This is a genomic window from Streptococcus suis, assembly GCF_002960425.1.
Lineage (GTDB): Bacteria > Bacillota > Bacilli > Lactobacillales > Streptococcaceae > Streptococcus > Streptococcus suis_S.
Genome location: NZ_POIZ01000004.1, coordinates 1 through 57,671, shown reverse-complemented (window position 1 = coordinate 57,671; position 57,671 = coordinate 1). Strand labels below are relative to the sequence as shown.

Here is a 57,671-nt window from a genome sequence, read left to right as displayed (position 1 = left end):
GAAGTACTGGAAGAGCGAAATGTTCAGCAATTACCACAAAAAGATATTCCCTTGGTTTCGTTTACAGTTGAAAACGGGGTTACTCCTAAAACTGAAAGATATGATAGAGAATTTTTGGTTCGAACAGGAGATAAAAAGTATAAGTACACGGAGTTAGATGATATTGTATATAATCCAGCTAACTTAAAGTTTGGTGCAATTTCACGAAATAAATTTGGTAAGGCAGTTTTTTCACCAATATATGTAACATTAGTGGTGAATAAGAGTAGAGTGTTTGCTAATTTTATTGAGGGAATAGTAACTCAGAGTGATTTCATACAGAAAGCACTTCAATATCAAGAGGGAACAGTTTATGAAAGGATGGCAGTGAAGGTATCTGATTTTCTTTCGTTGAAAATCTCCCTCCCTTCCCTCCCCGAACAAGAAGCCATCGGTACTTTCTTCCAAACCCTCGACCAAGAGATTGCTCAGGTGGAGGACAAGCTGGCTAGCTTGAAAGAGATGAAAAAGACCTTGTTGCACAGGATATTTGTATGAAATTAATAGAGAGAATTGTCTTATCAGTTAGTTCATTTTGTCCAGCTTTATTTTTATATCTTTTAACGCTCAATATATTTATTGAAATTGAAAATTCTCTATTGTCCTATGTAAAAATATTAGGAATGTTATTAATGATGTATATCTTGTCTAATATTAGTTTAAGAATAATTGAAAAAAGATCAGTTTCAGATAATGCGTTAGTGGTATCCATTCAACCTATGGAATCAGAAATTATTCCGACTTATTTAGGACTGTTTGTTATTGTTTTAGGTCTAGGGAGCCTAGTGGTTCAATTTCAAGCTATTATTATTTTACTAATTTATTTGGTATGGTATCTACTAATGGAACGAACAACGTATTTTAATTTATTGTGGTTAATCAAGTATAGATATTATAGAGTTACCGATAAAAATGGTAATACATATACTTTGTACAGTAAAAAGAAGGATTTAAAACTATATAAAGAATCCAATTTTTCTGAGCTAGTAAGAATCAATAATTTTACTTTTTTAGATAAGGAGAAATGATTTTGATAGTTTTTAAAATAGGTACTGAATTTAAAAAGTCCCCAGATGGACTTAGAATTTCAGAAATATCAACAATTCCAACTATTATTGCAAATAAAGAATTTCATGCAGAAGAAACAATTGAAGATGACGAATGGTTCTATATTGTGCTTGATGAACAACACCAGAATATGATGTATGAATTTCAACAATGCTTTGAAAATTCTGTAAGTATTAATGCTATTTCTGAAGTGGATTTAAGTGGTGTCAATTTAATTTTTTATCAATTTGAGAATGGCAGCATTGCTTTTCAGAAAATAATGCCCTCAAAAAGGATAGTTCACAAATCTATTCTTAAATGGTCAATGTCTGAGAGAAGAGTAAAGTATAAAGCAATTGAAAATGGGATAGAAATTAGAGATGAGTTAGATGCCTATTTCGATGGAAATAATCGGTTATATTTCCGAAATTTCTCGAGAATTAGAAATATCTTTACTGGAATTGATGATTATTTCAGAATTGCTACAGATCAAGAAATTACCATTTTTAGAGAAGAAGCGATAGTGTCTGTAAATTCTAGCTTTCTTGATTTTGGGATATCAAACCTTAAGATGTTAGCGATATTATTGGATGATGAAGATATCGTGTTATCGAGCGAAATTTTCAAATCTAAGTTATTGACAACATATACATCTTATTCTGAATATAGTAATTTGGATTATCAAGTTATCAATGGACAATTTATCATTAATACTAACAAACAATTAAAGAGTTTTTTAAAATTAGCGTTGGGTAGATTGTATGAGAATCCTATTACCGGAAATCAGATGGAAGCGAGTGCTTCAAAAAAACTAAGATAGCAATCAAAATAGTAAGTGTTAGGAAATTAAAATGAACAAGTCAAACAACTCACAATCCCTTTACCAGTCCCTTTGGAATGCGGCGGATATTCTCCGAGGCAAGATGGACGCTAACGAATACAAGTCATACCTTTTGGGCTTGATTTTCTACAAATACCTATCAGACAAGTTGCTTCTGGCAGTGTGTGACAACCTTGATGAAACTTTTGACAGTTTGTCACAGGCGCAAAGACTCTATGAAGAAAATTTTGCTGATCCAGATGTCAAGGAAGACTTGCTAGATGTCCTTGATGATGAGCTGGGTTATTTTATCGAGCCTGGTTTGACCTTCACAGCCTTGGTGGCAAAAGTCCACACTAGCAACTTCCAGCTGGAAGACTTGGCCCAGGGCTTCCGTGACATTGAGCAGTCTAACGAGATTTTTGAAAACCTTTTTGAAGACATTGACCTTTATTCTAAAAAGTTGGGTCCAACACCGCAAAAGCAGAATCAGGTTATTTCAGCCCTGATCAAAGAACTCCATGAACTCAACCTCAGCAACCATGATGGAGATGTCTTGGGGGATGCTTATGAATACCTGATTGGTCAGTTTGCCAGCGACTCGGGTAAGAAAGCAGGCGAGTTCTACACGCCTCAAGCAGTTTCCCACCTCATGACCCAGATTGTCTTCCTTGGACGTGAGCATCAAAAGGGCATGACCCTCTATGACCCAACCATGGGTTCTGGCTCACTCCTTCTTAACGCCAAGCGTTACAGTAAAGAGGCTTCGACTGTTTCCTACTTTGGTCAGGAGATTAACACCTCGACCTACAACCTGGCCCGCATGAACATGATGCTCCACGGTGTTGCCATTGAAAACCAAAAACTTCATGTCGGTGATACTCTTGATGCGGACTGGCCAACGACCGAGCCGACGGATTTTGACGGTGTGCTCATGAACCCACCCTATTCTCAAAAGTGGAGTGGGGATGCTGGTTTCCTGCAAGACGCTCGTTTCTCCAGCTATGGTGTCCTTGCACCCAAGTCCAAGGCTGACTTCGCCTTCCTTCTTCATGGTTTCTACCACCTCAAGCATTCAGGTGTTATGGCCATTGTTCTCCCTCACGGGGTTCTCTTTAGGGGAAATGCAGAGCAGAAAATCCGTCAGCATCTCCTAGAAGAAGGAGCCATTGACACCGTGATTGGACTGCCAGCCAACATCTTCTACAATACCTCCATTCCAACCACAGTCATTATTCTCAAGAAAAACCGCACCAGTAAAGATGTTCTCTTTATCGATGCTTCTAAAGAATTTGACAAGGGCAAAAACCAAAATATCATGACCGATGACCATATCGCCAAGATTTTGAAAGCCTATCAAGACCGACAAGATGTGGACAAGTTTGCCCACTTAGCCAGCTTTGAGGAGATTGTGGAAAACGACTACAACCTCAACATCCCTCGCTATGTCGATACCTTTGAGGAAGAGCCAGTTGTTCCGCTAACAGAGCTTGCGGACAAGCTGGCCCAGACCGATAAGGAAATCGCAGCAACCACAGCCCAACTTGAAAGCATGCTTGGTCAGCTAGTCGGTACCACACCAGAAGCCCAGGCAGAGCTGACAGCCTTTCTGGAAAAGTTGAAGTAGGATGAATGGCAGACAGTTTATCCATCTTATTCCTAACTGTCTAATCACACTTTCTCATCTGGCTTAGCAGCTTGAGACAATAAGAAGCAGAGTTGAACGACTACAGCTCTGCTTTTTATATGAAGAAATTCTCTTCCTTTTGCTTTTGAAAAATGTTCTCTCAAGTGCTATAATATTACTAGGAACTTCGAATAGATAGTGTAGAGACTATTCTCAATTCTATTTATCGGAGGAAAACAATTGACAAGATTTCGACATAGCAGGGAGTGGGAAAGAACTCGACCAGTCTAAAAAGAGTTCGTCTTCCCACCCCCGCACAGTTGATTAGGTCAGATTTGGAGTGTGAAACACGAACAAATCTGCCAATCAACCACTGCGCTGAGATGTTGACACAAACTCTGAGAAGTGGCACTGGGCTTTGCCCAGCCTCTATCACTGCTAAGAAGATTTTCAGTGATCATGAGATTACCATTGATTTTATTGAAACGTTTTTAGGTTTTCGTCCCAAAGCCGTCCAGATTTTGAATGGTACCCTTGCCGATGTCAAGAAAGAGCGGGAGGGCTACTTTAGCACAACGGTGGATATTCTAGCTAGACTGGACGACGGGACTCAGGTTATCATTGAAATCCAGGTGGTTCATCAGCACAGCTTTATCAAGCGGCTCTGGACCTACTCTTGCCAACACTTGGTCAAGGACTTGCCTAATGTTAGGGACAAGGTCAAACGGACCCATGATATGTATGATAAGATTTCGCCTATCTATTCCATCGCCTTGGTGGCCAGCCGGTATTTTTACGACAAGCATCCAATTCATTCCTTTGTTTTGACAGCCGAGGAAAACGGACAGGTCTTGGAATTACCTTTTGGAAAAGAAGGTCAGCTGAAAAAGCCATTTGAGATGGTCATTATTGAGTTGAACAAGCTGAGCGAGGGAAGTTTGGGGCGGAAGCAGCGCTTATGGATGGAATTTTTTGCCAATCGAGAATTTAGTCAACAACAGACAGACGTCATTAGCAAAGCCGAACATTTGCTGGATAGAAATACATGGACAGAGGAGGAGAGGAAGATGATTGATCAACTGGCCTACAGTGCCGCCAATCATTTTGGTGAGCTGGAAACTTCTTTCTTACTAGGTAGAAAGCGTGGTAAGGAAGAAGGTCTGCAACAAGGCTTACAACAAGGCCTACAACAGGGTCTACAACAGGGTCTACAACAAGGTTTGTTAGATGGTCAACTCAAGATTGCTCAGCAGATGTTGGCCGAGGGTTTCGCTGTTGATATAATAGTGAGATTGACAGGTCTTAGTCAGGAAGAATTGGATGGTTTGAAAGCTAGATGGGAGAGTTCGGCAGGTGATAGCCGATGATCGATCAACTGGCCTACAGTGCCGCCAATCATTTTGGTGAGCTGGAAACTTCTTTCTTACTAGGTAGAAAGCGTGGTAAGGAAGAAGGTCTGCAACAAGGCTTACAACAAGGCCTACAACAGGGTCTACAACAAGGTCTACAACAAGGTTTGTTAGATGGTCAACTCAAGATTGCTCAGCAGATGTTGGAGAAGAGTTTTTCAGTTGATTTGATTTTGGAATTGACAGGTCTTAGTCAGGAAGAATTGGATGGTTTGAAAGCCAGAAGGCTGGATTAGCCAAATATTCTACTGATTACTGGCTTCAATTTTCATTTCTTTTCACAAAATATTGAAATCGTTTTCGTATTGTGCTATAATGGCTGTAGGAAAAATACGAGGAGGAAATCCTATGTCAGTTAAAGATTTTATGACCCGTAAAGTTGTTTACATTTCACCAGATACAACCATCGCTCATGCGGCTGATTTGATGCGTGAACAGGGCTTGCACCGTTTGCCTGTTATCGAAAATGACAAGTTAGTCGGCTTGGTGACAGAAGGAACCATTGCAGAAGCCAGTCCATCTAAGGCAACGAGCTTGTCCATTTACGAGATGAACTACCTTCTAAACAAGACCAAGGTCAAGGATGTCATGATTAAAAATGTCATCACTGTTTCAGGCTATGCCAGTCTTGAAGATGCTGTTTACCTCATGTATAAAAACAAGGTCGGCATTCTTCCAGTTGTGGACAATGGTCAGATCTATGGTGTCATTACCGACCGTGATGTCTTTGCAGCCTTTCTCCATGTTTCAGGCTATGGCGAAGAGGGTGTTCGTGCTCGCTTCCTTGTGGAAAATAAGGCAGGAGAATTGGAGAAAATCATCCGTCTGGTAGCAGATAAGGAATACAATATTGCTTCAACGGTCCAATTAGTTACCAAATCAGGCAAGGCGGTCATCGAAGTGCAAATTGACGGTAAGGTAGATGTTGAAGAAATCAGAGCCCTATTTGAAGGAGCAGGCTTGCAGATTGACAGCCTAGTCCCAACTGTTGCCAAAAATATCTAAAGTCGAGATTTCTCGGCTTTTTCTTCTTTTTGTGAATAAGTTTTGACTAGACAAATTAGTTATATGGTATAATAAAAGGGATTACAAGAGGAGGAAGTATGGGACATAAGAAATATAAGAAGTACAGACATGATGACGATATTGAAAGTATCCTACTTGTTCTAGTTCTGGGCTTGCTGAAAAGTTTTGGAAAGGTCTTGTTGCCCCTCCTTAGCAGCCTTTTCAAGCGTGACAATATCAATCGTTTTTTGCATGGGGACAAAATCAATCGGTTTCAGACCTTGCAACTCAGCATTCAGTCTGGTTTTGAAAAGCACCAACAACTGTTAGCTGAAAATGGAGAGGATAAGGCAGTTTTAGCCCTGCGTAGTCGTATTTTAGGTGAGCTGTTTGAATTAGATCAATTATATCAAAAGAACGGCAAATACCTGGATGCCTATCAGAGTAAGGAAATCGTCGACACCCTGCAACTCAAGTATCAGTTAAAGATACCTGAGAAGGCCACCTCCTTTAATGGAAATAGTCATGAAACGGTGGATGCTTTTACTTCTCCTAAACATGAAACTTGGGATGAACAAAAACGCATTTCAGAATTGGCTCCTGAAATCCTGGAAACCTATTGCAATATTCAAAGGGACAATCAGGTCATTCTGGAGAAGCTGGAGAATGCGACAGATAAGCGGGAAGAATTGACAGCCATCCATGAAGCCAATATGAATCGCTTTAGGGATATTTTACAGGGCTATTTGAAAATCAAGGAATCTCCAAACGATTATTTCAATGGAGAGGAGCGATTAGCCCAAGCTAAGTTAGCGCTCGAAACCTTTGACAGGGATTTGGACGACACCATTAAACAATTTAACGAAGCAGATATGCAGGATTTTGAAGTCAGCCTGCGTATGATGAAGAAGAAAGAAGGATAAGATGTCAGGATTTAATTTCGATATTGATCAGATTGCCAATAATAGTTTGTCAACTAAGGACAAGACCACGGAAATCATTCAAGCAACACCAGCTGGAGATACCACAAAGGTTTCTTTCTTGGCCCAATTGACCCCAGAACAACAGACAGGTATTCGTGCCAAGGCGCCACAATTAGTAGATAATTTCTTGGCCAATCAGAATGCACTCCTGGATTTTGGTAAGGAAGCTGTGGAAGAAGTCAATGCGACAGTCAACCACATCCTGTCAGAACAGAAAAAGATTGAAATTCCCCAAGTGGATGAGCTCTTGGCCAATACCAACCGTGAATTGAATGGCTTTGTGGCTAAGTACAAGGACATTTCGACAACGGCTGAATTAGAAAAGAAACCAGGCTTCTTCCAGCGTCTCTTCAAGCAGACCAAGAATGATTTGCAGGAATTTTACTTCGATTCACAGACCATTGAAAAGAAAATGGATAGCATGGCAGCCAGCGTGGTCAAGCAAGAGGAAGTCTTGTCCCGCAACATCGTATCAGCGGAGCTCTTGATTGAGAACAATACCAAGTCTATTGAAAATCTCGTCGGCGTGATTGCCTTTATCGAAGCGACTGGTCAAGAGGCTGCCCAGCGGGCAAAAGCAGAGCAGGAGCGCTTGGCTGGTCTGCAACCAACTACGGTAGACTATCAAGTAGCTTCTGAAAAGCTGGCGCGTGTAACGGAAGTTGCCAATATCTTGGAACAACAACATTCTGAATACATGAGCCGTCTTTATGTCGCTTGGACAACCACACCGCAAATGCGTAACCTGGTCAAAGTGTCGTCTGACATGAAACAACGTCTGGGTATGTTGCGCCGCAACACCATCCCTACAATGAAGTTGTCCATCGCTCAGTTGGGGATTTTGCAACAGTCTATCAAGTCTAGTCAGACAGCGGATGCCATTGTCAATGCAAACAATGCTGCTTTGCAGATGCTAGCTGATACCTCGAAAGAGGCCATTCCGATGATGGAACGGACAGCTCAAAATCCGACCCTGTCAGTAGCTTCAGTGACCAAGTTGGCAGAGAGTTTGGTTGCTCAGAACAATGGTATTATTGCAGCCATTGATGAAGGCCGTCAGAAGCGTCGTGAGCTGGAAGCAGCTATCATTCGTTCCGCTGAAACCATCAATGATTCTGTCAAATTGCGTGACCAAAAGATTATTGCGGCCTTATTGGATCAAGGAAAGGCAGCACAGACCGAAGCAGAACAACCACTTGAAACAACAGAATAATCACATAGCTTTCCTTTGATAATCCTAGTGGTTAATAATGGAAGGAGGATACTGAGAGAAGTCCTGAAAGGGTCTTCTCTTTTTCTTTGCTACAAGAACTAATACTCAATGAAAATCAAAAACAGACTAATAAAATAATAAATCCAAGTAAAATTACTTGAAAAATGGGGGGGGCATGCTATGATAATCATGATAAGCTTATCTATCTCTTACCAGAGAAAAATGATTTATGAAATATAGCATTTAAAAGAAATTTATCCCCCTACATGATGAATTTACTAATAACTCTTTATTTCCTGAATATCCAGTCAATAGGATTTTTACGTTAGTCATTTTGTGTTACCAGTGTGTAGCCTCTGGTCTATTTTTTATTACAAGGAGGGACGATATGAATCGTTCGAAAAAAAAGGCTTTCGATTGGTACGGAATGCGTCAGCATTTTTCAATCCGTAAGTATCATTTTGGTGCAGCCAGTGTCTTGCTTGGTATGTCCTTAGCTCTTGGTGCTGGAGCTCAGGCAGTACAAGCAGAAGAAACACTTGCATCATCTGAAACGACAACTGCAACATCTACACTTGCTTCTTCAACAGAAGCAAGTGCAGAAGTAGCAGCGTCAACTACTACTGAAACGTCAGCGACAGTTGCGTCAACAGAAGCATCAGCAACAGTGGCTTCAACTACTGAAACTGTTGGGACTATTGACGGTCAAACAGTTACAAGTGCAGAACGTGTAGCGACAATCAACTACATTGTGACTTATGTGTTAGAAGATGGCACATTGGTAAATGCTTCTGTTAATACTGCAACAATCAACACAACTGATGAAGTTGCTAAAGCAACCATCCCTGTTTTTGTTTCAATTCCAGAAGGTTATGAATTAGCATCAGGTCAATCTTCTTCAGTAACTCTCGAAGTAACAGAAAATGGTCAAAACGTATCGACTGTTAAAGTTGTTAAGAAAGCTGAAGCAAAATCAACAACAACTACTGAGTCAACTTCTGCAGAAACAGCTGTAAACGAAACAACAAATACAGCTAAAGAAACAAAAGCTGCGACAAGTGAAGCAGTAGCTGAAACTGTAAAAACTCCAGCAACTGTTGAAGAAGCCAAAGTTGTTCTTGAGCAAGTAACTTCTGAAGCAGAACTTTTGACTAAAGAAGCAGAGCGTTTGGTTGCTGCAGACAGCTCAAACGAAGCTTTGAAGACAGTAGCTTCAGCAACTAGATTAGCTGTAAGCGAAGCAACAGCTGAATTGAGTAACTCAGCAGCTACTCTTGAAACAGTAAATGCACAAATCGATGCAGTTCGCTCAAACGTTGAAGCACTTGTACTTGAATTGCGTAAGTTCTCAGAAACTGGTGATATCGTAGTCATGTTGGCGACAACATCAACTACTGGTAATTTGACAAGTGGTTTGATTAACCAAGGACCTGGTTCTGACTTCCAAGAACTCCAAACATCTGGTCAAGGTGCTATTGCGGATGGATTCACTGTAACACCAGATATGGATGATCCAGCAGGTGCTTCAATTACTCGTCCATACTTTACTGAAACAGATCAATTAAAGAATGATCCAACGACAGGACGCTATACATTCCTAGTTTCAAACTTAGATCCGTATACTTTAGTAAATGAAACGGATAAGCGTCGTGATCTTTATATGACTGTTTCAAGGGATATGACAGATCCATCAAACACAGATGTTTTCGTTCGAATTGTAGATAAGACTACACAGGAATTACTTGGTGAAACTACTGTTTCTCTTGGTGATACAACTAAGGTATTAAACGGTCAAATTGAAAATGTGACCATTACAGTCCCAAATCCAGCCACCAATTCTTATGTCCCTCATACGTTAAATTTCACCGCAACATATGAGACAGTAACTCTAGGTGGTCAAGATATAGACCGTTTAGAATTCTACTTTGGTAGTGCAGAAGCAACAGAGTTACGTACAAGAGCTGTGTGGCAGTCAAATGGTTTGGTACAGAAGGGCGATCCTGTTCATAAATTGTGGAGTTATGTACCAAGAATTGCTACACAAACAACCTACTACCGTGTCCAAGGGACAGAGGAATTAATTGTAAAATATACTATTAAAGGACTTGAAGGAGATGTATTTACTTCATCTACAAAACGGGATGTCACAAATTATGAATACGTTTCTGGTGAGCAAGAGTCTGGATTGATTTCAAAAGGTTATGAGGTCGGTACTACAGCAATTACAGTTGCACCTCCTCGTGCTGGATATATTGAACGACGTGTAAAAACTTTTGTATCTGAGGATGGTGATGTTGTAATTACTATTCAACGAAAAGCAGCAGGAGCGGATGATTCTACATACGAGACGGTTTACTCAACAGGAGTTGTAGATAACTTAAAATATTGGACAGCGGAAAAAACGCTTGAAGGCTATGATGCAACCCGTGCATATTCATTCCCAGGAAAAACCGCATTCTGGACACTTTATAATGAATTCTCAGAAGCTAATGTTGATACAACGTTTTACTATACTCCTAAAGGAGCGGTAGAAGTATTCTATGTAGACGACAAGGGCAAAGTTCTCCAAGATAGCAAAGTTGCAGTTTCTTATGGTGATACTGGTTCGAATTATGATACAGTTCCACTTCGAGATGCCACTATTGTTAAAGAAGGTGTTACTTACTTCTATAAGAACATTGATGGGCTTGCAGATGCAGGTGTCTTTGCTGCTACAACCCGTACAGATGATTCACGTACAGTTGAAGAAATTGATGCTGAAACGGGAACGGTTGCAAGTAATACAATCAAGGAATTGACATATGTCTATGTGCCTGCTGGTCATGTAAATATCAATTATGTAAATGAAGCTGGCGATGTTATCAAAGCTAAGGTTGTTGACACTGTTAATGGTGAGCCAGGTACTACCTATGATGCAACGCAAGATGGTGAAAAACCTACAACGATTGTTGCAGAAGATGGAAAAACGTATACATTTAAAGAGGTTGATGTAAATTCCGCTTCTCCAACTGGAGACATTGAAGCAGGTGTAACTAAAGAGGTAACTTATGTCTATTCAGAAGTAAAAGGGAATGTTGTAGTCCATTATAAACTCTTGGATGGTACAGAAATTTCACCTTCTGTAAACGATACTGTTGATGCTTCGACTGGTACAACCTATGATACGACTGATAAGATTGAGGAAACAATCACGACAGCGGATGGTAAAGTATATAAACGTATTCCTAAAGCTGTAGATGGTGCGGAAACAGGTACAGTCGTAGTAGGTACAACTGAAGTTACTTACTACTATGAGCTAGTGACCGGTGACGTTGTTGTTAATTATGTGAACACTGATGGTAAAGTAATCGCATCTCCTGTTGTTGATACAGACGATGGCGATACTGGTTCAAGTTATGACACAACTGACAACAAGCCAAATAAAATCATCGAAGACAGCACTGGTGATGTTTACTACATCTTGCCAACAGGTTCAGAGATCCAAGCAGGTTCTGCAGCTGAAACTGGTAAGGTTGTAGAAGGTACTACAGAAGTAACTTATGTCTACGAAAAAGCTGGTAACGTTGTTGTTAACTACACATTGGCTGACGGTACAGTTATCAAGGATCCAGTAAAAGACGAAACAAACGCGAAACCAGGTAGTCCATACGATACAAAAGATAACAAGCCAGAAACAATTACGACTACAGATGGCAAAGTTTACAAACTTGTTCCAAATGCGACTAAAGGTAACGAAACTGGTGATGTTGAAGCAGGTAAGACAACTGAAGTAACTTACATCTATGAAGAAGTGAAATCAGATGTTGTGGTAGAATACTACAATACTGCTGGTGAAATCATCGCGAAAACGGTTGTTGATGAAGAGAACAAGTCTGTTGGTACAGATTACAACACAGACGAAGACAACCGCCCAGAAACAATTACTGCGACAGACGGTACAGTTTACTACTACAAAGAAGTGAAAGATACTTCTGCACCAACGACTGGTAAAGTAGCAGAAGCAACGACAACTGTTCAGTATGTTTACGAAAAAGCTGGTGACGTTATTGTTCATTACATTGCGACAGACGGCACTCCAATTTCAGGTGTAACCAATGTCGGTACAGTAACAGCAAGTACTGTTGATGATACTGTAGATGGTAAACCAGGTTCAACGTATGATACAAGTGACTTGCGCCCAACTACCATCACTACTGATGAAGGTAAAACTTATGAGTTGGTTCCAACTGCAACAATCGGTAACGAAACTGGTAACGTTGAAGCTGGTAAGACAACAGAAGTGACTTATGTCTACAAAGAAGTGAAAGGTTCAGTTGTTGTAAATTACATCTCAACAACAGGTGAAGAATTACAAGCACAAGTAGTAGATACACCAGAATCTTCAACAGGTACAGAGTACGATACAACAGATGTGAAACCAGAAACAATCACAACTAAAGATGGTCGCACATTCAAGTTGGTTCCTAAAATGACTCAGGGAACTGAAAAAGGCGAAGTTGTTCCAGGCGTAACAGAAGTCACTTATGTCTACGAAGAAGTTAAGGGTGATGTTGTTGTTAACTATGTAAACACTGCAGGTGAAGTAATCGCTCCTCAAGTAGTGGATACTAAGACAACTTCAACAGGTACGGCTTACGATACAACTGACAACAAACCAACTAAGATTACCGCTGAAGATGGCACTGTTTACTATTACAAAGAAGTAGACGCTAAGTCCGCTGCTGAAACAGGTAAAGTGGTTGAAGGTACAACAGAAGTTACTTATGTTTACGAACCAGGCGGATCTGTTACAGTGAATTATGTAACAACTGATGGTAAAGTTATCAAATCTCCAGTCAAAGACGAAGAGAATGCTGAACCAGGTAAGTCTTACTCAACTGAAGACAACAAGCCAACAACCATCACAACAGAAGATGGTAAAACCTACAAACTCGTTCCAAACGCAACTAAAGGCGAAGAGAACGGAACAGTAACTTCTGGTGAAGACAAGCAAGTCACTTATGTTTACGAAGAAGTGAAAGGTTCAGTTGTTGTTGAGTACTACAACACTGCAGGCGAGAAAATCGCTACTGATGTTGAAGATACACCAGCTTCATCAACAGGTACAGCTTACTCAACTCTTGATCACAAACCAGCTAAGATTACTGCAACTGATGGTACAGTTTACTACTACAAAGAAGTGAAAGCTGACTCAGCAGCGGAAACAGGTGATGTGGTTGAAGGTACGACAACAGTTAAATACGTTTACGAGCCAGCAGGTTCAGTAACCGTTAACTATGTCACAACTGATGGTACAGTGATCAAGTCTCCAGTTAAGGATGAAGAAAACGCTGAACCAGGTAAGACATACTCAACAGAAGACAACAAACCAACGACTATCACAACAGAAGATGGTAAGACATACAAACTTGTTCCAAACGCAACTAAAGGCGAAGAGAACGGTACAGTAACTTCTGGTGAAGACAAGCAAGTCACTTACGTTTACGAAGAAGTGAAAGGTTCAGTTGTTGTTAACTACATCGATACTGAAGGTAACGTTATCAAAGCTCCTGTAACAGATACTCCATCTACATCAACAGGTACAGCTTACGATACAAAAGATAACAAACCAACAACGATTACAACTGAAGACGGTACTGAGTATAAACTTGTTCCAGTATTGACTAAAGGCAATGAGAATGGTTCAGTTGTTGAAGGTACGACTCAAGTAACTTACGTTTACCAAAAAGTAACTCCAGTTGCCAAGACTGGTACAGTTGTGGTTGAGTACTACAACACAGCAGGTGAGAAGATTGCAACTGATGTAGTAGATACTCCAGAAACAACAACTGGTACAGTTTATGAAACGCTTGATTTCAAACCAGCTACCATCACTAAAGATGGAGTGACTTACTTCTACAAAGAAGTGAAAGACACATCAGCTGCGGAGAAAGGTACTGTTGTAGAAGGTACGACAACTGTTCAATACGTCTACGAGCCAGCAGGTTCAGTAACTGTTAACTATGTAACTACTGACGGTACAGTTATCAAGACTCCAGTTAAGGACGAAGAAAACGCTGAGCCAGGTAAGACATACTCAACAGAAGATAACAAGCCAACAACTATCACAACTGAAGATGGTAAGACATACAAACTTGTTCCAAGCTTGACTACTGGCGAAGAAAACGGCTCAGTAACTTCAGGCGAAGACAAGAAAGTAACTTACGTGTACGAAGAAGTGAAAGGTGACGTTGTTGTTAACTACATCGACACAGAAGGCAATGTTATCAAAGCCCCTGTAACAGATACAGCATCTACATCAACAGGCACAGCTTACGATACAACAGACAACAAGCCAGAAACTATCACTACTGAAGATGGTACTGAGTACAAACTTGTTCCAGTATTGACTAAAGGCAATGAGAATGGTTCAGTTGTTGAGGGTACAACTCAAGTAACTTACGTTTACCAAAAAGTAACCACTCCAGCTCCAAATCCAAACGGTAGCGTTGTAGTTAACTATGTAAACACTAAGGGTGAAACAATTGCAACTTCAGTAAATGATACGACTGACGCTGCTCTTGATACTGCTTACGACACGACTGATTACAAACCAGCTGTTATCAAACACAACGGAGTTACTTACTACTACAAAGAAGTGAAAGCTGGCGATAGCGAAACTGGTAAAGTTGTCGAAGGTACTACATCAGTAACATATGTATACGAGCCAGCAGGTTCAGTAACTGTTAACTATGTAACAACTGATGGTACAGTAATCAAGACTCCAGTTAAGGATGAAGAAAACGCAGAACCAGGTAAGACATATTCAACAGAAGATAACAAGCCAACAACCATCACAACTGAAGACGGTAAGACATATAAACTTGTTCCAAGCTTGACTACTGGTGAAGAAAACGGATCAGTGACTTCAGGCGAAGACAAGAAAGTAACTTACGTATACGAAGAAGTGAAAGGTAACGTTGTTGTTAACTATATCGATACTGAAGGTAATGTGATTGCTTCTCCAGTTGAAGATACTGCATCTACATCAACAGGTACATCTTACAATACAACAGATAACAAACCAACAACCATTACAACAGCTGACGGCTCAGTTTATGAAATCGTTCCAGTATTAACTCAAGGTAACGAAAATGGCTCAGTTGTTGAGGGTACAACTCAAGTAACTTACGTATACCGTAAAGTTTCTAGCGCAGTTAAATCTCCTGTAACTAACCACGTTGATGAGAACGGTAAGACTATCTCACCACAAGAAGATGGTACGAAGCCAAACACATCAATCCCAGGTTATGAATTCACAGGTAAGACAACTGTTGACGAAGATGGCAATGTGACTCACGTTTACCGTAAAGTAACTCCTAAGGGTACAGTAGTCGTGAACTACGTTACTGAAGACGGTACAGTTATCAAAGCACCAGTTCAAGACGAAACAAACGTTCCTGCTGGTAAGTCTTATGACACAACAGATAACAAACCAGCTGAGATTGTTACAGAAGATGGTTCACGTTATGTCTTGATCCCATCTAAGACAATTGGTTCTGAAACAGGTACAGTTGAAGGTGGTAAGACAACTGAAATCACTTATGTGTATAAGAAAGTTGCCAACTGGATTCCACAAGTTCCAGGTGTTCCAGAAGGACAAGAACCAAAAGTTCCATATCCATTCGATCCAACGAACCCAGATAAGCCAATTGATCCAACAACACCAGGTACAAATGGTGAAGTTCCATCAATCCCACATGTTCCAGGTTACACACCAGTTGATCCTAAGACCAACGAGCCATTGAAACCAATCGATCCAACTGATCCATCTAAGGGTTATGTGCCACCAACACCAGATGAAACTGGTGTAGACACACCAATCCCTTACGTACAAAACGGTAACGTTGTGGTGAACTATGTGACTGAAGATGGTACAGTGATTAAGACACCTGTTCAAGACGAAACAAACGTTCCAGCTGGTAAGTCTTATGACACAACTGATAACAAGCCAAACACTATCACTACAGAAGATGGTACAACTTATGAGCTTGTTCGTGTTGATGGTTCAGAAACTGGTACTGTTGTAGGTGGTAAGACTACTGAAGTAACTTACGTTTACCGTAAAGTGACTCCAGCTAAGAAGGTTGTGACAAACCACGTTGACGAAAACGGTAACCCAATCGCACCGCAAGAAGATGGTACAACACCTAACAAGTCAATCCCAGGCTACGAGTTCACAGGTAAGACTGTAACAGATCCAGACGGTAACACAACCCACATCTACCGCAAGGTTGAAACACCTGCTAAGAAGGTTGTGACAAACCACGTTGACGAAAATGGTAACCCAATTGCACCGCAAGAAGATGGTACAACACCTAACAAGTCAATCCCAGGCTACGAGTTCACAGGTAAGACTGTAACAGATCCAGATGGTAACACAACCCACATCTACCGCAAAGTAGAAACACCTGCTAAGAAGGTTGTGACAAACCACGTTGACGAAGATGGTAACCCAATTGCACCGCAAGAAGAAGGTACAACACCTAACAAGTCAATCCCAGGCTACGAGTTCACAGGTAAGACTGTAACAGATCCAGATGGTAACACAACTCACATCTACCGCAAAGTAGAAACACCTGCTAAGAAGGTTGTAACAAACCACGTTGACGAAGACGGTAACCCAATTGCACCGCAAGAAGAGGGAACAACACCTAACAAGTCAATCCTAGGCTACGAGTTCACAGGTAAGACATACACTGATGGCGATGGTAATACATACCATGTTTACCGTAAGGTAAGCAACCCTGTTGCACCAAAACCACAGACACCTGCAACTCCAGCACCTCAAGCGCCTGCTACACCAAAACCACAGGCTCCTGCAGCTCCAGCTACACCATCAGCTCCAGCAACTACTGCTAAGGCTGGTGCGGCTCAATTGCCAAACACAGGTGAAGCTTCATCATCAGCAGCAGTTCTTGGTGCCGGTATGCTTGTTGCAGCACTTGCTCTTGCTGGTAAACGTCGTCGCAACGAAGACTAATTAGTTTTAGTAGTAAAAGGAATTCCCCCTTTTCTATATAAGATGAAATAGCCAAGAAAAGTATCGACTTTTCGGGAAAATGGTCCTTTGGGCCATTTTTTTTGGCACTTTGTCAATTTTTGTAATGGAAGAGGTATTCTCAATTCGTAAATAAAAAAACGCGTAAAACCAACATTATTACCAATGTGATTTTATGCGTTTTGTATAATCGAATGAAGAGTTTTCAGACCAAGAACTGAGGTGCAGACATTACTAGAGTACGGCAAGCTGATAGTGACGATGTATCAAAGCCTTTCAAATGACTATACATTGTCATGATATGGAATTTGTCCGATATAAAAACTAGCTCAATCATTCCTGTAGCAATGTCTTCCGGCTACAGTTTGATAGAGCTAGTTTTCTTATCAATGTCGTTCTAGTGGTTGTTTATCACGGTCCAGTGTAAATCCTTCTCCAAGCACTTCATGGGCATCTGTAATGGTGATAAAGGCGTGGGGATCAATGCGATGGATAAGTTCTTTCATTTCTTGTAATTGGCTCTTATAGATGACAGAGTAGATCATGTTGACATCGGTCTTGCTATAGAAACCTTGCGCCTTGATAAAGGTGACACCACGTTCAATCTCGCTATCAATGGCCTGGGCAAGCTGATCGGATTTTTGTGAAACAATCATCACGCCCTTGCTACCGTAGCCACCCTCAGTGACAAAGTCAATGACACGGGAAGCGATGGCTACCATCATCAAGGTATATAAGACAGTTCGTAGGTCCTTAAAGACAATGACAATCAAGGTCAGAATTAGGATATCAATGGCTAGGATAATTTGTCCAATCGAATAGGAAGTGTATTTGTGACCGATTCGGGCAATGATATCACTTCCACCAGTGGTTCCACCTGAACGGAAGATGGTGCCCAGCCCTAATCCCATTAGAATACCACCCAAGATACTAACCAAAATCAAATCTTGCTGGAGATGGATGGAAAAGGGAATTTTTTCAAAAATAGCCAGCCAAACAGTGACAGCTAGCGTCCCTAAAATACTAAGATAGAGAGTTTTTCTACCTAGTATTTTCCAACCCAGGATAAACAAGGGGATATTGATGACAATGTTCATCACCCATGGTTGAATGCCGAAAAGGTAATAAATAATGAGGGTAAGACCAGTTGCGCCCCCTTCAAATAAACGATTGGGCATGATCAGGTAGTTGAGTCCAAAGGCAAATAGCCCAGCACCGAGCAAGATCAATAAAATATTTTTTAAACGAATCATAGCAACCTCCCAAAACATCTATATATCAATTTTAAAAGATTTTTGTATGAAAAACAAGTCCATTTTTCAAGTGATTTTTTGCCTATTTTTTGGTAAAATGGAATGACTATCTAGGAATTTGCATTCACAAGTAAAGTGATTTGATGTAAATAGCAGAGCTGTTTTGTGAATACAGGTTCTATGAGCGAGGAAATGATGAGAAACGGTTTTTTTATTACATTTGAAGGTCCTGACGGGGCTGGAAAGACAACGGTTTTGCAGGAATTATTACCTGCCTTGCAGGAGCTTGGTCCAGAGGTCGTAACGACTAGGGAACCAGGTGGAGTGGCGATTGCAGAGGAAATCCGCAATATTATTCTAAATCCTGCCAATACTGAGATGGACGATAAGACAGAGCTTCTACTCTTTATCGCAGCCCGTCGTCAGCACTTGAAAGAAAAAATTTTACCTCCTTTGGCTGAGGGAAAGTTGCTCTTGATTGATCGTTTTATCGATTCCTCCATTGCCTATCAGGGATTTGGACGTGGTCTGGATGTGGCTGATATTAACTGGCTTAACCAGTTTGCGACAGATGGCTTGAAACCTGATTTGACCCTCTATTTTGACATTGATGCAGAAGAGGGCTTGGCCCGAATTGCTCGCAATACAAGCAGGGATGTGGACCGTCTGGACATGGAAAAGGCAGATATGCACAAGCGGGTTCGGCAAGGTTATCTCAGTATTTTAGAAGCAGAACCAGAGCGTTTGGTTAAGATTGATGCCAGCCAGCCTTTAGAAGCTGTTGTGGCAGATGCCTTGGCAGTTATTAGGAAACGGTTTGCAGAAAGAACATGAAGATTGAGGAACTAAAACATTTACAGCCGACAGTATTTCAGCGCTTTGTGACTATCTTGGAGCAGAATCGTCTGGCTCATGCCTATCTGTTTTCTGGGGATTTTGCTAGCTATGACATGGCGATTTTTCTGAGCCAGTCTTTATTTTGTCAGGAAAAAGCAGGCGTATTGCCGTGTCAAACTTGTCGTCCTTGCCGCTTGATAGAGGCAGGCGAGTTTTCCGATGTGACCCTCTTGGAACCTCAAGGAACGATCATCAAGACGGAAACGGTACGCGAGCTGGTCAAGAATTTTTCGCAATCTGGTTTTGAATCCAGCACACAGGTTTTCATCATTCGGGATGCAGAGAAAATGCATGCTAACGCAGCCAATTCCCTCCTTAAAGTGATTGAGGAACCCCAATCGGACATCCATATTTTTCTCCTGACCAACCAAGAAGAAGCCGTACTTCCGACCATCAAAAGTCGGACGCAGATGATGGCTTTTCCAAAAAATCTTCCTGCCTTGGAGAGAATGCTTGAAGAGAAGGGCTTGTTGAAATCCGATGCAACGATTTTGGCGCGACTGGTATCCAGTCAAGAAGAGGCAAGGAAGTTAGCAGAAAATAAAAGTTTTTTAGACTTAATTAGCCAGTCTAAAAAGTTCATCGACTTGATTCTTGTCAATCCTAATCAAGCCTATTTGCAGGTGGGGACCTTAGTTACTTTGGCTGTGGAAAAGGCAGAGCAGGGACGTTTGTTTGACCTTCTCAGCCTGCTCCTAGCAGAGAAGATGATGGAGCCACTAGCCCGAGAGAAAATGGATGCAGTCCTAACAGCCAAACGGATGTGGCAGGCCAATGTTAGCCTACAAAATAGTTTGGAGTTTATGACATTACAATAAGCAGAAAGGAAGACCATGGATAAGAAAGAAATTTTTGATGCCCTTGATGATTTTTCGCAGAATCTTTTAACGACCTTGGCAGAAGTAGATGCCATTAAGAAACACTTGCAGGGCGTCATTGACGAAAATACAACTCTCCGCTTGGAAAATTCCAAGTTGCGTGAGCGTCTTGAAAAAGAAGATAAGACAGGCCATAAGTCTTCCAATTTTGGGAAGGAAAATTTGGAAAATATTTACGAAGATGGCTTCCATATTTGTACCTTCTCTTATGGACAGCGCAGGGAAAACGATGAACCCTGTATGTTTTGTATTGAATTATTGAATCGAGATTGAGATGAAAGTACAGAAATCATTTAAGGGACAGACAAGCGTTGGAAGTCTGTACTTGGTTCCAACGCCCATTGGTAATTTGCAAGATATGACCTTCAGAGCCATTCAAACCTTGAAGGATGTTGATATGATTGCGGCGGAGGACACCCGAAACACAGGACTTTTGCTCAAACATTTTGAGATTGAAACCAGACAAACTTCTTTTCATGAACACAATGCTCATGAAAAAATTCCTGTCTTGATTGATTGGCTCAAGTCTGGTCAATCCATTGCACAGGTATCGGATGCAGGCCTGCCTTCTATTTCAGACCCAGGTCATGACTTGGTAAAGGCGGCCGTTGCAGAAGATATTCCCGTAGTGGCCTTGCCTGGTGCGTCCGCAGGAATTACAGCCTTGATTGCTTCTGGCTTGGCTCCGCAACCGCATATATTCTATGGATTTTTACCGCGAAAAGCAGGGCAGCAAAAGGATTTTTTCCAAGAGAAACGTGCCTATCCAGAAACGCAAATCTTCTATGAATCTCCTTATCGGGTGGCAGATACCTTGGAAAACATGCTTTCTGTCTACGGAGATCGTCAGGTAACTGTCGTTCGTGAATTGACCAAGCTCTATGAAGAGTACCAGCGTGGAACAATTTCAAAAGTTTTGGACTACTTGAAGGATACCTCTCTAAAAGGGGAATGCCTTATCATCGTTGCAGGGGCTGGTGAAGAAGAATTGCCGTCTGCAGATGATGTGGATTTAAAGTCCGAGGTGGAAAAGGAAATCGCAGCAGGTCGCAAGCCTAACCAGGCCATTAAAGAAGTTGCCAAACGCTACCAACTCAAAAAACAAGAAGTATATGATCTATATCACGGGATAGGCTAAGTAGTCTATCCTTTTTTTCTAACCTTTTCTTAGAATTTAGATTATTTTATGGAATTTTCTGAATTCTTGTGATATAATGAACACATTACATTTTTGGAGGGATTTTATGACAATCTACAACTTCTCTGCAGGTCCTGCAGTATTGCCAAAACCAGTGCTTGAACGCGCTCAAGCTGAATTCTTGGATTATAACGGTTCGGGAATGAGTGTTTTGGAGATGTCCCATCGCTCCAAAGACTTCGACGATATTATTGAAGGCGCTGAGGCAACTTTGCGCGAACTCATGGCTATTCCTGATAATTATAAGGTGATGTTCCTGCAAGGTGGGGCTTCCCTAGCTTTTACCATGATTCCACTCAACTTTGCTCAAGGGAAGAAAGCCTACTATCTAGCAGGTGGTTCATGGGGTAAAAAAGCCTATACAGAGGCAGTGAAACTATCTAAGACCATTGATTTTGAACCAATTTTGCTAGGTTCAACAGAAGACATCACCTATGCAGAATTGCCGACCTTTGACAAAAATGACATTGACCCAGGTGCAGCCTATGTTCACTTGACAACCAACAATACCATTGAAGGTACGGCTGTCTATGACATTCCAGATACCAACGGTGTTCCAGTTATTGGTGATATGTCTTCAAACATCTTGGCGGTTCGTTACAATGTAGAAGACTTTGCCATGATTTATGCAGGGGCTCAGAAGAATATTGGTCCAGCTGGTGTGACAGTTGTCATTGTACGTGAGGATTTCCTCAACGACCAACCAATGCTTTCAAGTATGTTGGACTACCGCATTCAAGCCGAAAATGAATCGCTCTATAATACGCCGCCAGCTTACTCTATCTACATTTCCAAACTTGTCTTTGAGTGGGTCAAGGAAATCGGTGGTGTGGACGAAATGGAAAAAATCAACCGTGAAAAATCTGGTTTGCTTTATGACTATATCGACCAGTCTAATTTCTACACAAATCCTGTTCGCAAAAAAGAAGAGCGTTCAGTAGCCAATATTCCATTCGTGTCACCTAGCGAGGAATTGGATGCCAAGTTTGTCAAAGAAGCGACAGCGGCAGGCTTTAAAAACATCAAGGGACACCGTTCTGTAGGTGGTATGCGTGCGTCGCTTTACAATGCCTTCCCACGTCAAGGCGTACTTGATTTGATTGACTTTATGAAGAAATTTGAAGCGGAGAATGCTTAATGGAAATCCGTCTTGCTCATCCAAATGAAATCGGGGTTATTTGTCAGATTATTGACCAAGCTAGAGTCTTTCTAGCAGCTTCTGGCAGTAGCCAGTGGCAAGGAATTTACCCTAATCAAGATACGATTTTTGATGATATTTTAACAGGCAAGGGCTATGTTGGTCTGGTGGATGGTAAGGTTGCGGTTTATGCGGCTGTCTTTCGTGGGACAGAGGCTGCTTATGAAGCCATTTATGAGGGCAAGTGGCAGCATAACAATCCCCTTTACACAACTATTCACCGTGTGGCAGTAGCCAAGGAGTTTCAGGGTCAAGGTGTGGTTCAGACCTTCCTGCAAGGGATTATCGAAGGGCAAAAGGGCCCAGATTTCCGCTGCGATACCCATGAGAAAAACCTGCCCATGCAGCACATTCTGGAAAAGCTAGGTTTTGTTTATTGTGGCAAAGTTCCCTTGGACGGCGAGCGCCTAGCCTACCAAAAAATCAAGCACAAGAGCGAACGCAGTCTTTATCAGGAGATAAGTGAAGACGACCGTTGGCTCTTAGGAAATAATTAAAAATGAAAGAAAGGGACTGGGCAAAAGTTTCATATCACTTCTCAAGGGTCGTGTCAACATCTCAGCGCAGTGGTTGATTGGCAGATTTGTTCGTGTTTTGCACTCCAAATCTGACCTAATCAACTTTGCGGGGGTGGGAAGACGAACTCTTCTAGGAGTGGTTGAGTTCTTTCCCACTCCCCTTTTTAGGTAAGAAAAATGGTATTTAGTGTACGAACGTTTAACAATATTAACCAGGTTGGATTGAAGGAATTGGGCAATCGTTTCCAGATTGACGGTGACCATGCGGCTAATCCAGATGCCTTTATCATTCGTTCTGAAAACTTGCATGGCTTTGATTTTCCTGAAAATCTGAAGGCTATTGCGCGTGCAGGAGCAGGGACCAACAATATTCCTATTGAGGAAGCGACTGAGAAGGGAATTGTTGTTTTCAATACTCCAGGAGCCAATGCCAATGCCGTAAAAGAAGCGGTGCTTGCTTCTATCCTCTTGTCTGCCCGTGACTATATCGGAGCGACAGCTTGGACCAATACCTTGTCAGGAGATGATGTACCAAAACAAGTCGAAGCTGGCAAGAAGCAGTTTGCAGGGACAGAGATTTCAGGCAAAACCCTTGGTGTCATTGGACTTGGTGCTATTGGTGCCCGTATTGCCAACGATGCTCGTCGTCTGGGCATGAATGTACTTGGCTATGATCCTTATGTGTCAGTTGAAACTGCATGGACCATTTCAAGCCATGTCAAACGCGTGGATGACTTGAAAGAAATCTTTACCAATGCGGATTACATTACTGTTCATGTTCCTTTGACAGATAAGACACGAGGACTCTTCAATGCTGACAGTTTTGGACAAATGAAAAAAGGAACGACCTTGATTAACTTCGCCCGTGGTGAGTTGGTCAACAACGCTGACTTGTTTGAAGCTATTGAAGCGGGGGTTATCAAGAACTACATCACTGACTTTGGCACGGAAGAAGTACTTAACAAGGAAAATATTATTGTTTTCCCACACGTTGGTGGTTCAACTGAAGAAGCAGAGCTCAACTGTGCCATTGCGGCTGGTCAGACCATTCGTCGTTTTATGGAGACTGGTGAAATCATCAACTCAGTCAATTTCCCAAATGTCAAACAGTTCTTGGATGCTCCCTATCGGATTACACTTATCAACAAAAACATTCCAAACATGGTGGCAAAAATCACCACTGCTGTGTCTGAATTGGGCATCAACATTGACAACATCATCAATAAGTCAAAAGGTGACTATGCTTATACTTTGTTAGACTTGGATGAAGCAGATAAGGCGAAGATTGATCTCTTGGTTGCTAAACTTGAAACGACTGAGGCCATTGTCAAGGTTCGTGTTATCAAAAACAAAGGCTAGAATGCTATATAAGAAAATTTACCACAGTCCGCTTGGGACTATGTCCCTTGTGGCCACTGATAAGGGCTTGCGAGGTGCTTGGTTTGAGGACCAGAAGCATTTTGAACGAGGGCTAAGAGAAGAACCAGTTCTAGGCTCACATCCTATTTTAGACCAGACCAGTCTCTTGCTGGATGCTTATTTTTCAGGTGAGGAAGTAGATTTTTCTAGCCTGACGCTTGAAGCTATTGGGACGGAATTTCAGGAAAAAGTCTGGGCTTTATTGAAAGAAATCCCTCATGGCCAGACGACTAGTTATGGACAACTTGCCCAGCAACTGAGAGTGTGCTCAGGGCAGGCAGTCGGTGGAGCAGTTGGACGAAATCCCTATTCTGTCATCGTTCCCTGCCACCGTGTCCTCAATCAAAAAGGGCAGTTGACAGGCTATGCGGGAGGACTGGATAAAAAAATCTGGCTCTTGCAACACGAAAATCCATACTTTGAGGTGAAACAATGATTTTATACTATGAATATCCCAAGTGTTCGACCTGTCGGGCGGCAAAAGCAGAGCTGAAAAGTTTGGGCTTGGAATTTGAAGCCATTGACATCAAGGCAACCCCTCCAAGTGCTGACCAGCTCAAATCTTGGATGGAAGCAACAGGTTTGGAATTGAAAAAGTATTTTAACACTTCAGGCAATAGTTACCGCGAACTCGGTCTAAAAGACAAATTTGACAGTTTGACGGTGGACCAAGCCTTAGACTTATTAGCTAATGATGGTATGCTGATTAAACGCCCATTGCTTATTCAAGATGGGAAAATCTTGCAGATTGGCTATCGGACAAAATATGAAAATCTCGGCTTATAAGGCCGGGATTTTCGTGTTTTTTACGCACTATATAGGTGGAGGTAATTTATGGATACAATCAAAACTTATATAGAAATGCTTAAAGAATACAAGTGGCAGATTGCTCTGCCAGCAGCTGCAGGTTTGCTTCTGACAACATTCTTAATTTTCAGCCAACCTGCCAAATCTGACCAGACAGGACTGACAGACTTTCCACAGACCGAGCAAGTTTCTAGCAGTTCGGAGCTGGTCGAAGAAACCAATACAGAAGAAAGTGAGGAGGCCAGCCAGCTGGTCGTTGATGTCAAAGGAGCGGTAGCAAAGCCAGGGCTCTACACTTTAGCAGCTGGTGCGCGTGTTAATGATGCAGTTAAGGCAGCTGGTGGCTTGACCAGTCAGGCAGATCCCAAGTCTATCAATCTGGCTCAGAAGCTCAGCGACGAAGCGGTGGTCTATGTAGCTAGTAAGGACGAAAATATCTCGGTGGTTGCCAGCACGACTGCCAGCTCTGCTATGTCCCAAGAAGGAAAGAACACCAGTCTAGTCAATCTAAATACGGCTACCGAGGCTGATTTGCAGACCATTTCGGGCATCGGTGCCAAGCGGGCGGCGGACATTATCGCCTATCGTGAGGCCAATGGTGGCTTCAAGTCGGTGGACGACCTCAACAATGTATCGGGCATCGGCGACAAGACCATGGAAAGCATCCGACTTTATGTCACGGTTGAGTAAGCCCCCCTGCCAGCCCATTCACCTGGCAGTCTTGGCGGTGGCGGCCTACTTTGCAGTCCATTCTTTTTCCCTCTTGACAATGGGCCTGCTGAGTTTGTTGCTAGCTGTCTTTGGGTTTCGGCAAGGTAAGACAGTTTTCCTCAAAACGCTGCCGCTACTAGCCCTGTGCGGTCTGTTTTTCGGATGCCAGAAGGTCCAATGGGAGCGGGCGGCCCAGTCAGCCCCAGAGCAAGTGACCACTGTGCAGGTCATTCCCGATACCATTGACATTAACGGAGACAGCCTGTCCTTTCGAGGTCGGGCTGACGGACAAAACTATCAGGTTTTCTACAAATTAGCCAGTCAGGAGGAGCAGGCTTATTTTCAAAAGCTGACAGGTCTGGTCCAGCTAGAAGTAGAAGCAGAAGTCAGCCTGCCAGCTGGTCAGCGGAATTTCAACGGCTTTGACTATCAGGCCTATCTGAAAACACAGGGCATCTATCGGTCTGTCAAGCTAACGGCGATTAAGAAGATTGTCCCTGTCCAGTCTTGGAATGTTTTTGACTGGTTGTCAAGCTGGCGGAGGCAGGCCTTGGTCTATATCAAAACCAATTTTCCAGCACCCATGAGCCACTACATGACAGGGCTCTTGTTTGGGGACTTGGACAGCGAGTTTGACCAGATGAGCGACCTCTATTCCAGTCTGGGTATCATTCATCTTTTCGCCTTGTCTGGTATGCAGGTGGGCTTTTTCATCGACAAGTTTCGTTGGATTTTGCTGCGTTTGGGCTTGACCAAGGAAACAGTGGATAAGTTGCAGATTCCCTTTTCCCTTGTCTATGCTGGTTTGACAGGCTTTTCGGTGTCAGTGGTGCGGTCGCTGGTCCAAAAAATTCTGGGCAATATGGGCTTGCGGAAGCTGGATAATTTTGCGGTGACGGTCTTTGTCTGTCTGCTGATGCTGCCCCGATTTCCACTGACGGCTGGAGGAGTGCTGACCTTTACCTATGCATTCTTGCTGACTGTCTTTGATTTTGAGGATGTGGGTCAGTTCAAAAAGGCTGCGGTGGAGAGTCTCAGTATTTCGCTGGGGATTTTGCCGGTACTCATGACCTATTTCTATGCCTTTCAGCCCTTGTCTATCCTCTTGACCTTTGTCTTTTCCTTTATCTTTGATGTCCTGCTCTTGCCAGGTTTGTCAGTTATTTTTCTCCTGTCACCTCTGGTCAAGGTGACTTGGGTCAACGGATTTTTTGTCTTTATGGAGAACATCATTGTCTGGGTGGCGGATTTGGGATTTCGACCTTGGATACTGGGCAAGCCGTCTGGGCTGGTCCTCTTGCTCTTGCTGGTCAGCCTCTTCTTGCTCTACGATTTCCACAGGAAGAAAAAATGGCTCCTAGGACTGAGCCTGGTCCTTGCTCTGCTATTTTTCACGACCAAACACCCGCTGGAAAACGAGGTGACGGTGGTGGACATCGGGCAGGGGGATAGCATCTTTTTGCGGGATATGCGGGGGCGGACGGTCCTGATTGATGTGGGCGGTCGGGTTGATTTTGCGGCCAAGGAAGCGTGGCAGGAGCGGTCTTCGCAGGCAAATGCAGAGCGGACCTTGATTCCCTATCTGCATGGTCGGGGCGTGGACAGGATTGATAGTTTGGTCCTGACCCATACCGATGCGGACCATGTGGGCGATGTGTTGGAAGTGGCGAAACGGGTCCAGATTGGTCGGATTTACGTGTCACCAGGAAGCCTGACGGTGCCTGACTTTGTAGCCACCTTGAAAGAAATCAATGTCCCTGTTCATATGGTGGCGGTGGGCGACCGCTTGCCGATTTTTGACTCCTATCTGGAAGTCCTTTATCCAGATGGGACAGGCGACGGTGGCAATAATGACTCGGTTGTCCTTTACGGTCGCTTGTTGGAAACCAATTTCCTCTTTACAGGGGACTTGGAGCAAGGGGAGCTGGACTTGATAGAAACCTATCCCAACCTGCCTGTCGATGTCCTCAAGGCTGGTCACCATGGCTCCAAAGGATCCTCCTATCCTGAGTTTCTAGACCATATCGGAGCCAAGATTGCCCTGGTATCAGCAGGAGAAAACAACCGCTACAAGCATCCTCACCAAGAAACCTTGGACCGCTTTGACAGTCGAAATATCCAAGTCTATCGCACCGACCAGCAAGGAGCTATCCGCTTCCGAGGCTGGAAGGAATGGACGATTGAGACGGTGAAGTAAGGGTAGAAATTTTCTTTTCAATTTAGAGTGTTTTATTCAGTTTCCTGACGGTTATCGTTGGGAGCTTTTTTACTTGTTAGCGTTTTCTTTGCATTTCATTCTTTTTACTTATATAATTGTAGTAGAGTGTTTATTTAGCTCAAAAGGAGACTATATTTTAATGAATTTACATTTTTTACAAAAGAAGCACCATTTTGGTATACGTAAGTTTTCCATCGGTGTCGTGTCAGTTGCTCTGGCCATTAGCTTTAGCGTCCTTGGAGGGCAGGTTGCGGCTGCGCAAGAGGTAAGTCAAGTGCCTGCTAGTAGTCAACAAACTAGTCAGCCAGTAACAGATGAGCCAAGTCAAGAGCTAGCAACCAATGAGGTAGCTGTTCAAACTCCAGAAACTGTTGGTTCCTCACTAAACGAAGCCACACAGGAGAACCCAGCTCAAGAAAGCCAGCTTGTAGAAGCAGAACCAGCTATTCAGAAGGAAGTGGTCTCTCAAGACCTTTCAGCACCCCAAGCAGCACTTCCAGCAGAAGCAGGGCAAGAGCAGCCAGCAGTGGAGCCGGTAAATGAGAATACTCTCCCAGCCGAGAATTCTCATCAAATTATTGAGCCAGTAGAACTAGAGACTATTCAAACGGCACAAGAACCAGCAGGGTCAACGGACGAGGCTACTCAAGCAGTTCAACCAACTGAAACAGCCGCAGTAGAAGCAGCTTCGACTGACCAAGCAGTAGAAGAAGTCGTTCAACCTGTGCTACGTTCAGCACGAAGAGTACGCAGTGTGGCAGCTCAGGAGTTGGCTAAATTACCGCTAGATGCCAATGGAAAGCTGGTAACTTCTTTGACCAATCAATCGGCTGTCAAACTACAAACAGTATTTGCAGATGGAACCAGTCAAATTGAAGAAGCTAATGCAGCTAATTTCCCAAGAATAAAGAATAGTCAAAATGTCTCAGAACTGGTTGGCGCAGTATCACCTGAATTGAAGGCAGTTGACTATGAGAGCTTGTATGAGCGTTTGAATCACTCAGAGAGACCACTAGAGAAAATACTGTTGGAGCAAGCTCTAAAAAAGGAAAATGGTGGTAAGGCTCTAACAAATGAAGAAATGACCCAGCGTAAGCGACAGGTTTATATGAACCAGTTAGATATGCGGGATAGCTTTAATGCTGTTCAGACAAATTTGGATAGTATTTTGGCAGGTGTTTTTGAAAAAACGACTACAGTAGATGCTGATACAATCAAAGCAAACAAAGAAAAGATTTTGCTTGGTTTGACCTATCTTGACCGTCAGTATGGGTTTCAATTTGGTAATTTTTCAGCCAAAGACCTCATTTTGTACCATCCAGAAGTGTTTGGAAATAACAGTGAACCCTTGACCAATTTATTGGCGATAGGCGATTTGGCTTATGCTGATTTGGAGTTGAGAAACAACTTGGTGACCTACCAACGAAAACTAAGCTCGATTACCAATCATGCTGATGCGATTCAGTTTATTGAAAGTCAAGTGCCACGATGGACGGGACAAGAAGATGTATCAGCTTGGTTTAAAGATACTTCTAAGGCTTATATTGCAGAAGCTAGTAGTCCGCATGGGCAAACAGAACTCTACACCACCCTGCGAGATAGCCAGCGGTGGCAGAATCACATTTTGCCTCTTCTGAACCTGAGTGATGATTCACTTTATGCCATTAGTACGACAAATACCATCACTTATGGTGCGGTAGATACCTATCTAGCTGAGAAAAACGATAGTCAACGTGCTGCTCTAAAAACACAAATAGCAGACTACGCAGCTCACCAACAAGCTTTCTTGGATTTTTGGTATCGTATTAGTGAGCAGAGTGAACGATTAAAAATTCATGAGCCGATTATTGTGACCGACTCACTGCAAGCCTATTCAACTGGAAAGGCTTCTGCAGAACAATTGTGGTCGCCTAAATCAGGTCCGAAAGCCTTGACAGGAGTGCAGGAATTTATCGGTCCCATGAATCTTTATATCAATTTTGTTCGTGCAGGTGGTCAAGCCAATGGGACCAACAGTATGAACAATTTCCTCTATAAGTCATTAACCAATGATGGCCATGCTGTCTACACTCATGAGTTGACACACATGTTGGATAAGACCGTTTGGTTAAATGGGCATGGTCGTCGACCAGATCAGTTGCAGGAAGTATTTGCGAGAGGGTTATTTGAATCGATGAATATGTCTGCATCACCGACTTCAGATCCGATTTTTAACCTCAATACTGCCTATACTATTTCGGGCGATAGAACTCAAAATAGCCATCCAAGTCGTTTCCAAACCTCTGCAGACTTGAAAACCTATATGCAGGGAATCTTGGATGTGATCTATACCTTAGACTACGCTGAGGCTCAGTCTATTTTGAAACATACTGCTGCTGATAGGGCTGTTTTGCTCAATAAGATTAGTCTTATTCCAAATCCAGCCAATAATGGTGGCGGCAAAACGACTGAACTTGTAAACTCCATTGATCCGACTTCAGCTGCTAACTTACAGACGATTGCTGATTTTGTAGATCAAGGCTTGATTTCGGGACGCTACAAATTTAATGGTATGGAAACCAGAGGAACAGCCCGTACGAACTCCTACTATACTATTCCGCTCTTTGAACCGATTTATGCTGCCCTTCAAAATGATACGGGTAGCGGAGGTGATATTAGCTTTAAGCGAAATGCCTATGAAATTTTAGGTGAATACGGCTATGAAAAAGGTATGGTGGCCTATGTATCGGATCAACATGCCAATGACAAGGAAGCTCTTACTGCCATTATGCCTGAATTCGATGGGAATTTAGCAACCTTTAAGAAGGCTATGTTTAATCGCCGCATTGCCAAGGTGTCTGAACTAAAACCGACTAGTGTAGCCAGTGATTTTGCTGCGATTCAAAGTAAAATGGATGAAGCGATTGCCAAAGACTTAGAACAACTGAAAAGTAATGCTGCTAATAAGGTTCCCTTGTCCACCAGGGTTTCGGCTGTTCAAGACTTGAAAAAGAGCATCTTCCAGGCTTATTTGAAAGATACTAATGAATTCCGTACTAGCATTTATCAGGAACAAGTAGCGCGTGATCTGTATGTAACCAAGGGAGATGAGAAATCCCAAGATGGTCGCGGAACTCTTGATAGTCCTTACCAGAGTCTATCCTATGCTCTTGCCCAAGCAAAAAACGGGGATAGAATCAAGCTTGTTGATAATATCATGCATCGTCAGGACAAGCCTTTCCGTCTTGATAAGTCTGTCACCATTGATGGTCAAGGCCATCGTTTAAGCTTCCGTGGACCTGATGTGGAACTGGGGGCTGATGTAACCTTTGCTCATGTAACATTAAATATGTTAGCAGATGGTAGTAAACAACCCAATATTTATGCCAATGGCTATCACTTGACCTTGGATCAGGTATCTACAACAATGAGTCAGGCGCAAAGTGACTTACGTCCCACTCTAGTTGCCGGTTCGCGTTCAGGTCAACCAGCAGGCAGTCATGGGAAAATTACCATTCTTAATGGAAATTCAGACACACGGTTTAATACCATTTATGCTGGAAATGCTGATTCAGTAAGTAACATTCCAGTAACCATTTCTATCCTGTCGGATTTTGTTAGCGTAGACCAAGGCATCAAATTGTCAGGAGTCAATGGAGAAGATGTGACGGAGCCAGTTTTGGTCACATCAAAATCTAGCAGTCTGAAGTCAATTGACGGTAACGGAAGTTGGGATAATACAGTTGTGATTGATACTGCACGCATCTACGGACTAAACCTACAGAACATCCAAACGCTTGAATTGGTCAATAAGGCGGATGTTAGTTTAGCTAATCAGGTATCTGAAATCTCGACTGGTCTAGAACTAGAATCAGGGACACAGTTGACTATTGCCAATGATCCAGTTAGACTGGGTAGTCTATCTGGGCAAGGAACCGTCATCATTCCAGCAGCATCTAGTCTCAACGTAACAGGAGATATTGATGGGGAAGTTGGAGTGCTTGTTAGAGGCTTTGAACAGGACTTAGCTCGGAATGTAAATAAGGAATACGTAATGGTTGAGGGCATGCTATCTCCTGCTGCACGTATTACTTTGGAGAATGGGTTCAATCGTTTTAATTTGATTAAGGATGGACTAGTTTACCGTTTGGTAGAGCCGACTCAGGCACCACAAGTTCATACAGTAACCCTGCACTTTACTCAGTCAGGTCTCTTGTTAAAAGAGAAACAGGTACAGGTTGATGATGGGCAGTCTATCACAGGTGTTGAGAATGATGTACCTAGCGCACCAGAGGGTAGCTACCAGTTGGATCCAAACTTTGACAGGACGGTGCTGGCTACTATTACTAGCAGTAAAACGATTGAGATTCCAGTAGTTTTGATTCTGCCAAAAGCAAGTCGTTTCCAGCCACAAATTACAAGCAATGCCCAAGTCCTACCAACTAGCACTAGTGAGGCAACCAAGGCTGAAGTCTTGAAGCAAATCAGTCTACCAAGTGATGTCGGTCGAGTTGACTTGGAAGTGTTAGGTACTCTTCCACAGACCAGTGGCGACCACACTATCACAGTTCGAGTTGTTTATGATGACCTTAGTCAGGAAGATGTTGGTGTTCCTCTTCATATTCTCTTTACAGAACATGGCAAGGGTGTCAAACATAGCTTGTCAGAGGGTGTTCTCCCTAAAGCTGATCGCTATCAAGCACAGGTTACAGGCTCTGCCCAAGTCCTACCAACTAGCACTAGTGAGGCAACCAAGGCTGAAGTCTTGAAGCAAATCAGTCTACCAAGTGATGTCGGTCGAGTTGACTTGGAAGTGTTAGGTACTCTTCCACAGACCAGTGGCGACCACACTATCACAGTTCGAGTGGTCTATGATGACCTTAGTCAAGAAGAAGTAGTCGTTCCTCTTCATATTCTCTTTACAGAACATGGCAAGGGTGTCAAACATAGCCTACCAGTCGGTGTTCTTCCTAAAACTGATCGCTATCAAGCACAGGTTACAGGCTCTGCCCAAGTCCTACCAACTAGCACCAGTGAAGCAACCAAGGCTGAAATCTTGAAGCAAATCAGTCTACCAAGTGATGTCGTTCAAGTTGACTTGGAAGTGTTAGGTACTCTTCCACAGACCAGTGGGGACCACACTGTCACAGTTCGAGTGGTCTATGATGACCTTAGTCAAGAAGAAGTAGTCGTTCCTCTTCATATTCTCTTTACAGAACATGGCAAGGGTGTCAAACATAGCCTACCAGTCGGTGTTCTTCCTAAAACTGATCGCTATCAAGCACAAGTTACAGGCTCTGCCCAAGTCCTACCAACTAGCACTAGTGAGGCGACCAAGACTGAAATCTTGAAGCAAATCAGTCTACCAAGTGATGTTGGTCAGGTTAATTTGGAAGTGTCAGGCACTCTTCCACAGACCAGTGGCGACCACACTGTCACAGTTCGAGTGGTCTATGATGACCTTAGTCAAGAAGAAGTAACCGTTCCCCTTCATGTCCTCTTTACAGAACATGGTAAGGGCGTCAAACATGGCTTGTCAGAGGGTGTTCTCCCTGCTATCGTTACTGCCAAGGGAAGTGGCGTTCACCACAGCTTGCCAGCAGGCGTTCTCCCCGCAATCGTTACTGCTAAGGGAAGTGGCGTTCAGCACAGCTTGCCAGCGGGCGTTCTCCCTGCTATTGTTACCGCCAAAGGAAGTGGCGTTCACCACAGCTTGCCAGCAGGCGTTCTCCCCGCTATCGTTAGTGCCAAGGGAAGTAGCGTTCAGCACAGCTTGCCAGCGGGTGTTCTCCCTGCTATCGTTACCGCCAAGGGAAGTGGCGTTCACCACAGCTTGCCAGCAGGTGTTCTCCCCGCAATCGTTACCGCCAAGGGAAGTAGCGTTCAGCACAGCTTGCCAGTTGGTGTTTTACCACCATTAGTGACGACCAAGGGAGCTGGACTGACTGTAGAATTACCAGAAATTTCCCTGTCACAACTTGAACCAGCTCAAATCCGACCTAGACCGAAATTGGCGCAGCAAGAGGTAGTGTCTCCAAAACAGAAGGAAGAACAGGTTAGAAGCCTGACAAGTGCAACTTCATCAATGTCCAGCTCTTCTCGCCTCCCTGAAACAGGTCAAAGTCATAATAATCTAAGTATTTTTGGCTTCTTGTTAGCTTCATTAGGTCTAGGCTTCTGGCTAGGTCGCAAGAAAGCAGAGTAAGTCGGAAGCTAATTTCCCCCCCAGTATTACTATAAAAAACGGACAAACACACTTGTTTTCTGTAGAAAGTCAAGCGGGTTTGTTCGTTTCTTTTTGTCTTACGGTAGACCTGGATTTGCTAAGAAAATAGAGATTATCCCCATAAAAAGTGAGCAAAAAAGTCAAATATATGATATAATGATATAAATAAAATCGTGTAAAAATGAAGAGGTATTTTACTGTGACCTCTTCTATAAAATCCTTATATTTTTAGAAATCGGGTCGAACTTTCTTGATTTGAGTGACGAAGTGTGGAGTTTTTGAAACACTTTCAGACAGCTGGCTGAAGCTGAGGAAATAAAATGCCAGTTGTGTAAGCTGTTTGTGTCAATTATGTAGTCATTTCTTCCAGACTGATAGAGGAGAGTTTGATTGTTTAGGGAATTACCTAAAAAGGAGTAGTATATGGGCATGGATATTGTACAAATGGGGTATCTAATCAATATCGTGGAGTGTAGATGTAATTTATCTCTTGCAGCCAAGAAAATTCATATTAGCCAATCTGCTTTAAGTCAATTTATTACACATTTTGAAGCGAGTGAGGGAATTCAATTATTTAATCGAAAAAATGGTCGCTTAGATGGTCTGACGGAAGCAGGTCGCATGGTTTACCGCTTTTCCACAGAAATCATTGCTAGGTATGAAGAAATGCAGGATTTAATTCAGAAAGAAGCGGCCAAACAGCAAGGGACTATTCGACTAGGGGTACCGTCCGTGATTTTGAGAGCCTATTTTTCCCAGCTTCTGCCAACCTTTTACATCAACTACCCTAACATCAATATAGAGATTTTTGAGGGTGGTGGCTTGGATTTATGGAAAAAATTTATGGACAATGACTTGAATATTGCCCTTCTTATTGAGCCAACCAATCTCGATGATAAAAAATACGAACAGCACCTCATCCACAAGGACGAGTACATTGCCCTTATGGATAAAGACCATCCCCTAGCAGGTAAGGAATGGATTGAATGGACGGATTTGCAATCATATCCCATGACTACCTTCAATCAAAACTTTACCAGCTATAGCAATATTACTCAGAAATTAAAAGATGAAAATGTAACTATCCAACGGCTTCATTTGTCATCTTCTTGGGATTATTTGGTTGCTGCAACGGCTGGAAATGACATCATCAGCATCTTACCGAGTAGCATTGAGGAATTGATTGATGAAAGTCAGTTTACTGTGGTGCGCTTTCGCGATGCTTTGCCCTTTAATATCTGGCTATGTCGGCCTTATCGTAAACGGGTGGGAGAGGCAGAAAATTTTATTTACGAAGAAATACGGAAGTTCTATAGTCCACCAGTTGAATAAGAATAGGTGATTTAGGGAAGGATTTTATAGTATAATGGTCATCAGATAGGGGAGGGAAGATGTTACAGGAATTTGAATTTGGGGAAATGAGGATTACTTGGTTACGGGGAGCTGACAAATATACCGATGCAGGTACCCTGTTTGGGCCTGTTCCCAAGGCGGTTTGGTCCAGATACTATCCAGCGACCGAAGATGGTTTGCTGGCGGATTTGACGGACCCGATTTTGATTGAATACAAAGAGAAGAAATTCCTGATTGATAGCAGCTTGGGAACTGAAAAATTAGATGCCAAGCTTAGACGAAATCTGGGGGTTTTATCTGAAAATAAGGTTGTTGAGAGCTTGGCTAGCTTGGGCTATAGCTGTGAAGAAATTGATGGTGTGTTAATGACCCATATGCACAATGACCATGCGGGAGGATTGACCAGATTGAAAGATGGGCAGCTGGTGTCAACCTTCCCAAATGCAACCATCTATATCAATGAGATTGAGTGGGATGAGGTTCGTTATCCAAATCCTCGTACTCGTGGAACCTATCTCAAGGAAAATTGGGAAGCCATTCAAACGCAAGTCAAAACCTTTGCTTCCTCCATTGAAATCCTTCCAGGTATTGAAATGCACAGGACAGGTGGACACAGCAAGGGGCATTGCCTCGTATTGCTCAAACAAGGGCAGGAAACCATCATCCACCTGGCAGATTTACTACTGACCCATGCCCATCGCAATCCGCTTTGGGTTGCGGCTGTAGATGATTATCCCATGGATAGTATTGCTGCTAAGACCAAGTGGATAAATGAAGCCTATGAAAAGGGTTATATCTTCCTCTTTTACCATGACCCCTTTTATGCCTTGCTTCAGTTGGCACCAGATGGTCAAGAAGTGATGGCTTACATGGAAAGAGTACGTCCTCCACTTGTTCCCTTTACAAGCCAGCAAGATAGGAAGTTGACGATTCCATCCACTGCTAAAAAATTCAGTTAGTCTGCACCCAGTGACCTGCTGGGTGTCTTTTTATGGTAAAATGGAGAAAGAAGTAGAGGATGATATGACAATTATTGGACAGATTGAGAAGTTAAAAAAAGAAAAATTAGGTTCCTTGACCCTTTTATGCGGTGAGGATATTGGTCAATATCAGATTGCCAAGGATTTACTGTTAAGACGGGTCGAATTTGATCCAGCAGATTTAGGTTTTGCCTATTTTGATATGTCCGAGGCTGATTACAGTCAGGTTGATCTGGATTTGGTATCTCTGCCCTTTTTTTCAGATGAAAAAGTGGTCATACTGGATTATTTTGCAGACTTGACGACGGATAAGAAGCGGCATTTGACGGATGATGAACTCAAGCAGTTTGAGGCTTATTTGGAAAATCCTGTCGAAACAACCCGTTTGATCATCCTAGCCCCAGGTAAGTTGGACAGCAAGCGTCGCCTGGTCAAAATCCTCAAACGAGATAGTCTTGTTTTAGAAGCCAGTCCGTTGAAAGAAATGGATTTAAAGAACTATTTTCAAAAAGAGGCCAATCAACTAGGCTTGCAGATGGCGGCAGATGTTTTTCAATACTTATTGGTCAAATCTAATTTTGATTTTGCAGAAATTAGTAAGAACCTAGCCTTTTTACAGTCTTATAAGGGACAAAATCTGATTAGGATGGCAGATATTGATGCCGCTATTCCCAAGACGCTGCAGGACAATATTTTTGACTTGACCCAAATGGTTCTCCAATCGAACATCGATGAGGCCCGTCAACTTGTTCGTGACTTACGCTTACAGGGGGAGGATGAAATCAAGTTGATCGCCATTATGCTGACCCAATTCCGCACCTATTTGCAGGTTCAACTACTGAAAGAGCAGGGTAAGAGTGAGCAGCAGATAGTGGTAGAGCTGTCTGACGTAACAGGTCGAAAGGTTAATCCCTACCAAGTGAAGTTTGCCCTTCGAGATTCCCGTTACCTATCCATTGGATTTCTGAAAAAGGTAGTGGCCTTGTTGATTGAAACAGACTATCAAATTAAAACGGGTGTTTTTGAGAAGGACTATCTATTTGATCTAGCCTTACTAAAAATTTCTGGTAACTAGTCAGACAAATAAGTTGAAAAGGCTCTCATAATGGAGTACAATAAAGTTATCATATAGACAGAGGAGTACAAAAATGGCAATTATTTTACCAGACCTTCCATACGCTTACGATGCCTTGGAACCACATATTGATGCAGAAACAATGACCTTGCACCATGACAAGCACCATGCGACTTATGTTGCAAATGCAAATGCTGCCCTTGAAAAACACCCTGAAATCGGTGAAGACTTGGTGGCACTCTTGTCAGATGTAGAGCAAATTCCTGCGGACATCCGTCAAGCCCTTATCAACAACGGCGGCGGTCACCTCAACCACGCACTTTTCTGGGAATTGCTTTCACCAGAAAAAACAGAAATTTCAGCAGAATTGGCAGCAGATATTGATGCGACTTTTGGCTCATTTGCAGCCTTCCAAGAAGCATTCACTACAGCAGCAACAACTCGTTTCGGTTCAGGCTGGGCTTTCTTGGTTGTCAATAAAGAAGGCAAGTTGGAAGTTATCTCTACTGCTAACCAAGACACACCAATCATGCAAGGGTTGAAACCAATCCTGGCACTTGATGTTTGGGAGCATGCTTATTACCTCAACTACCGTAACGTCCGTCCAAACTACATCAAAGCCTTCTTTGAAGTGATTAACTGGAATAAGGTAGATGAGCTTTATAAAGAGGCTCTCAGCAACTAATCTACTAGCTTACTGCGACGTTTTTTCGAGGAAACCATCTTTTTCCGAGAAAAAACTAGTCAGTCCTCTAGGAAAGCTAATCGGGCTTTCCGTGCTACAAGGAGCGAGGCCCTTGTAGCTGAGGAGTGGGAACAAAGTTGATGAGCTTTATAAAGCTGCTAAATAAGATTGTAAAACAGGCGAATGTTCGCTTGTTTTTTTCAATATTTTGAGTATTTTTCTTTACAAGAAAAGAGGATTTTAGTATAATCTATTTTGTGTGTAATGGACGCACAAAAATACAGTTTATCCGCTGGGTTTAAAAGCACCTATGATTGACAAAGATAGGAGAATAAAATGAATCCATTGATCCAAAGTTTGACAGAAGGTCAACTTCGTACTGACATCCCTTCATTCCGTCCTGGTGACACTGTACGTGTTCACGCTAAGGTTGTCGAAGGTAACCGCGAACGTATCCAGATTTTCGAGGGTGTTGTTATCTCTCGTAAAGGCCAAGGCATCTCAGAAATGTACACTGTACGTAAAATCTCTGGTGGTGTAGGTGTTGAGCGTACATTCCCAATCCACACTCCACGTGTTGATAAGATTGAAGTAGTACGTTACGGTAAAGTTCGTCGTGCTAAATTGTACTACCTACGTGCATTGCAAGGTAAAGCAGCGCGTATCAAAGAAATCCGTCGCTAAGATGGGAGGAAGCAGCGAAAGTTGCTTCTTTTTTGTTTGTAAGAGCTAGCTTCCTATCTGACCTATCTATATGTATAAAGGGCGATCAAGAATAGATGTTTACTATATCTCCCTACATAAAATATGTTATACTGTTACTATATATCGTCATTTAGTTTATCTTTTATTACGTCGTTAACTCACCTTGCCTGATTGAAACAGTCTGGGGGACTGTTTCAAGTCAATGCCTAGAAATTAGAAAGCATTGAGTTATGCCTGCGGCTCTTTTGCGGCGAACTTGGTTCGCACTATCTCCAGCCTTCAAAGGTTCCCCGAACCTTTGAAGCGAGTACTAAAAGTAAACTAAAAGACTATACATAGAGGAGGTCGAGTATGAGTAAGCAAGTTATTCCAGCTGTTTTGTCTGATTTACGCCAGGATATTGTGCAGGTGCCTGACATCATAAAGGAATGTAGTGGTATTCGTATTTATGGTCGCCGTATCCGCTCGGTTTTATTTACAACGGATGTGGCGATTATTGCTAATCATAATGCAGATGCGGTTTTAGCGGTTTATCCTTTTACTCCTAGTCCGGCCATTCTCAAAAGCGTTATGATGGTTGCCTCTGTTCCTGTTTTAGCTGGTGTTGGAGGTGGTCTAACGTCAGGAATGCGGTCGGCCAATATGAGTTTGCTTTCTGAGTCAGAAGGGGCTTATGCTGTTGTGGTCAATGGTCCTACGGATGTTAAAACCATTGAGGAAATTAACAAGATGGCGGATATTCCCATTATCTACACCGTCGTTTCAGAGAAGGCAGACTTGTTATCACGAATTGAGGCTGGCGTAGATATTTTAAACGTTTCCTGTGGATTAGAAACTCCTAACGTGGTGAAAAAAATCCGTCAAGTTCTCCCAGACTTCCCCATCATTGCGACAGGTGGTCCAACTGAAGAATCCATTCGTCGCGTGATTGAAGCAGGAGCTAACGCTATTTCCTACACAGCTCCCAGCAATGCCGAACTATTTAAAAAGAAAATGGAAAAATATCGAACATCCAGTAAGGACTAACAGACCTTGCAATCTTCTATTTTATGATGTAAAATAGAAGAGTAGCTTCCCTTAGTTAAATGGATATAACAAATTCCTCCTAAGAATTAGTTGCAGGTTCGATTCCTGCAGGGGAGATACGGATGAGATAATAGGAATATTTTGGAGTATATTATGGAATTACAGCCTAGTAATTTTAATGCAAGTGGAACGAAATTAGAAAAAATATTAAAAGCTCTTTTGATTAGCCAGATTGTGCTTATTATTTCAACGTTTTTTAATGTAATGTATGATGCTACTTTTCAAATTGGAAATTTGAACATCTACGGAAAAGTGAACATAGCTCCATTATTTTTGGTTTGCTCAGTTATAGAAATTGTTGGTTTGATTAATCGAAATGAAAAGATTTTTATTCCTTTCCGAGTCATTGATACTTTTCTGATTTTAAATATTCTCTCCACTATATCGATAGCTGTTATTGAATCTGAACAAAGTGCTGCCTTTGCAAATAACGTTGGAAATTTTGCATCTTCAGTAATGTCATTTTTTACATTTGGTCTGTTTGAGATGCCGACAAATTTAGCACAATCAAGCAAACTTCTATTTGGATATCATTTCATTCGGTTGGTACTTTTAATATTATCTATCATTTTTGTACTTTATTTGTACAATCGTTTTATTAAAAAAGAAGAGTTAGTACACACAACCCACTTTGATTTTCATAAACTAGTGGAACTATATTCTAAAAATAAACTTTTAGTAATTGCTAATGTGTTGTTGGTAATTTCGCAACTATTGCCATTCAATATTATGAATAAATTCTTGCTTGCGACACCAGCTTTTGCTGATCATCCTATCGTTTCATCGGTAATATGTCTAGTTGCATTTTTATTACTATTAAATTTATTTCAAAATAATACAAACAATGTAAAACGCTATGCGATTATTGAAATAGCTTCCGTAATAATTTGGAATCCATTTTATGTTTATAAATATGGAACTCCTGGATTTGGTTACCTAATTTATATTGTTGGATTGGGATTGTTAGCTTATTCTGTTTTCGGAAACAAGTTGAAAACGGAAAGTAAGTAAAATTCTTAGTTTTTTATGTTAATACAAAAACGCTCTAGATTTCTAGGGCGTTTTAAAGTTATATTTTAGAAGATAATGATGAAATTGAAGGTCATCTAGAAATAGCTAATTGATTTCAAAGGTTTGTTTTGTCTAAAATATGACTAGGAGGTAAAATGAGGCAAACTATGATTCCCTTACTTCACCTCACTTGCATCCCATAAATAGTTTGTTTTCTGTTTATTAGATAAGCTATGGCAAGTACAGGAATGGCATAGGGTAGGATATTGGCGCCGAATACTTCATAACTAATGAAGATCGGAGCCAGCAAGGTATTGGTGGCTGTTCCAAAGACGGCACAATAGCCAAGGGCTGCAACAAGTTCAGTTGGTAGACCTAGTAATCCTGCTAAAACAGCCCCAGAACTTGCACCAATGGCAAAGAGTGGCGTGACTTCTCCCCCTTGAAAACCTGCGGCCAAACAAAGACAGGTCAGTAGGAGTTTCAGTAGCCAATCGTAAGCAAATACCTGTTCCCCAGCTAAACTGACATCAATTAAATTGGTTCCCAAACCAGCATATCGCCCCTGATGGAAGAAGAAAAGTAGAACGCTTAGTCCAACTCCCATGATAGCAATTTTTATATAAGGATTTGGAAGCCATCGAGTTGAGATGTTTTTTGCTTGTGCCAAAAACCAGGCAAATAGATTACCGACAAATCCGAAGCAGATGGCAATCAAGATCCATTTGAAACTATCTGTAAACTGGGATGAGGTAGTCGCGATGGCGTGCGAAAATTTCTCTAATCCCAATAAATGAGAAGTAGTAGAAGCTGTGAAAGAGGCAACTAGACAATAGGGAAGACTAGTCCAAGCATATTGACCAACAATCAAGACTTCGATGGCAAAGAAACTAGCAGCCAATGGTGTTTGAAAGAGTCCCGCAAAACCTGCAGCCATACCAATCTTCGTGATCATGTCTTTAGGCAAGTGTGTGAAACCTTGTTTTTGTAACCAATGCGAGAGACTGGCTCCAAGTTGGACAGCTACCCCCTCGCGGCCAACGGAAGCGCCAAAAAGATGACTGAGCCAAGTTGTAAAAATGATGAGCGGAATGAGCACTGGAGAAATGTGCACATTCTCCCCTTGTCCAGCTTTGAAGACTAAGCCCATACCTGCTTGGACTTCCCTCCCCCATTTTTGATAAACGAAAACAATCACCAACCCTGCAAGTGGTAGAAAGGGAATTAGATAAGTAAAGAATTCAGACCGTAAGTCACCAATCCCTAGTAGAATTTTCCCAAAGAATGTGGTGATAATCCCTGCACCGACTCCAATTAAGCAAGCAAAGAAAAGGAGTTGGCTGGCTTGTTTCATCTTATTGCTCATGATTCTCTAACTTGGAAGATTGATAGGCTCTCGATTGGGCCATCATATCACTAAAGGTCGCTTGAATAGCAGAGCGGTAATCATCCTTTTGGACTAATTTTCCAACTCTTTCAAGGATAGCTTTTTCTCGGCTGGTATCCAAAACAGGCTTACCTGTTGCTCGTTTGTAGGCTGTGACTTGGTCTACCAACTCCATACGTTGTTCCAACAAGTCAACCAATTGGCTATCAATCGTATTTATTTGTTCGCGAATGTGTTCCAAATTCATTTTCTTCTCCTTTTAAGAAAACCAGTAACGGCTGTTACTGGTTAAGATGCTTATTCATTTACTTTTGCAGCAAGGTCAGTTGCAAATTGCTCAAGGTTAACAATATCCTCGTCTTCAGCAGCCAGGTCGACCTTGACATTTTCAGCACCTTTGACTGCACCACGTGACCCCAACATGACATCAAAGTCATCTACTGCACTACAGAAGTCATCATAGAAGGTATCACCAGAACCGCAAACACCGTAGACCTTACCAGTCAAATCTAAGTCAGCTAGGTCAGCATAGAAATCAACAATTTCATCTGGAAGCTCACCATCTCCACCGTAAGAATAGGTGTAGCTGGCAACGACAATCAAGTCTGCATCCAAGATTTCTTCTGTCTCAATGGTCGTACATTCGTGAACCTGTACTTCCAAACCTAACTCTTCTAGCTTACTGGCGACAATGTCAGCAATTTCTTCTGTGTTACCAGTCATACTAGCGTAAACAATTTTTGCTAGTGCCATAATTTCCTCCAAATTACATAGTAATCTTATTATACCATACTCCCATTATTTTCAAAAGGGGAAGTTTGTGCTAAAATGATGAAAAGGAGTTGCTATGACTATTTATCATACTATTATTGAAAAAATTCGTGAATACGACACCATTATCATTCATCGCCACCAACGACCAGATCCAGATGCCATCGGTAGTCAAGTTGGCTTGCAGAAACTTTTGCAGAAGAATTTTCCTGAAAAAACCATCAAGGTAACCGGTTTTGAGGAACCAAATCTTGCTTGGATGGCAGGAATGGACGTAGTTGCGGACCAAGACTATCAAGGAGCCCTGGTTATCGTGACAGACACTGCCAATACGGCACGTGTGGATGATGACCGTTACACTCAAGGAGATTTCTTGATTAAAATCGATCATCACCCCAATGAAGAGCCTTATGGCGACCTGCTCTGGGTCAATACGGAAGCTAGTTCTTGCAGTGAAATGATTGCAGAATTGGCCCTTCAAAGCCAACTGGAGCTAGACGCAGAAACTGCCCGTTTACTTTATGCAGGAATTGTGGGCGATACAGGCCGCTTTCTCTATCCAGCAACTAGTTCACGTACCTTTGAGATTGTTGCTCGTCTCCGCCAAGAAGATTTTGACTTTGCAAAGATGTCTCGCCAGATGGATACCATTGATTTCAAGATTGCCAAGCTGACAGGCTACGTCTACGACAACTTGGAAGTGGATGAATACGGTGCGGCGCGTGTCGTTTTGACACAGGACATTCTCAAAAAATACGAGGTGACCGATGCGGACACTTCCTTTATCGTTGGGGCTCCAGGACGGATTGGAATCATTCAATCTTGGGGGATTTTTGTGGAACAAACTGACGGAAACTATCGCGTACGACTACGCAGTAAGTATCTTCCAATCAACGAGATTGCCAAACGCCACGATGGCGGAGGCCACCCACTAGCAAGTGGTGCTAACTCTTATTCACTCTCCGAAAATGAGAAAATATACCAAGAAATACAAGAGGTAGTGAGGAATGCAAGCAAGTAGTCGCTCTCTTCGGTTAATGGGAACCGTCATTGATACTAAAATCTGGCATCCCCAGGCAGAACCGATTTTGGATCAGGTAGAAGAGCTTCTCTATCTCTACAAGGACCGCTTTTCTGCCAATGACTTGACCTCTGAATTGATGGAGGTCAACCTTAATGCAGGTGTTCAGGCGGTTCCTGTTGCGGAGGACCTGTATGAATTGATCAAATTGGGTAAGGAACACAGTCTGGCTCAGGGATCTTTTTTGAATATTACCATTGGTCCCCTTGTGCAAAGCTGGCGAATTGGATTTAGCGATGCCAAACTTCCAAGCCAAGAAATGATCAGTGAAAAACTCCAGCTCATCAATCCAAGGGACATTGAATTAGATGATGAGGAGCAGACAGTTTATTTGAGACGAGAAGGCATGGCGATTGATCTGGGTGCTCTGGCAAAAGGGTATGTGGCAGATAAGATTGTTGACTTCTTGAAAAGGATTGGTGTGGAGGCTGGACTGATTAACCTGGGAGGCAATGTTCTGACCTTTGGTCAAACTCCCCACAATCCAGATGGTTATTGGCGAATTGGGATTCAGGATCCTCAGAAACCACGTGGTGAAAATGCCCTCGTCCTCAACATAGGAGAAGAATCGGTTGTCACCTCTGGTATTTACGAACGAACCCTTACGATAAACGGAAAGACCTACCACCACATTTTAAGTCCTGAAACAGGCTACCCTATCCAAAGTCAGTTGGCTAGTTTGACCATTGTGTCCAAGCAATCTGTTGATGGTGAGATTTGGACGACCCGCCTCTTTGGTCAAGATATACCTCATATTTATAAGATAGTGGAAGCAACAGATGGTATCGAGGCGGTGCTGATAGGGCTTGATGGTAGGATTCTTGTGACTTCGGGACTTTCTGAGAAAGTTCTGGCTGGACGAGAGCGAATTTCAGATAGTTTGGGCGGTCCTTCCAGAGGGGGATTTGGCGCAAGGGTGACCTCAGACCTGGCTTCTGGCGCTTCTGTACTCTAATGTACTAAAAATATTTGAAAAATAGGTAAAAAGACTTGCCAGAAGAAAAAAGTTTTGGTAAACTTAAATGGTTATAATCTATGGCTCGGAAAGAGACCATGGCAGAAAGGAATTTTTATAATGAAAAAAGATATCCATCCAGAATATCGCACTGTTGTCTTCATGGACACAACTACTGGTTACAAGTTCCTTAGCGGTTCAACTAAGAAAACTAGTGAAACAGTAGAATTCGAAGGTGAAACTTACCCATTGATCCGTGTGGAAATTTCATCAGACTCACACCCATTCTACACTGGACGTCAAAAGTTCACTCAAGCAGATGGACGTGTGGACAAGTTCAACAAAAAATACGGTCTCAAATAATCAGCGTTATAAAACCGTTAGAAACGTTGATTTTAAGCCATTCCTGAGCTATGGGAATGGTTTTCTTTTTGAAATGGTAACGGAAATGGTAACGGCTGGCGTTACATTCCCAAAAATTGGGCAAACTTTTCAGCCGTTTTTTCTTTTGTATTTTCCGTAACGTGAGCGTAAATATTCATAGTTGTTTTTATATCTTCATGCCCTAGTCGTTCCTGGACTTCTTTAATCGTTGCCCCTGCTTCAAATAGTAAAAAATTTTCATAAAGCTAGCAGGAAAATGAGTACAGGACACTTAGTATTCTTACATAGTTTTTGGCTGAATGGTGCATAAAAAATTTATGGTATTTGCTATTCAATCCAGATGATTTTTGTTCCTGCTAGAGCCTTTTCGTTTTTTTTGCTATAATGTTAAAAGCTATATTTAGAACTGTATTCACAGTTCAGCACTTTGCTGGTGAATAGAGTTTCTTAAAAATGAAAGTATGAGGTTTTTGATGAAATACAGAGGAAGTATAGATAGTCGTGTGGACTATTCTCTCATTTTACCAGTCTTTTTTTTATTGGTTGCAGGGATCATAGCCCTTTTTATCGCGGTTAGTCAAGACTATCCCAATAGTGTGTTGCAAATGGTGGGGCAGCAGGTTGCTTGGATTGGTATTGGTATTGTGGCAGCATTCCTGGTGATGTTCTTTTCTACCAAGTTTCTCTGGCAGATAACACCGTTTTTATACGTGCTTGGTCTAGGCTTGATGGTCCTTCCCCTATTCTTCTATAGTCCAGATTTAGTGGCTTCGACAGGTGCGAAAAACTGGGTAACCATTGGAGGAATGACCCTCTTTCAGCCGTCGGAATTTATGAAAATATCCTATATTGTCATGATTGCAAGGGTTATTGTCACCTTCCATAAGCACCATACTGAACGAGGTCTTCGAGAAGATTTTATGTTGATTGGTTATATGACCCTATTTACACTACCTGTCTTGGTTTTATTAGCCTTGCAAAGTGACTTGGGAACTTCCTTGGTATTTATCGCCATCTTCAGTGGCATGGTCCTCTTGTCTGGTGTGTCATGGAAAATCCTCCTGCCGACAGCTTTGACGGTCTTGGTCCTGGTTGGTGGTTTCATGCTGATTTTTGTATCTCCAGGTGGAACAACCTTCCTGCATAATATGGGGATGGACACCTATAAAATCAACCGTATTTCAGCTTGGCTAGACCCCTTCAAACACGCACAATCAACGACCTATCAACAGGCTCAAAGTTTGATTGCCATCGGTAGCGGTGGATTGAAAGGTTTGGGGTTCAATAAAACAAATCTGCTGATTCCCGTTCGAGAAAGTGATATGATTTTTACTGTTATTGGGGAGGATTTTGGTTTTATCGGTGGGACAGTCTTAATTGGCTTGTATTTGTTGCTAATTTATCGGATGTTGCGGATTACATTAAAATCCAATAATCGCTACTATACTTACATTTCAACAGGATACATTATGATGCTTCTTTTCCATGTTTTTGAAAATATTGGAGCAGCCACGGGGCTATTGCCTTTAACGGGAATTCCCCTTCCCTTTATTTCCCAAGGTGGTTCTTCAATGGTATCCAATCTGATTGGGGTTGGTTTGGTACTGTCCATGAGTTACCAGTCGCATCTAGCAGATGAAAAAGAAGAAGTGAGATCACGCAAATATAGAAAAATTACGTTAGAACGTTAGAAAGTTGGTTACTATGGTAAAAATCGCAGTTGTTTTGGCAAATGGTTTTGAAGAAATTGAAGCCTTAGCCCCCGTTGATATTTTGCGAAGAGCTGGTTTTCAGTGTGATATGGTCGGTTTAACCAGTATTCGTGTAGAGGGTTCGCACGCTATCAAGGTGGAAGCGGATTGTCTATTTGATGGGGATTTGAGCCAGTATGATTTGATTGTCCTGCCAGGAGGCATGCCCGGTTCCACCAATCTCCGCGATGATGACCGTTTGATTGCTGAGTTGCAAAAAGCAGTAGCCAATGAGAAATACGTTGCGGCTATCTGTGCAGCCCCAATTGTTCTTGATAGGGCTGGTTTACTGGATGGTCGTCGCTATACTTGTTTCCCAGGGAAAGAAGCGGATATTTCCACTGGTATTCATCTTGCAGAAAATGTAGTCGTAGATGGACCAATTATTACCAGTCGAGGTGCAGGTACCAGCTTGGACTTTGCTTACAAATTGGTTGACTTGCTTGGTGGCGATGGTCAAGGCCTTGCAAAAGTCATGGTTCATAAAAATTAGCGGAGCAAAGTGTTCAAAAGTAGGGAGCTGAGGAAGAAATTCAGCTCCTTTTTTGGTGGGAATTTTACGAAAAATATGGTATAATGTTGGGTACTATTGTAGAGTTTTTATGCTCATTTTCTTCACCGTTTTATCAGCTGTTTGATGAATTGTTGTGATTTTTTTAGAGCAAAGCTTAGAAATAAAGGAATAAGAATGACAGAAGAAATCAAAGATTTACAAGAAAAAGCACAGGAATATGATGCCAGTCAGATTCAGGTTTTGGAAGGTCTGGAAGCTGTTCGTATGCGTCCAGGTATGTATATCGGAACAACCTCTAAAGAGGGCCTTCACCATCTGGTTTGGGAAATTGTCGATAACTCCATTGACGAGGCCTTGGCCGGTTTTGCCAGCAAGATTGAAGTCTATATCGAACCAGATAATTCCATCACTGTTGTGGATAATGGTCGTGGTATTCCGGTCGATATTCAGGAAAAAACAGGTCGTCCAGCCGTAGAAACAGTTTTCACAGTTCTCCATGCCGGAGGAAAATTTGGCGGAGGCGGATATAAGGTTTCTGGTGGTTTGCATGGCGTAGGCTCATCCGTAGTAAATGCCCTTTCGACCCAGTTGGATGTCCATGTTTATAAAAATGGTCAGGTTTATTTCCAAGAATACCGTCGTGGTGAAGTCGTTGCTGATTTGAAGGTTGTGGGTGAAGCAGACCGCACGGGTACGACCGTACATTTTACACCAGACCCAGAAATCTTTACTGAAACGACAGAGTTTGAGTTTGCTAAATTAAACAAGCGTATCCAAGAGCTTGCCTTCCTAAATCGTGGTCTCAATCTTTCTATTACGGATAAACGTGAGGGAATGGAACAAACCAAAGAGTATCACTATGAGGGTGGTATTGCTTCCTACGTGGAATACCTCAATGAAAACAAGGATGTTATCTTTGACACACCTATTTATACAGAGGGTGAAATGGATGACATCACAGTCGAGGTAGCCATGCAATACACGACTAGCTACCATGAAAATGTGGTCAGCTTTGCTAACAATATCCATACCCATGAAGGTGGTACTCACGAACAAGGTTTCCGTACGGCTCTGACTCGTGTTATCAATGACTATGCCAAGAAGAATAAAATCCTCAAGGAAAATGATGATAACCTAACGGGCGAGGATGTGCGTGAAGGTCTGACAGCGGTTATTTCTGTCAAACACCCTGGTCCTCAGTTTGAAGGCCAAACCAAGACAAAGTTGGGTAACAGTGAAGTTGTAAAAATTACCAATAGACTCTTTTCAGATGCTTTTGGAGAATTTCTTTTGGAAAATCCTCAGATTGCTCGTCGGATTGTGGATAAGGGGATTGTTGCGGCCAAGGCACGTATTGCGGCCAAACGGGCGCGTGAGGTCACTCGCAAGAAGTCAGGACTTGAAATTTCCAATCTTCCAGGTAAATTGGCGGATTGTTCGTCAAACGATGCTACCAAGACAGAGCTCTTCATTGTGGAGGGGGATTCTGCGGGTGGTTCAGCAAAATCTGGTCGTGATCGTGAGTTTCAGGCTATCTTACCGATTCGTGGTAAAATTTTGAATGTAGAAAAAGCCAGCATGGACAAGATTTTGGCAAATGAGGAAATCCGTAGCTTATTTACAGCAATGGGGACTGGCTTCGGTGCGGACTTTGATGTGGAAAAAGCTCGTTATCAAAAATTGGTTATCATGACCGATGCCGATGTCGATGGAGCCCATATTCGTACCTTGCTCTTAACCCTCTTCTACCGCTATATGAGACCGATTGTAGAAGCTGGCTATGTGTACATTGCTCAACCGCCTATTTATGGGGTTAAGGTTGGAAGTGAAATCAAGGAATACATTCAACCAGGTGCCAATCAAGAACAGGAATTGCAAGAAGCCTTAGAAAGACATAGTACAGGACGTTCTAAACCAACCATCCAGCGTTATAAGGGGTTGGGAGAAATGGATGACCATCAGTTGTGGGAAACAACCATGAATCCAGAGAATCGTCTGATGGCGCGTGTTTCAGTTGATGACGCTGCAGAAGCAGATAAGATTTTCGATATGTTGATGGGGGACAAGGTTGAACCTCGCCGCGAATTCATTGAAGAAAATGCGGTATATTCAACATTAGATGTTTAAAAACTGAGAAAACAAGTGCATAAGCTAGAGATTTATGGTATAATAAAGCGATATTTTCTAGTAATTACTATGAACTAAGGAGATTTACATGCCTACAGGAACAATCATCTTAATCGTTTCGATTGTTATTATCTTAATCGTTGCCTATGTAGCCTGCCTGATTGTTCGCAAACGCAATGACAACCTCTTGGTTGCATTAGAAGAGCGCAAGGAAGAGCTATTTAACCTCCCTGTAAATGAAGAAGTTGAAGCGGTAAAATCCCTTCACTTGATTGGTCAAAGTCAGGTTTCCTTCCGTGAGTGGAATCAGAAATGGGTAGACCTTTCTCTCAATTCATTTGCCGATATTGAAAATCATATTTTTGAAGCAGAAGCCTTTAACAATTCATTCCGTTTTGTCAGTGCAAAAAATGCGATTGATAGCATTGAAAGCCAAATCGACTTGATTGAAGAAGACATTGCTTCTATCCGTCACGGTTTGATGGATTTGAAAGAACAAGAGGAGAAGAACTCTGGTCGTGTCAAACACGCCTTGGATTTGTTTGAAAATCTACAAGCCGCTGTTCGTGATAATTCTGAAAGTTTTGGAGAAACCCTGCCAGAACTTGAAAAACAACTGAAGAATATTGAAGTTGAGTTCTCAGAGTTTGTTATGCTCAATTCATCTGGAGATCCGATTGAAGCTTCTGAAATCCTTGATAAGACTGAGGAGCATATGATTGCCCTCAATCAGATTATGGATCGCATTCCTCATTTGATTGAACGTGTGAGCAAGGATTTTCCAGAACAGTTGGAAGATTTGGAATCAGGCTATCGTAAACTTGTGGAGCAAAACTACTTGTTTACAGAAGGAAATATCGAGTCCCAATTCCAAAATATCCGCGTTTCAATTCGTGAAAATACTGCCTTGATTGTTTCCTTTGATTTGGATGCTGCAGAAGCTGAAAATGAAGGTATTCAAGGCAAGATTGATCACTTGTATAAGCTCTTTAATCGTGAGATTGAGGCGAATAAGTCCGCTAATAAGATTAGCAAGAACTTGCCAAAATTCTTGGAGCACGTGGTACAAAATACCAAGCTCTTGGATGAAGAAAGTCAACGTCTAAATGCCAACTATCTCTTGGCAGATAGCAAGCTTTCTCGTATCAACCAGCTGAAAAAACGTTTGGAAACCATTGAAATCGTCGTAGCTGAGAGTGTTGAGGGGATTGAGACACCACAAGTGGCTTACTCAATCTTGGAAGAACGCTTGGAACATTCGCTTTCTAGTTTGAAAGAAATCGAAGAAGAACAAATTGTATTGGCTGAGTACCTCAAATCACAAGAAGTATCAGAAAGTACAGCGCGCAAGAAAGCAACCCTTTATATCAATAAGTTGCACACTCTCAAACGCTATATGGAGAAACGCAATCTACCAGGTATCCCAGCAGAATTCTTGACAAACTTCTTTAGAACAAGTGATCATGTGGAAGCCTTGATTGCAGAATTGGACTACAAGCGTATCAACATTGAAGTTGTTAATCGTTTGTTGGAAAATGCGACCTACGATATGAATCAATTAGAAGAGCTTGCCTATCTCATCGTCCAAAACGCGACCTTGACAGAGCAACTCCTACAGTATTCTAACCGTTATCGTTCAACTGATGAAGGAATTCAAGCAGCCTTCAATCGTTCCTTAGACATTTTCGAACGAGATTTTGACTACCAAGCAGCCTTTGAAGAAATTTCATTTGCCTTGGAAACAGTTGAACCTGGCGTAACAGAACGATTTGTTCGTTCTTACGAAAAAACAAGAGAAGCAATTCGTTACTAAATAAAGAGCCATCTTTGGCTTTTTATTTTTATACAAGAAAGGATAGGAAAATGACAAAAGGTTTATTGGTCATGGATGTGGATTCAACGCTCATCCTGGAAGAAGGTATTGACCTTCTTGGTGAGGAAGCGGGTGTAGGCGAGCAGGTTGCAGCCATTACAGAACGTGCTATGCGTGGAGAATTGGATTTTGAAGAAGCATTACGTGAGCGTGTTGCCTTGTTGAAGGGCTTGCCTGTTTCTGTTTTCGATCGGATCATGGAAAAAATTCATTTTACACCAGGAGCGGCAGAGCTAGTAGCAGAATTAAAGGCACGTGGTTTCAAGGTTGCGGTTGTGTCAGGAGGTTTTCATGAAACAGTGGACCGCCTTGCAGAGCAGTTGGAATTGGATTATGTTCGCGCCAATCGTTTGGAAGTAGTGGACGGTGTCTTGACTGGTCAGGTTTTGGGAGATATTGTGACCAAGGATATTAAAAAGGCGTGTTTGGAAGCCTGGGCGGCTGAAAATGGCTTGGATGTATCACAAACGATTGCTATGGGAGATGGTGCTAATGACCTACCGATGATTCAAGGAGCAGGTCTTGGTGTGGCTTTCTGTGCCAAGCCCATTGTGCAGGAACAGGCTCCTTATCAAATCAATGAAAAAAATCTCTACAAACTAATAGAGATTTTGGATAGCTTATAATAAATGAAAGTCAGTTGCATAGCTGGCTTTTTCTAATCTTGCATAAGCAAGAGTTTTGGCAAATCAGGAACGGTTTCGATAATCCATCTAGCACCTGCTTCTTCCAGTTCTTGTCGATTTCCGTAGCCGTAGAGGACACCTATGGAAGCTAGTTGGTTGGCCTGGGCTCCCTCTATATCGTGTTCACGGTCCCCGACCATAATGGTTGTTTGCGGATCGTGGTCCAGCTGTGCTAAGGCATAGGAGATGACATCAGTCTTGCTAATGCGGCTACTATCCAGACTGGCTCCTGCAATGACATCAAAGTAGTGGGCGATGTCAAAATATTCCAGAATTTGCTTGGCAAAGACTTCTGGTTTAGAGGTGGCAATAGCCAAGGTCTTTCCTGCTTGTTTCAGGCCTTCCAAGAGTGGCAGAATGCCATCGTAAAGCTGGTTTTCAAACATTCCCTTGTCTTTAAAATAGACCCGAAAGGCATCGACAGCAGCTTGAGTGTCTGCTGGATTTAGCTGATAAAAGCGGGAAAAGGATTCATAGAGGGGTGGACCGATAAAGCGTTGTAAATTAGCAAGGTCAGGCTCATCAATCCCCATTTGGTCCAGTGCATAGGCGACAGAATGTAGGATACCTTGTCCGGAATCTGTTAGGGTGCCGTCAAGGTCGAATAAAATGGTTTGATACATAGGAATCTCCTTTGTTTTAGTATATCATATTTTCAGGAAAACCTCTCCCTCATCTTGAAAGACTTGAGACGGAGTGCTACAATGATATAGAAAGGTGGGATGTTCATGCGTATTCTAATTGCACCAGATTCCTTTAAAGAATCTCTCACAGCAGAAGAGGTCGCCCAAGCAATCAAAAAGGGATTTTCAAAGGTCTATCCACAGGCAAAGTATGACTTGCTTCCTTTGGGTGATGGAGGTGAAGGAACTCTTGATAGTTTGACGCAGGCCTTGGGTTTGGAGAAATACCAGACAGAAGTGACAGGACCATTTGGGGATAGGATATGTGTTACCTATGCAATGCGAGATGGTCTTGCTGTATTTGAAATGGCTGAGATAGTAGGACTAGCCAGTATTCCGCTAGAAAAAAGAAATCCTTTGCTAGTTTCTACTAGAGGAGTGGGTGAACTGCTGGTTGAACTGGTGCAGAAAGGTGCCGACCAGTTTTTCATCGGAATTGGTGGTTCTGCCAGCCATGATGGCGGTATTGGAATGGCATCGGCCCTGGGCTTTCATTTTTATGATCAATCGGGTCAGGAGCTTGAAGCCATTGGTGCCAATCTGGGTAAGATTGTGAACTTTTCCCAAGAAGACATAGGTATTGATTTGTCGTCTGTTCAGATTGATTTGGTAACGGACGTGGATAATTTACTCTGTGGTCCTAAGGGCGCCACCTATGTGTTTGCTGGTCAGAAGGGACTAGCAGCGGAAGAGTTTGAGCGCGTGGACGAGGAGCTGGCTGCCTTTTATCATTTCGTTAACCCAGCAATCTTGACATTGGCTGGAGCTGGTGCAGGTGGTGGGATGGCAGCAGGTTTGGTGCAGTTTGCAGGAGCCCATATTCAGACAGGCATTGATTTTGTCTTAGATCAGTTGGACTTTGAACAAGTGGTTGCTGAGGCTGACCTAGTTATTGTAGGTGAAGGACGGATGGATGCTCAAAGTTTGGCTGGAAAAACTCCTGTAGGAGTGGCTAGACGAACACCAGCAGGCATTCCCATCATTGCCATTTGTGGTAGTTTGAAGGATGATCTTCCTGATTTTCCTTTTGAAAATATCTGCGCCGCATTTCCGATTATCGCAAGTGTTGACAGTTTGGAAAACACGCTAAAATATGCAGAAAAAAACCTGATCCGCACGGCAGAACAGGTGGCGAGAATGCTCCAGTTAGGTGGAAGAATGACTGTGAAAAAAGAGAATTAACCAAATAGTTTTTTCCAGAAGGAAGGTTTTGTATCTTCCTTTTTTTCTACAGTTTGTACAAGATTTGGAAAGGTGGTTGCCAAGCTAATATCTTCCATGTCAATAGCATGGTCTGTATGAAAGACCAGAGCATAAGGAGATTGCCCGATTTTCTCATCGATGATAGCAGACGTAATGCCATAGGTTTGAGCAACTTTCATTAAGGAAATTTGTTGCTTATCCGACAAGGATGGTGATAGTTTGAGAAAGAGAGGAAGATAATGAGAGGCTAGTTTTTGGCAGATAGTGTCAAAACGGCTGTTGACATTTTCATGAACCAATTCATCAAATGTGAGAACTAGTACAACACGTTCGCGATAGGTCCCCATGTATTGACGTTGTTGATCAGGGTTTAGGCGGGTTTCGCCAGAAGCTTTTTGTAGGATAGTTGTATGTAAATCAGTCATAGTTTTAGTATAGCATAATAGTGCAAAAAGGCAATAGAATACGTTTACATTATTTCTTTCAGTAAAATATCTGTTTTTTCTTGAAAAATCCCTTATTTTAGGGTATGATAGCAGTGTAACTATTTTAAACTCAAAGGAGAGTAATATAATGTCAATTATTACTGATGTTTACGCTCGCGAAGTCCTTGACTCACGCGGTAACCCTACACTTGAAGTTGAAGTTTATACTGAATCAGGTGCTTTCGGACGTGGTATGGTTCCTTCAGGAGCTTCTACTGGTGAGCACGAAGCAGTTGAGCTTCGCGATGGTGACAAATCTCGTTACCTTGGTCTTGGTACTCAAAAAGCTGTTGACAACGTAAATAACGTGATTGCTGACGCTATCATCGGTTATGACGTTCGTGATCAACAAGCTATCGACCGCGCTATGATCGCTCTTGACGGTACTCCTAACAAAGGTAAATTGGGCGCTAACGCAATCCTTGGTGTTTCTATCGCTGTTGCGCGTGCAGCTGCTGACTACCTTGAAGTGCCACTTTACACTTACCTTGGTGGATTCAACACTAAAGTATTGCCAACTCCAATGATGAACATCATCAACGGTGGTTCTCACTCAGACGCTCCAATCGCTTTCCAAGAATTCATGATCTTGCCAGTTGGGGCTCCTTCATTCAAAGAAGGTCTTCGTTGGGGTGCTGAAGTATTCCACGCTTTGAAGAAAATCTTGAAAGCTCGTGGTTTGGTGACAGCTGTTGGTGACGAAGGTGGTTTCGCTCCTAAGTTCGAAGGAACTGAAGATGGTGTTGAAACAATCATCGAAGCTATCGAAGCTGCTGGTTACGAAGCTGGCGAAAACGGAATCATGATTGGTTTCGACTGTGCGTCATCTGAGTTCTACGACAAAGAGCGTAAAGTTTACGACTACACTAAATTCGAAGGCGAAGGCGCTGCTGTTCGTACATCTGCAGAGCAAATCGACTACCTTGAAGAATTGGTTAACAAGTACCCAATCATCACTATCGAAGATGGTATGGATGAAAACGACTGGGATGGTTGGAAAGCTCTTACTGAGCGTCTTGGCAAACGCGTTCAATTGGTTGGTGACGACTTCTTCGTAACAAACACTGACTACCTTGCGCGTGGTATCAAAGAAGGTGCTGCTAACTCAATCCTTATCAAAGTTAACCAAATCGGTACCCTTACTGAAACATTTGAAGCTATCGAAATGGCTAAAGAAGCTGGCTACACTGCCGTTGTATCACACCGTTCAGGTGAAACTGAAGATTCAACAATCGCTGACATCGCAGTTGCAACTAACGCTGGCCAAATCAAGACTGGTTCATTGTCACGTACAGACCGTATCGCTAAATACAACCAATTGCTTCGTATCGAAGATCAACTTGGTGAAGTTGCAGTCTACAAAGGCTTGAACTCATTCTACAATTTGAAAAAATAAAATAGTCCGTCGGACTGTTTTATCCCCGAGTTAGTATAACGAGGGTTATAATAAAAACAAGTCCGGTGGACTGTTTTATCCCCGAGCTAGCAAAGCGAGAAATTAGTAAAACTCTCTAGGTTTTTCTGGAGAGTTTTCTTTGCCTTGATATTGATAAAATGATATTCTAAAAAAACAGACTAATTTAAGTATTCTAATTTTGAAAAGAGATGGAGAGTGGGATGATAGAGTGGATATTTTTTGATTTGGGTTCGACGCTTTTAGATGAAGAGGCTGCTTATGGATTCTATATAGACAAGTGTGTGAAGAAGTTACAGTCACTTGATATAGAGGTCTCAGCAGATTCTTATAAAAAGAAAATGGTGGAGTATGCTCATAAGTCGTTGGACCCAGTTCGTGCGGCCTGGCAATATTTTACACAGTCCGCGCCACGTCCTTTATGGACGAATGAGGGGGTGAGCTTGTATCCTGAAACAATAGATATTTTAGAGAAGTTATCACAAAACTATCGATTGGGGATTATTGCCAATCAGTCTGGTAGTGTGAAAGAACTGCTAAAAGAGTGGGGAATTAGCTCCTATTTTCAACTGATAATTCTCTCTGAAGAGGTTGGTGTATGCAAACCAGATTTGAGAATATTCAAGCTCGCTTTAGAGGAGTCTGGCCTTCCAGCAGATAAGGCTGTCTATGTTGGTGACCGATATGATAATGATATTCTGCCCGCTAAATCCTTGGGAATGTATACTGTACGAATACTGACAGGTTTTGGAAAGTACACAAGAGAAAACGGTAATTGGAAGAGCGATTGGGTAGTTGCTTCATTGAAAGAACTACCAACTATTTTGGGGTAAAAAGAAAACTAGACTGAACATTCAGCCTAGTTTCAGATTGAAGACAAACACTTAAGAGGCGTTTGTCTTTTTCTGTTTATTGGTCTGATAGTCGGTCTTTTTGCCAGAATCGTGGCTATTTGTACAATATAAAAAGGCTTCCCT

The 57,671-nt window shown here is 42.3% G+C and carries 46 protein-coding genes, 1 tRNA gene and 1 pseudogene (1 of these 48 running past the window's edge); 41 read left to right on the top strand and 7 right to left on the bottom strand.

Going from position 1 to position 57,671, the window contains the following annotated elements; genetic code table 11:
* The 10 genes from C1G57_RS00295 to C1G57_RS00250 all read left to right on the top strand — a co-directional run.
* Positions 1-537, top strand: partial view of a restriction endonuclease subunit S gene (locus C1G57_RS00295; RefSeq protein ID WP_014638308.1) — the 3' end only. The gene continues 696 nt to the left of window position 1, outside the view; only the last 537 of its 1,233 coding nucleotides appear in the window; the start codon falls outside the window, past its left edge; it ends in the stop codon at positions 535-537.
* Positions 534-1,067, top strand: a complete 534-nt coding sequence (locus tag C1G57_RS00290; protein ID WP_014638307.1) for a hypothetical protein — start codon at positions 534-536, stop codon at positions 1,065-1,067. The genes C1G57_RS00295 and C1G57_RS00290 overlap by 4 nt, the downstream gene beginning before the upstream one ends.
* A complete protein-coding gene (locus C1G57_RS00285) occupies positions 1,064-1,906 on the top strand; it encodes a hypothetical protein (RefSeq protein ID WP_105113263.1) in 843 nt (280 codons plus the stop codon). The genes C1G57_RS00290 and C1G57_RS00285 overlap by 4 nt, the downstream gene beginning before the upstream one ends.
* Before the next feature lie 31 nt (positions 1,907-1,937).
* Positions 1,938-3,533: a type I restriction-modification system subunit M gene (locus C1G57_RS00280; protein ID WP_105113262.1), complete on the top strand. Its 1,596-nt coding sequence runs from the start codon at positions 1,938-1,940 to the stop codon at positions 3,531-3,533.
* Between the two features lie 320 nt (positions 3,534-3,853).
* Complete coding sequence (locus C1G57_RS00275) at positions 3,854-4,900, top strand: Rpn family recombination-promoting nuclease/putative transposase (RefSeq protein ID WP_153045591.1); 1,047 nt, start codon at positions 3,854-3,856, stop codon at positions 4,898-4,900.
* The gene (locus tag C1G57_RS00270; RefSeq protein ID WP_105113260.1) at positions 4,897-5,178 is read left to right on the top strand and encodes a transposase; all 282 of its coding nucleotides are present in this window, start codon (positions 4,897-4,899) and stop codon (positions 5,176-5,178) included. The genes C1G57_RS00275 and C1G57_RS00270 overlap by 4 nt, the downstream gene beginning before the upstream one ends.
* Positions 5,179-5,290: 112 nt before the next feature.
* Complete coding sequence (locus tag C1G57_RS00265) at positions 5,291-5,947, top strand: CBS domain-containing protein (protein WP_105113259.1); 657 nt, start codon at positions 5,291-5,293, stop codon at positions 5,945-5,947.
* A gap of 98 nt (positions 5,948-6,045) precedes the next feature.
* The gene (locus C1G57_RS00260; RefSeq protein ID WP_105113258.1) at positions 6,046-6,870 is read left to right on the top strand and encodes a hypothetical protein; all 825 of its coding nucleotides are present in this window, start codon (positions 6,046-6,048) and stop codon (positions 6,868-6,870) included.
* Position 6,871: 1 nt separating this feature from the next.
* Positions 6,872-8,143 (top strand): toxic anion resistance protein, encoded by a 1,272-nt coding sequence (locus C1G57_RS00255; protein WP_105113257.1) that lies wholly within the window; start codon positions 6,872-6,874, stop codon positions 8,141-8,143.
* A gap of 388 nt (positions 8,144-8,531) precedes the next feature.
* Positions 8,532-17,165 carry a MucBP domain-containing protein gene (locus C1G57_RS00250; protein ID WP_105113256.1) on the top strand — a complete coding sequence of 2,878 codons (8,634 nt, stop codon included), beginning with the start codon at positions 8,532-8,534 and terminating at the stop codon, positions 17,163-17,165.
* 404 nt (positions 17,166-17,569) lie between these two features.
* Here C1G57_RS00250 and C1G57_RS00245 read toward each other — a convergent pair whose 3' ends face one another.
* Positions 17,570-18,436 (bottom strand): YitT family protein, encoded by an 867-nt coding sequence (locus C1G57_RS00245; protein WP_105113255.1) that lies wholly within the window; start codon positions 18,434-18,436, stop codon positions 17,570-17,572.
* Positions 18,437-18,631: 195 nt separating this feature from the next.
* Between C1G57_RS00245 and tmk the strand changes: the two genes are divergently transcribed.
* The 20 genes from tmk to C1G57_RS00145 all read left to right on the top strand — a co-directional run bounded on the left by tmk (position 18,632) and on the right by C1G57_RS00145 (position 41,380).
* On the top strand, positions 18,632-19,270 hold the full coding sequence (gene tmk, locus C1G57_RS00240) for a dTMP kinase (protein WP_105113254.1): 639 nt from the start codon (positions 18,632-18,634) through the stop codon (positions 19,268-19,270).
* Entirely contained in the window at positions 19,267-20,151 is an 885-nt protein-coding gene (locus tag C1G57_RS00235) for a DNA polymerase III subunit delta' (protein WP_105113253.1), read from the top strand. The genes tmk and C1G57_RS00235 overlap by 4 nt, the downstream gene beginning before the upstream one ends.
* 15 nt (positions 20,152-20,166) lie before the next feature.
* Positions 20,167-20,484: a DNA replication initiation control protein YabA gene (yabA, locus tag C1G57_RS00230; RefSeq protein WP_105113252.1), complete on the top strand. Its 318-nt coding sequence runs from the start codon at positions 20,167-20,169 to the stop codon at positions 20,482-20,484.
* A gap of 1 nt (position 20,485) precedes the next feature.
* Positions 20,486-21,349, top strand: a complete 864-nt coding sequence (gene rsmI / locus C1G57_RS00225; RefSeq protein ID WP_105113251.1) for a 16S rRNA (cytidine(1402)-2'-O)-methyltransferase — start codon at positions 20,486-20,488, stop codon at positions 21,347-21,349.
* Positions 21,350-21,455: 106 nt separating this feature from the next.
* A complete protein-coding gene (gene serC, locus C1G57_RS00220) occupies positions 21,456-22,547 on the top strand; it encodes a 3-phosphoserine/phosphohydroxythreonine transaminase (RefSeq protein WP_105113250.1) in 1,092 nt (363 codons plus the stop codon).
* Entirely contained in the window at positions 22,547-23,104 is a 558-nt protein-coding gene (locus C1G57_RS00215; RefSeq protein WP_105113249.1) for a GNAT family N-acetyltransferase, read from the top strand. The genes serC and C1G57_RS00215 overlap by 1 nt, the downstream gene beginning before the upstream one ends.
* Positions 23,105-23,302: 198 nt before the next feature.
* On the top strand, positions 23,303-24,484 hold the full coding sequence (locus C1G57_RS00210; protein ID WP_105113248.1) for a 3-phosphoglycerate dehydrogenase family protein: 1,182 nt from the start codon (positions 23,303-23,305) through the stop codon (positions 24,482-24,484).
* Position 24,485: 1 nt separating this feature from the next.
* On the top strand, positions 24,486-24,980 hold the full coding sequence (locus C1G57_RS00205; protein WP_105113247.1) for a methylated-DNA--[protein]-cysteine S-methyltransferase: 495 nt from the start codon (positions 24,486-24,488) through the stop codon (positions 24,978-24,980).
* Positions 24,977-25,330, top strand: a complete 354-nt coding sequence (locus C1G57_RS00200; protein WP_105113246.1) for an arsenate reductase family protein — start codon at positions 24,977-24,979, stop codon at positions 25,328-25,330. Before C1G57_RS00205 ends, C1G57_RS00200 begins: the two co-directional genes overlap by 4 nt.
* Positions 25,331-25,378: 48 nt before the next feature.
* Positions 25,379-26,041 carry a helix-hairpin-helix domain-containing protein gene (locus tag C1G57_RS00195; protein WP_105113245.1) on the top strand — a complete coding sequence of 221 codons (663 nt, stop codon included), beginning with the start codon at positions 25,379-25,381 and terminating at the stop codon, positions 26,039-26,041.
* Positions 26,025-28,259, top strand: a complete 2,235-nt coding sequence (locus tag C1G57_RS00190) for a DNA internalization-related competence protein ComEC/Rec2 (RefSeq protein ID WP_105113244.1) — start codon at positions 26,025-26,027, stop codon at positions 28,257-28,259. The genes C1G57_RS00195 and C1G57_RS00190 overlap by 17 nt, the downstream gene beginning before the upstream one ends.
* Before the next feature lie 160 nt (positions 28,260-28,419).
* The gene (locus C1G57_RS00185) at positions 28,420-34,464 is read left to right on the top strand and encodes a ZmpA/ZmpB/ZmpC family metallo-endopeptidase (RefSeq protein WP_105113243.1); all 6,045 of its coding nucleotides are present in this window, start codon (positions 28,420-28,422) and stop codon (positions 34,462-34,464) included.
* A 450-nt stretch (positions 34,465-34,914) separates the two neighbouring features.
* A complete protein-coding gene (locus tag C1G57_RS00180; protein ID WP_105113265.1) occupies positions 34,915-35,817 on the top strand; it encodes a LysR family transcriptional regulator in 903 nt (300 codons plus the stop codon).
* A gap of 59 nt (positions 35,818-35,876) precedes the next feature.
* On the top strand, positions 35,877-36,797 hold the full coding sequence (locus tag C1G57_RS00175; RefSeq protein ID WP_105113242.1) for an MBL fold metallo-hydrolase: 921 nt from the start codon (positions 35,877-35,879) through the stop codon (positions 36,795-36,797).
* Between the two features lie 64 nt (positions 36,798-36,861).
* On the top strand, positions 36,862-37,893 hold the full coding sequence (holA, locus tag C1G57_RS00170) for a DNA polymerase III subunit delta (RefSeq protein ID WP_105113264.1): 1,032 nt from the start codon (positions 36,862-36,864) through the stop codon (positions 37,891-37,893).
* Between the two features lie 73 nt (positions 37,894-37,966).
* Entirely contained in the window at positions 37,967-38,578 is a 612-nt protein-coding gene (gene sodA / locus C1G57_RS00165) for a superoxide dismutase SodA (protein ID WP_105113241.1), read from the top strand.
* 336 nt (positions 38,579-38,914) lie between these two features.
* On the top strand, positions 38,915-39,262 hold the full coding sequence (rplS, locus tag C1G57_RS00160) for a 50S ribosomal protein L19 (RefSeq protein WP_011921928.1): 348 nt from the start codon (positions 38,915-38,917) through the stop codon (positions 39,260-39,262).
* Between the two features lie 372 nt (positions 39,263-39,634).
* Positions 39,635-40,309: a hydrolase gene (locus C1G57_RS00155; RefSeq protein ID WP_105113240.1), complete on the top strand. Its 675-nt coding sequence runs from the start codon at positions 39,635-39,637 to the stop codon at positions 40,307-40,309.
* A gap of 45 nt (positions 40,310-40,354) precedes the next feature.
* Positions 40,355-40,426, top strand: a tRNA-Arg gene (locus C1G57_RS00150).
* A 36-nt stretch (positions 40,427-40,462) separates the two neighbouring features.
* The gene (locus tag C1G57_RS00145) at positions 40,463-41,380 is read left to right on the top strand and encodes a hypothetical protein (RefSeq protein WP_105113239.1); all 918 of its coding nucleotides are present in this window, start codon (positions 40,463-40,465) and stop codon (positions 41,378-41,380) included.
* Positions 41,381-41,561: 181 nt separating this feature from the next.
* Here C1G57_RS00145 and C1G57_RS00140 read toward each other — a convergent pair whose 3' ends face one another.
* Genes C1G57_RS00140 through C1G57_RS00130 form a run of 3 tightly spaced genes read right to left on the bottom strand, consistent with a single transcriptional unit; the run spans position 41,562 to position 43,520 of the window.
* A complete protein-coding gene (locus C1G57_RS00140; RefSeq protein WP_105113238.1) occupies positions 41,562-42,746 on the bottom strand; it encodes a chloride channel protein in 1,185 nt (394 codons plus the stop codon).
* Complete coding sequence (locus tag C1G57_RS00135) at positions 42,736-43,014, bottom strand: chorismate mutase (protein ID WP_105113237.1); 279 nt, start codon at positions 43,012-43,014, stop codon at positions 42,736-42,738. The genes C1G57_RS00140 and C1G57_RS00135 overlap by 11 nt, the downstream gene beginning before the upstream one ends.
* A 50-nt stretch (positions 43,015-43,064) precedes the next feature.
* Positions 43,065-43,520, bottom strand: coding sequence for a flavodoxin (locus tag C1G57_RS00130; protein ID WP_105113236.1), 456 nt, complete (start codon positions 43,518-43,520; stop codon positions 43,065-43,067).
* Positions 43,521-43,614: 94 nt separating this feature from the next.
* On the opposite strand from C1G57_RS00130, the gene C1G57_RS00125 reads away from it, so the two are divergent.
* The 3 genes from C1G57_RS00125 (at position 43,615) to C1G57_RS00115 (ending at position 45,937) form a co-directional block, all read left to right on the top strand.
* Positions 43,615-44,559 (top strand): DHH family phosphoesterase, encoded by a 945-nt coding sequence (locus C1G57_RS00125; protein ID WP_105113235.1) that lies wholly within the window; start codon positions 43,615-43,617, stop codon positions 44,557-44,559.
* Positions 44,546-45,574 (top strand): FAD:protein FMN transferase, encoded by a 1,029-nt coding sequence (locus C1G57_RS00120; protein WP_105113234.1) that lies wholly within the window; start codon positions 44,546-44,548, stop codon positions 45,572-45,574. The genes C1G57_RS00125 and C1G57_RS00120 overlap by 14 nt, the downstream gene beginning before the upstream one ends.
* A 120-nt stretch (positions 45,575-45,694) precedes the next feature.
* The gene (locus C1G57_RS00115) at positions 45,695-45,937 is read left to right on the top strand and encodes a type B 50S ribosomal protein L31 (protein WP_029177151.1); all 243 of its coding nucleotides are present in this window, start codon (positions 45,695-45,697) and stop codon (positions 45,935-45,937) included.
* A gap of 101 nt (positions 45,938-46,038) precedes the next feature.
* On the opposite strand, the pseudogene C1G57_RS00110 reads toward C1G57_RS00115, so the two are convergent.
* Positions 46,039-46,188 (bottom strand): annotated as a pseudogene (locus C1G57_RS00110) (tyrosine-type recombinase/integrase); the annotation flags it as partial.
* A gap of 231 nt (positions 46,189-46,419) precedes the next feature.
* On the opposite strand from C1G57_RS00110, the gene C1G57_RS00105 reads away from it, so the two are divergent.
* The 5 genes from C1G57_RS00105 to serB all read left to right on the top strand — a co-directional run bounded on the left by C1G57_RS00105 (position 46,420) and on the right by serB (position 52,849).
* Positions 46,420-47,649, top strand: a complete 1,230-nt coding sequence (locus tag C1G57_RS00105) for an FtsW/RodA/SpoVE family cell cycle protein (RefSeq protein WP_105113233.1) — start codon at positions 46,420-46,422, stop codon at positions 47,647-47,649.
* Between the two features lie 13 nt (positions 47,650-47,662).
* Positions 47,663-48,202 (top strand): DJ-1 family glyoxalase III, encoded by a 540-nt coding sequence (locus C1G57_RS00100; RefSeq protein ID WP_105113232.1) that lies wholly within the window; start codon positions 47,663-47,665, stop codon positions 48,200-48,202.
* 195 nt (positions 48,203-48,397) lie between these two features.
* Positions 48,398-50,350, top strand: coding sequence for a DNA topoisomerase (ATP-hydrolyzing) subunit B (gene gyrB, locus C1G57_RS00095; RefSeq protein WP_105113231.1), 1,953 nt, complete (start codon positions 48,398-48,400; stop codon positions 50,348-50,350).
* An 88-nt stretch (positions 50,351-50,438) separates the two neighbouring features.
* Positions 50,439-52,163: a septation ring formation regulator EzrA gene (gene ezrA / locus C1G57_RS00090; RefSeq protein WP_105113230.1), complete on the top strand. Its 1,725-nt coding sequence runs from the start codon at positions 50,439-50,441 to the stop codon at positions 52,161-52,163.
* Between the two features lie 50 nt (positions 52,164-52,213).
* Positions 52,214-52,849 carry a phosphoserine phosphatase SerB gene (gene serB, locus C1G57_RS00085; protein ID WP_105113229.1) on the top strand — a complete coding sequence of 212 codons (636 nt, stop codon included), beginning with the start codon at positions 52,214-52,216 and terminating at the stop codon, positions 52,847-52,849.
* A 32-nt stretch (positions 52,850-52,881) separates the two neighbouring features.
* Here the strand turns inward: serB and C1G57_RS00080 are convergent, their stop codons facing one another.
* Positions 52,882-53,532, bottom strand: a complete 651-nt coding sequence (locus C1G57_RS00080; RefSeq protein WP_105113228.1) for an HAD family hydrolase — start codon at positions 53,530-53,532, stop codon at positions 52,882-52,884.
* Between the two features lie 105 nt (positions 53,533-53,637).
* Between C1G57_RS00080 and C1G57_RS00075 the strand changes: the two genes are divergently transcribed.
* Positions 53,638-54,774 (top strand): glycerate kinase, encoded by a 1,137-nt coding sequence (locus tag C1G57_RS00075; protein WP_105113227.1) that lies wholly within the window; start codon positions 53,638-53,640, stop codon positions 54,772-54,774.
* Here the strand turns inward: C1G57_RS00075 and C1G57_RS00070 are convergent.
* Positions 54,771-55,220, bottom strand: a complete 450-nt coding sequence (locus C1G57_RS00070) for a DUF1694 domain-containing protein (RefSeq protein ID WP_105113226.1) — start codon at positions 55,218-55,220, stop codon at positions 54,771-54,773. The two genes, C1G57_RS00075 and C1G57_RS00070, sit on opposite strands and share 4 nt — an antisense overlap.
* 148 nt (positions 55,221-55,368) lie before the next feature.
* On the opposite strand from C1G57_RS00070, the gene eno reads away from it, so the two are divergent.
* Entirely contained in the window at positions 55,369-56,676 is a 1,308-nt protein-coding gene (gene eno / locus C1G57_RS00065; protein WP_099871461.1) for a surface-displayed alpha-enolase, read from the top strand.
* A gap of 221 nt (positions 56,677-56,897) precedes the next feature.
* Complete coding sequence (locus C1G57_RS00060) at positions 56,898-57,527, top strand: HAD family hydrolase (RefSeq protein WP_105113225.1); 630 nt, start codon at positions 56,898-56,900, stop codon at positions 57,525-57,527.
* The last annotated feature ends 144 nt before the right edge of the window (positions 57,528-57,671 follow it).

Bases quoted from the DNA above. Each gene is read 5' to 3' on its own strand.
- tmk (WP_105113254.1), top strand. From the start codon at position 18,632: ATGAGAAACGGTTTTTTTATTACATTTGAAGGTCCTGACGGGGCTGGA.
- C1G57_RS00285 (WP_105113263.1), top strand. From the start codon at position 1,064: ATGATTTTGATAGTTTTTAAAATAGGTACTGAATTTAAAAAGTCCCCA.
- C1G57_RS00290 (WP_014638307.1), top strand. From the start codon at position 534: ATGAAATTAATAGAGAGAATTGTCTTATCAGTTAGTTCATTTTGTCCA.
- C1G57_RS00235 (WP_105113253.1), top strand. From the start codon at position 19,267: ATGAAGATTGAGGAACTAAAACATTTACAGCCGACAGTATTTCAGCGC.
- holA (WP_105113264.1), top strand. From the start codon at position 36,862: ATGACAATTATTGGACAGATTGAGAAGTTAAAAAAAGAAAAATTAGGT.
- C1G57_RS00205 (WP_105113247.1), top strand. From the start codon at position 24,486: ATGCTATATAAGAAAATTTACCACAGTCCGCTTGGGACTATGTCCCTT.
- C1G57_RS00100 (WP_105113232.1), top strand. From the start codon at position 47,663: ATGGTAAAAATCGCAGTTGTTTTGGCAAATGGTTTTGAAGAAATTGAA.
- C1G57_RS00280 (WP_105113262.1), top strand. From the start codon at position 1,938: ATGAACAAGTCAAACAACTCACAATCCCTTTACCAGTCCCTTTGGAAT.
- eno (WP_099871461.1), top strand. From the start codon at position 55,369: ATGTCAATTATTACTGATGTTTACGCTCGCGAAGTCCTTGACTCACGC.
- C1G57_RS00140 (WP_105113238.1), bottom strand. From the start codon at position 42,746: ATGAGCAATAAGATGAAACAAGCCAGCCAACTCCTTTTCTTTGCTTGC.
- C1G57_RS00215 (WP_105113249.1), top strand. From the start codon at position 22,547: ATGGAAATCCGTCTTGCTCATCCAAATGAAATCGGGGTTATTTGTCAG.
- yabA (WP_105113252.1), top strand. From the start codon at position 20,167: ATGGATAAGAAAGAAATTTTTGATGCCCTTGATGATTTTTCGCAGAAT.
- rsmI (WP_105113251.1), top strand. From the start codon at position 20,486: ATGAAAGTACAGAAATCATTTAAGGGACAGACAAGCGTTGGAAGTCTG.
- C1G57_RS00250 (WP_105113256.1), top strand. From the start codon at position 8,532: ATGAATCGTTCGAAAAAAAAGGCTTTCGATTGGTACGGAATGCGTCAG.
- C1G57_RS00060 (WP_105113225.1), top strand. From the start codon at position 56,898: ATGATAGAGTGGATATTTTTTGATTTGGGTTCGACGCTTTTAGATGAA.
- C1G57_RS00145 (WP_105113239.1), top strand. From the start codon at position 40,463: ATGGAATTACAGCCTAGTAATTTTAATGCAAGTGGAACGAAATTAGAA.
- C1G57_RS00255 (WP_105113257.1), top strand. From the start codon at position 6,872: ATGTCAGGATTTAATTTCGATATTGATCAGATTGCCAATAATAGTTTG.
- C1G57_RS00245 (WP_105113255.1), bottom strand. From the start codon at position 18,436: ATGATTCGTTTAAAAAATATTTTATTGATCTTGCTCGGTGCTGGGCTA.
- C1G57_RS00105 (WP_105113233.1), top strand. From the start codon at position 46,420: ATGAGGTTTTTGATGAAATACAGAGGAAGTATAGATAGTCGTGTGGAC.
- C1G57_RS00135 (WP_105113237.1), bottom strand. From the start codon at position 43,014: ATGAATTTGGAACACATTCGCGAACAAATAAATACGATTGATAGCCAA.
- C1G57_RS00115 (WP_029177151.1), top strand. From the start codon at position 45,695: ATGAAAAAAGATATCCATCCAGAATATCGCACTGTTGTCTTCATGGAC.
- sodA (WP_105113241.1), top strand. From the start codon at position 37,967: ATGGCAATTATTTTACCAGACCTTCCATACGCTTACGATGCCTTGGAA.
- C1G57_RS00070 (WP_105113226.1), bottom strand. From the start codon at position 55,220: ATGACTGATTTACATACAACTATCCTACAAAAAGCTTCTGGCGAAACC.
- C1G57_RS00270 (WP_105113260.1), top strand. From the start codon at position 4,897: ATGATCGATCAACTGGCCTACAGTGCCGCCAATCATTTTGGTGAGCTG.
- serC (WP_105113250.1), top strand. From the start codon at position 21,456: ATGACAATCTACAACTTCTCTGCAGGTCCTGCAGTATTGCCAAAACCA.
- C1G57_RS00130 (WP_105113236.1), bottom strand. From the start codon at position 43,520: ATGGCACTAGCAAAAATTGTTTACGCTAGTATGACTGGTAACACAGAA.
- C1G57_RS00075 (WP_105113227.1), top strand. From the start codon at position 53,638: ATGCGTATTCTAATTGCACCAGATTCCTTTAAAGAATCTCTCACAGCA.
- C1G57_RS00125 (WP_105113235.1), top strand. From the start codon at position 43,615: ATGACTATTTATCATACTATTATTGAAAAAATTCGTGAATACGACACC.
- C1G57_RS00260 (WP_105113258.1), top strand. From the start codon at position 6,046: ATGGGACATAAGAAATATAAGAAGTACAGACATGATGACGATATTGAA.
- C1G57_RS00180 (WP_105113265.1), top strand. From the start codon at position 34,915: ATGGATATTGTACAAATGGGGTATCTAATCAATATCGTGGAGTGTAGA.
- C1G57_RS00080 (WP_105113228.1), bottom strand. From the start codon at position 53,532: ATGTATCAAACCATTTTATTCGACCTTGACGGCACCCTAACAGATTCC.
- C1G57_RS00210 (WP_105113248.1), top strand. From the start codon at position 23,303: ATGGTATTTAGTGTACGAACGTTTAACAATATTAACCAGGTTGGATTG.
- ezrA (WP_105113230.1), top strand. From the start codon at position 50,439: ATGCCTACAGGAACAATCATCTTAATCGTTTCGATTGTTATTATCTTA.
- rplS (WP_011921928.1), top strand. From the start codon at position 38,915: ATGAATCCATTGATCCAAAGTTTGACAGAAGGTCAACTTCGTACTGAC.
- C1G57_RS00190 (WP_105113244.1), top strand. From the start codon at position 26,025: ATGTCACGGTTGAGTAAGCCCCCCTGCCAGCCCATTCACCTGGCAGTC.
- C1G57_RS00265 (WP_105113259.1), top strand. From the start codon at position 5,291: ATGTCAGTTAAAGATTTTATGACCCGTAAAGTTGTTTACATTTCACCA.
- C1G57_RS00200 (WP_105113246.1), top strand. From the start codon at position 24,977: ATGATTTTATACTATGAATATCCCAAGTGTTCGACCTGTCGGGCGGCA.
- C1G57_RS00155 (WP_105113240.1), top strand. From the start codon at position 39,635: ATGAGTAAGCAAGTTATTCCAGCTGTTTTGTCTGATTTACGCCAGGAT.
- C1G57_RS00120 (WP_105113234.1), top strand. From the start codon at position 44,546: ATGCAAGCAAGTAGTCGCTCTCTTCGGTTAATGGGAACCGTCATTGAT.
- C1G57_RS00195 (WP_105113245.1), top strand. From the start codon at position 25,379: ATGGATACAATCAAAACTTATATAGAAATGCTTAAAGAATACAAGTGG.
- gyrB (WP_105113231.1), top strand. From the start codon at position 48,398: ATGACAGAAGAAATCAAAGATTTACAAGAAAAAGCACAGGAATATGAT.
- C1G57_RS00185 (WP_105113243.1), top strand. From the start codon at position 28,420: ATGAATTTACATTTTTTACAAAAGAAGCACCATTTTGGTATACGTAAG.
- serB (WP_105113229.1), top strand. From the start codon at position 52,214: ATGACAAAAGGTTTATTGGTCATGGATGTGGATTCAACGCTCATCCTG.
- C1G57_RS00175 (WP_105113242.1), top strand. From the start codon at position 35,877: ATGTTACAGGAATTTGAATTTGGGGAAATGAGGATTACTTGGTTACGG.